The organism is Saccharopolyspora antibiotica, assembly GCF_047200635.1.
GTDB lineage: Bacteria > Actinomycetota > Actinomycetes > Mycobacteriales > Pseudonocardiaceae > Saccharopolyspora_C.
Genome location: NZ_JBJZOI010000033.1, coordinates 1 through 57671, shown reverse-complemented (window position 1 = coordinate 57671; position 57671 = coordinate 1). Strand labels below are relative to the sequence as shown.

Annotated in this window: 37 protein-coding genes, 4 tRNA genes and 1 pseudogene (1 of these 42 running past the window's edge); 28 read left to right on the top strand and 14 right to left on the bottom strand. The window is 73.7% G+C overall.

All coding sequences use genetic code 11. The features are described 5' to 3' along the window. From ACL03H_RS22515 to ACL03H_RS22495, 5 genes are all read left to right on the top strand, one after another. Positions 1-977, top strand: the 3' portion of a protein-coding gene (locus ACL03H_RS22515) for a sensor histidine kinase (RefSeq protein WP_412813293.1). Its footprint begins 241 nt before the window's first position; the window shows 977 of its 1218 coding nt (coding positions 242-1218); its start codon lies off the left edge, out of view; its stop codon occupies positions 975-977. A gap of 54 nt (positions 978-1031) precedes the next feature. Then, positions 1032-1727 (top strand): response regulator, encoded by a 696-nt coding sequence (locus ACL03H_RS22510; RefSeq protein WP_412813292.1) that lies wholly within the window; start codon positions 1032-1034, stop codon positions 1725-1727. A 97-nt stretch (positions 1728-1824) separates the two neighbouring features. Beyond that, positions 1825-2874 carry a Gfo/Idh/MocA family oxidoreductase gene (locus tag ACL03H_RS22505; RefSeq protein WP_412813291.1) on the top strand — a complete coding sequence of 350 codons (1050 nt, stop codon included), beginning with the start codon at positions 1825-1827 and terminating at the stop codon, positions 2872-2874. 78 nt (positions 2875-2952) lie between these two features. Then, entirely contained in the window at positions 2953-5331 is a 2379-nt protein-coding gene (locus ACL03H_RS22500; RefSeq protein WP_412813290.1) for a phosphoketolase family protein, read from the top strand. Continuing rightward, the gene (locus tag ACL03H_RS22495) at positions 5332-6411 is read left to right on the top strand and encodes an acetate/propionate family kinase (RefSeq protein ID WP_412813289.1); all 1080 of its coding nucleotides are present in this window, start codon (positions 5332-5334) and stop codon (positions 6409-6411) included. 22 nt (positions 6412-6433) lie between these two features. Here ACL03H_RS22495 and ACL03H_RS22490 read toward each other — a convergent pair whose 3' ends face one another. The 3 genes from ACL03H_RS22490 to ACL03H_RS22480 form a co-directional block, all read right to left on the bottom strand. Then, a complete protein-coding gene (locus ACL03H_RS22490) occupies positions 6434-8704 on the bottom strand; it encodes a glycoside hydrolase family 2 protein (RefSeq protein ID WP_412813288.1) in 2271 nt (756 codons plus the stop codon). Between the two features lie 94 nt (positions 8705-8798). Then, entirely contained in the window at positions 8799-9119 is a 321-nt protein-coding gene (locus tag ACL03H_RS22485) for a hypothetical protein (protein WP_412813287.1), read from the bottom strand. A gap of 680 nt (positions 9120-9799) precedes the next feature. Next, positions 9800-10582 carry a cupin domain-containing protein gene (locus tag ACL03H_RS22480; protein WP_412813286.1) on the bottom strand — a complete coding sequence of 261 codons (783 nt, stop codon included), beginning with the start codon at positions 10580-10582 and terminating at the stop codon, positions 9800-9802. Between the two features lie 100 nt (positions 10583-10682). On the opposite strand from ACL03H_RS22480, the gene ACL03H_RS22475 reads away from it, so the two are divergent. After that, complete coding sequence (locus ACL03H_RS22475; RefSeq protein ID WP_412813285.1) at positions 10683-11648, top strand: D-2-hydroxyacid dehydrogenase family protein; 966 nt, start codon at positions 10683-10685, stop codon at positions 11646-11648. 44 nt (positions 11649-11692) lie between these two features. Here ACL03H_RS22475 and ACL03H_RS22470 read toward each other — a convergent pair whose 3' ends face one another. Then, positions 11693-12739, bottom strand: a complete 1047-nt coding sequence (locus tag ACL03H_RS22470; RefSeq protein ID WP_412813284.1) for an LLM class F420-dependent oxidoreductase — start codon at positions 12737-12739, stop codon at positions 11693-11695. A gap of 306 nt (positions 12740-13045) precedes the next feature. Here ACL03H_RS22470 and ACL03H_RS22465 point away from each other — a divergent pair, with 306 nt between their 5' ends. After that, positions 13046-14026 carry a Ppx/GppA phosphatase family protein gene (locus ACL03H_RS22465; RefSeq protein ID WP_412813283.1) on the top strand — a complete coding sequence of 327 codons (981 nt, stop codon included), beginning with the start codon at positions 13046-13048 and terminating at the stop codon, positions 14024-14026. An 83-nt stretch (positions 14027-14109) separates the two neighbouring features. Then, positions 14110-14538, top strand: coding sequence for a phage holin family protein (locus ACL03H_RS22460; RefSeq protein ID WP_412813282.1), 429 nt, complete (start codon positions 14110-14112; stop codon positions 14536-14538). A gap of 16 nt (positions 14539-14554) precedes the next feature. Here the strand turns inward: ACL03H_RS22460 and lhgO are convergent, their stop codons facing one another. Then, positions 14555-15742: an L-2-hydroxyglutarate oxidase gene (gene lhgO, locus ACL03H_RS22455; protein WP_412813281.1), complete on the bottom strand. Its 1188-nt coding sequence runs from the start codon at positions 15740-15742 to the stop codon at positions 14555-14557. Positions 15743-15833: 91 nt separating this feature from the next. On the opposite strand from lhgO, the gene pepE reads away from it, so the two are divergent. Both pepE and ACL03H_RS22445 read left to right on the top strand, forming a co-directional pair. After that, positions 15834-16559 (top strand): dipeptidase PepE, encoded by a 726-nt coding sequence (gene pepE / locus ACL03H_RS22450; RefSeq protein WP_412813280.1) that lies wholly within the window; start codon positions 15834-15836, stop codon positions 16557-16559. Between the two features lie 8 nt (positions 16560-16567). Continuing rightward, entirely contained in the window at positions 16568-17539 is a 972-nt protein-coding gene (locus ACL03H_RS22445) for an arsenic resistance protein (RefSeq protein WP_412813279.1), read from the top strand. Positions 17540-18428: 889 nt separating this feature from the next. Here ACL03H_RS22445 and ACL03H_RS22440 read toward each other — a convergent pair. Together ACL03H_RS22440 and ACL03H_RS22435 are read right to left on the bottom strand one after the other, a co-directional pair. Further along, positions 18429-18500: transfer RNA gene (locus ACL03H_RS22440), tRNA-Val, on the bottom strand. 45 nt (positions 18501-18545) lie between these two features. Next, the gene (locus ACL03H_RS22435; RefSeq protein ID WP_412813278.1) at positions 18546-18995 is read right to left on the bottom strand and encodes a TIGR02611 family protein; all 450 of its coding nucleotides are present in this window, start codon (positions 18993-18995) and stop codon (positions 18546-18548) included. A gap of 731 nt (positions 18996-19726) precedes the next feature. Between ACL03H_RS22435 and ACL03H_RS22430 the strand changes: the two genes are divergently transcribed. The 4 genes from ACL03H_RS22430 to ACL03H_RS22415 all read left to right on the top strand — a co-directional run bounded on the left by ACL03H_RS22430 (position 19727) and on the right by ACL03H_RS22415 (position 20626). Further along, positions 19727-20152 carry an SsgA family sporulation/cell division regulator gene (locus ACL03H_RS22430; RefSeq protein ID WP_184478055.1) on the top strand — a complete coding sequence of 142 codons (426 nt, stop codon included), beginning with the start codon at positions 19727-19729 and terminating at the stop codon, positions 20150-20152. A 151-nt stretch (positions 20153-20303) separates the two neighbouring features. Next, positions 20304-20376 (top strand) — tRNA-Gly (locus ACL03H_RS22425). A gap of 102 nt (positions 20377-20478) precedes the next feature. After that, positions 20479-20550: transfer RNA gene (locus ACL03H_RS22420), tRNA-Cys, on the top strand. 1 nt (position 20551) lies between these two features. Continuing rightward, a tRNA-Val gene (locus ACL03H_RS22415) sits at positions 20552-20626 on the top strand. Between the two features lie 183 nt (positions 20627-20809). On the opposite strand, the gene ACL03H_RS22410 is transcribed toward ACL03H_RS22415, so the two are convergent. Together ACL03H_RS22410 and ACL03H_RS22405 are read right to left on the bottom strand one after the other, a co-directional pair. Continuing rightward, the gene (locus ACL03H_RS22410; protein ID WP_412813277.1) at positions 20810-22030 is read right to left on the bottom strand and encodes a cytochrome P450 family protein; all 1221 of its coding nucleotides are present in this window, start codon (positions 22028-22030) and stop codon (positions 20810-20812) included. 28 nt (positions 22031-22058) lie between these two features. Then, positions 22059-22895: a TauD/TfdA dioxygenase family protein gene (locus tag ACL03H_RS22405; RefSeq protein ID WP_412813276.1), complete on the bottom strand. Its 837-nt coding sequence runs from the start codon at positions 22893-22895 to the stop codon at positions 22059-22061. Positions 22896-23049: 154 nt separating this feature from the next. Between ACL03H_RS22405 and ACL03H_RS22400 the strand changes: the two genes are divergently transcribed. Next, the gene (locus ACL03H_RS22400; RefSeq protein WP_412813275.1) at positions 23050-24072 is read left to right on the top strand and encodes a methyltransferase; all 1023 of its coding nucleotides are present in this window, start codon (positions 23050-23052) and stop codon (positions 24070-24072) included. Between the two features lie 67 nt (positions 24073-24139). Here the strand turns inward: ACL03H_RS22400 and ACL03H_RS22395 are convergent, their stop codons facing one another. After that, positions 24140-25816, bottom strand: a complete 1677-nt coding sequence (locus tag ACL03H_RS22395) for a prenyltransferase/squalene oxidase repeat-containing protein (protein ID WP_412813274.1) — start codon at positions 25814-25816, stop codon at positions 24140-24142. Positions 25817-26626: 810 nt separating this feature from the next. On the opposite strand from ACL03H_RS22395, the gene ACL03H_RS22390 reads away from it, so the two are divergent. The 5 genes from ACL03H_RS22390 to ACL03H_RS22370 all read left to right on the top strand — a co-directional run bounded on the left by ACL03H_RS22390 (position 26627) and on the right by ACL03H_RS22370 (position 32532). Beyond that, the gene (locus ACL03H_RS22390; protein WP_412813273.1) at positions 26627-28213 is read left to right on the top strand and encodes an ABC transporter transmembrane domain-containing protein; all 1587 of its coding nucleotides are present in this window, start codon (positions 26627-26629) and stop codon (positions 28211-28213) included. Beyond that, positions 28210-29967, top strand: a complete 1758-nt coding sequence (locus ACL03H_RS22385) for an ABC transporter ATP-binding protein (RefSeq protein WP_412813272.1) — start codon at positions 28210-28212, stop codon at positions 29965-29967. Before ACL03H_RS22390 ends, ACL03H_RS22385 begins: the two co-directional genes overlap by 4 nt. A 187-nt stretch (positions 29968-30154) precedes the next feature. Further along, a complete protein-coding gene (locus ACL03H_RS22380; RefSeq protein ID WP_412813271.1) occupies positions 30155-31072 on the top strand; it encodes an SPFH domain-containing protein in 918 nt (305 codons plus the stop codon). A gap of 115 nt (positions 31073-31187) precedes the next feature. Next, entirely contained in the window at positions 31188-31394 is a 207-nt protein-coding gene (locus ACL03H_RS22375) for a type II toxin-antitoxin system antitoxin (protein WP_412813270.1), read from the top strand. Between the two features lie 124 nt (positions 31395-31518). Next, positions 31519-32532, top strand: coding sequence for a DUF418 domain-containing protein (locus tag ACL03H_RS22370; protein WP_412813269.1), 1014 nt, complete (start codon positions 31519-31521; stop codon positions 32530-32532). 133 nt (positions 32533-32665) lie between these two features. On the opposite strand, the gene ACL03H_RS22365 is transcribed toward ACL03H_RS22370, so the two are convergent. After that, on the bottom strand, positions 32666-33232 hold the full coding sequence (locus ACL03H_RS22365) for a TetR/AcrR family transcriptional regulator (protein ID WP_412813268.1): 567 nt from the start codon (positions 33230-33232) through the stop codon (positions 32666-32668). 95 nt (positions 33233-33327) lie between these two features. Between ACL03H_RS22365 and ACL03H_RS22360 the strand changes: the two genes are divergently transcribed. From ACL03H_RS22360 to ACL03H_RS22330, 7 genes and pseudogenes are all read left to right on the top strand, one after another. Next, positions 33328-34950 carry an FAD-dependent monooxygenase gene (locus ACL03H_RS22360; protein ID WP_412813267.1) on the top strand — a complete coding sequence of 541 codons (1623 nt, stop codon included), beginning with the start codon at positions 33328-33330 and terminating at the stop codon, positions 34948-34950. A 525-nt stretch (positions 34951-35475) separates the two neighbouring features. Continuing rightward, the gene (locus tag ACL03H_RS22355) at positions 35476-37818 is read left to right on the top strand and encodes a sensor histidine kinase (RefSeq protein WP_412813266.1); all 2343 of its coding nucleotides are present in this window, start codon (positions 35476-35478) and stop codon (positions 37816-37818) included. A 7-nt stretch (positions 37819-37825) separates the two neighbouring features. Beyond that, positions 37826-38251: a roadblock/LC7 domain-containing protein gene (locus ACL03H_RS22350; protein WP_412813265.1), complete on the top strand. Its 426-nt coding sequence runs from the start codon at positions 37826-37828 to the stop codon at positions 38249-38251. 2 nt (positions 38252-38253) lie between these two features. Continuing rightward, positions 38254-38616 (top strand): DUF742 domain-containing protein, encoded by a 363-nt coding sequence (locus tag ACL03H_RS22345; protein WP_412813264.1) that lies wholly within the window; start codon positions 38254-38256, stop codon positions 38614-38616. Between the two features lie 16 nt (positions 38617-38632). Further along, positions 38633-39196 (top strand): GTP-binding protein, encoded by a 564-nt coding sequence (locus tag ACL03H_RS22340; RefSeq protein WP_412813263.1) that lies wholly within the window; start codon positions 38633-38635, stop codon positions 39194-39196. A 1448-nt stretch (positions 39197-40644) separates the two neighbouring features. Continuing rightward, positions 40645-49692: an SDR family NAD(P)-dependent oxidoreductase gene (locus tag ACL03H_RS22335; RefSeq protein WP_412813262.1), complete on the top strand. Its 9048-nt coding sequence runs from the start codon at positions 40645-40647 to the stop codon at positions 49690-49692. An 11-nt stretch (positions 49693-49703) separates the two neighbouring features. Continuing rightward, a pseudogene (locus ACL03H_RS22330) lies at positions 49704-51779 on the top strand (type I polyketide synthase); the annotation flags it as partial. Between the two features lie 65 nt (positions 51780-51844). Here the strand turns inward: ACL03H_RS22330 and ACL03H_RS22325 are convergent. Both ACL03H_RS22325 and pruA read right to left on the bottom strand, forming a co-directional pair. Then, a complete protein-coding gene (locus ACL03H_RS22325) occupies positions 51845-52774 on the bottom strand; it encodes a proline dehydrogenase family protein (RefSeq protein ID WP_412813261.1) in 930 nt (309 codons plus the stop codon). Positions 52775-52803: 29 nt separating this feature from the next. After that, positions 52804-54432 carry an L-glutamate gamma-semialdehyde dehydrogenase gene (gene pruA / locus ACL03H_RS22320; RefSeq protein ID WP_412813260.1) on the bottom strand — a complete coding sequence of 543 codons (1629 nt, stop codon included), beginning with the start codon at positions 54430-54432 and terminating at the stop codon, positions 52804-52806. 116 nt (positions 54433-54548) lie between these two features. Here pruA and ACL03H_RS22315 point away from each other — a divergent pair, with 116 nt between their 5' ends. After that, positions 54549-56192 (top strand): helix-turn-helix domain-containing protein, encoded by a 1644-nt coding sequence (locus ACL03H_RS22315; RefSeq protein WP_412813259.1) that lies wholly within the window; start codon positions 54549-54551, stop codon positions 56190-56192. A gap of 24 nt (positions 56193-56216) precedes the next feature. Here the strand turns inward: ACL03H_RS22315 and ACL03H_RS22310 are convergent, their stop codons facing one another. After that, entirely contained in the window at positions 56217-57497 is a 1281-nt protein-coding gene (locus tag ACL03H_RS22310; protein ID WP_412813258.1) for an HNH endonuclease signature motif containing protein, read from the bottom strand. Positions 57498-57671 lie beyond the last annotated feature (174 nt).

The following is a 57671-nucleotide window of genomic DNA, read 5'->3' as shown; positions in this document are numbered from 1 at the left end:
CGGAGAATCCACTGAACTTCGCGATCCTCGTCGGCGTCTACACGGTCTGCCAGCACAGCGGCACCGCGGGAGCGGTGCTGGCCACCGCGCTCGCGGTGCTGTGGCCGGTGCTCTACTCCTGGGGTGATCCGCCGCTGTCGGCGCTCGTGAGCACCGTGATGGCGTCCATCGATCTGTTCATGGTCGTCGGCCTGGCCTACGCGGTGCGCTTCGGCAGGCGGCGGGCCGCGCAGCTGGAGCACACCGTCGAACTGCTCGACCACGCCCGGGATCAGCTCGCCGCCGAGGCGGTGGCGGGGGAGCGCGCCCGGATCGCCCGGGAGTTCCACGACATCGTCTCGCACAACCTGTCCGTGGTGGCCCTGCGCGCCGGGGTGGCCCGCGCGCTGGTCGACCGCGACCCGAACCACGCGGAGCAGACCCTGCGCGAGCTGGAGCTGACCTCGCGTGCCGCGCTGGGCGAGCTGCGCGGTCTGCTCGGGAGGCTGCGCGAGGATCCGGCGGAGCAGGTCGTCACCGACGGCGGTCCCGGCAGGCAGCCCGCTCCCGGCCTGCACCGGGTCGATCACCTGGTGGAGTCGGTGCGCGGCACCGGGGTGGTGTGGCGCCTGGACAGGCGCGGCGAGGTCCGCGAGCTCGGCGCCGGGGTGGAGATGGCGGCCTACCGCATAGTGCAGGAGGCGGTCACGAACGTCCTCAAGCACGCCGGGACCGGGTACGCCCGGGTGCTGCTCGACTACGGCAGCTCCGCGCTGCGCCTGGAGATCACCAACCACGCCACCGGGCCGGACAGCTTCGCGAGCGCGCTGGCGCAGCGGACCCCCGGCGCGTCCTCGGGGCGCGGCTCCGGGAGGGGCCTGATCGGGCTGCGGGAACGTGTTGCGCTGCTGGGTGGCACGTTCACGGCGCATCCGGTTTCCAACGGGTTCCACCTCGCGGCCGTGCTACCGTGCCCGGAACATTCGGACCTTGCCTGACCCGTATGTGACGCCGGTTCCGGCCGGCGACGGCGGCCCGAACGGAGGAGGTCCGTGGTGGAGTCCCCCGCGGAGACGACCGTGCTCGTCGCCGACGATCAGGCGATGATCCGCGCAGGCCTGGTGGCCCTGCTGTCCGCCGAGCCGGAGTTGCGGGTGCTCGCGGAGGCCGAGGACGGTTCGGCCGCGGTGTCCGCGGTGCGCAGGCGCCGTCCCGACGTGGTGCTCATGGACGTGCGGATGCCCGGCATGGACGGGATCTCCGCGGCCCGCGAGATCCTCGCGGCCACCGGGGGCGAGACCTCGGTCATCATGCTCACCGTGCACGACCTCGACGAGTACGTGTACGCCGCGCTGCGCGCCGGGGCGAGCGGCTTCCTGCTCAAGGACGCCCCGCCGGAGGAGCTGGTCCGCGCGGTGCGCACCGTCGCGGCCGGGGAGGCGCTGCTGGCGCCGCGGGTGACCCGGCGGCTGCTGACCCGGTTCGCCTCCCTCGGGGTTCGGGACGCCTCCACGGAGCTCAGCGGGCTGACCAACCGGGAGCTCGACGTGCTGCTGGAGGTGGCGCGCGGCGGGTCCAACGCGGACATCGCGCGGAACCTGGGGCTGGCCGAGCTCACGGTGAAATCCCACCTCTACCACGTGATGCAGAAGCTGCACCTGAGTTCGCGGACCCAGCTGGTGATCACCGCCTACGAGACCGGTCTCGTGTCCCCGGGTCAGGTCAACGGTCCCGAAGCTCCGGTCTGACCGTTGGTCCGCCCCGTTCGCCGCGCCGCCGCGCTGCGGCGGGGATCCCGGTCACGACCAGCGCGGATCGGGCGACCCGCTCTGGTGTAATGGGCCGATGAGCGATGCGCTGCGGGTCGGGTTGATCGGGTACGGGATCGCGGGAGCGGTCTTCCACGCGCCGCTGATCGCGGCTTGCCCCGGTCTTGAACTGTCCACTGTGGTCACCACCAGCCCGCGGCGCCGCGCGGAGATCGCCGAATCCCACCCGGGCACCGCCGTGGTGGACGACGTGCCCGCGATGCTCGCGCGCGACGACCTGGACCTCGTCGTGGTGGCCAGCCCGAACCGGCTGCACGTCGAGCACACCACCGAGGCGCTGCGCGCCGGGCTGCCGGTCGTGGTGGACAAGCCGTTCGCGCCCACGGCCGCCGCCGCCCGCGAGCTCATCGCCGAGGCCCACTCCCGCGGCCTGCTGCTCACCGTGTTCCAGAACCGCCGCTGGGACAACGACTTCCGCACCCTCACCCGGTTGATCGATTCCGGTGAGCTCGGTGCGGTGCACCGCTACGAGTCCCGGTTCGAGCGCTGGGTGCCGAGCCCCAAGGCGGGTTGGCGCGAGTCCGGTGGTCCGGAGGAGGCGGGCGGGGTGCTCTACGACCTCGGCAGCCACCTCATCGACCAGGCGCTGACGCTGTTCGGACCGGTCGCCACCGTCTACGCCGAAGTGGACGCCCGCCGGCCCGGCAGCGCCGTCGACGACGACACCTTCCTGGCGCTGACGCACCGCGGCGGGGTCCGCTCGCACCTGTGGGTCGGCAAGTTCGCCGCCCAGCACGGGCCGCGGCTGCGGGTCCTGGGCGACCGCGCCGCCTACACCAAGTTCGGGCTCGACCCGCAGGAGACCGCGTTGCGCGACGGGCACCGTCCCGGCCCGGACTGGGGTGCCGAGCCCGAGGCGCTGCACGGCGTGCTCGGCACCGTCGACGGCTCCCGGGCGGTCCCCACCGACGCCGGTGCCTACCCCGAGTTCTACGAGCGGCTGGTCACCGCGCTGCGCGACGGCACCGCGCCACCTGTGGACCCGACCGACGCCGTGGCCGGGCTGGAGATCATCGAGGCGGCCCACCGGTCCGCCGCCGAGAACCGGGTCGTGGCACCGGGCTGACCTCGGCCGGGTTGCGCCCGGGCCTGCCGGGGAACGCTGCGGGGTGGACGAGGACAGCGCACCCCCCGGAGGTCCCGGATGGGCATTCCGACCCTGGCGGCACCCGAGCACCTCGACGGCCGCACCCTGCACCGGATCGACCAGTGGTGGCGAGCCGCCAACTACCTGTCCGCGGGGCAGATCTACCTGATGGGCAACCCGCTGCTGCGGGAACCGCTGCGGCCCGAGCACATCAAGCCCCGGCTGCTCGGCCACTGGGGCACCACGCCGGGCCTGACCTTCGTGCACGCGCACCTGAACCGGGCGATCCGGGAACGCGACCTCGACATGATCAACATCACCGGCCCCGGCCACGGCGGGCCCGGGGTGGTCGCCGCCGCCTGGCTGGAGGGCACCTACAGCGAGATCTACCCGGACGTCGCGCAGGACGTGCCGGGGCTGCGCAGGCTGGTCACCCAGTTCTCCTTCCCCGGCGGCGTGCCGAGCCACGCCGCCCCGGAAACACCCGGGTCGATCAACGAGGGCGGTGAGCTGGGCTACTCGCTCGCACACGCCTTCGGCGCCGTCTTCGACAACCCCGGGCTCATCGCGGCCTGCGTGGTGGGCGACGGCGAAGCCGAGACCGGGCCGCTGGCGACCGCCTGGCACTCGAACAAGTTCCTCGACCCCGCGCGGGACGGGGCGGTGCTGCCGATCCTGCACCTCAACGGCTACAAGATCGCCAATCCGGCGGTGCTGGCCCGCGTTCCCGAAGCCGAGCTGGTCGAGCTGCTGCGCGGCTACGGCTACGAACCGCACCTGGTCGCCGGATCCGAACCGGCGAGCACGCACCAGCTGTTCGCGGCCGCCCTCGACGGATGCCTCGACGAGGTGGACCGGATCCAGCGCCGCGCCCGCCAGGACGGCCGCGCCGACCGCCCCCGCTGGCCGATGATCGTGCTGCGCACCCCGAAGGGCTGGACCGGGCCGGGCGTCGTCGACGGCCAGCAGGTCGAGGGCACCTGGCGCTCGCACCAGGTGCCGCTGCCCGATCCCCGCACCGACTCCGGCCACCTGCGCCAGCTGGAGGACTGGCTGCGCTCCTACCGGCCGGAGGAACTGTTCGACGAGGACGGAGCCCCGGTGCGGGAGATCCGGGAGCACAACCCCACCGGGAACCGCCGGATGAGCGCCAACCCGCACGCCAACGGCGGCCTGCTGCTGCGCGGCCTGCGGCTGCCGGATCCCGCCGAGCACGGCCTCCCCGCGGCGGAACCCGCGGCGGACCGCGGCGAGGCGACCCGGGCGCTGGGCACCTACCTGCGGGACGTGCTGCGGCTCAACCGCGACGCCGCGAACTTCCGGGTGTTCTCCCCGGACGAGAACAACTCCAATCGGCTGCAGGCGGTCCTGGAGGCCACGTCGCGGGCGTGGATGGGGGAGACCCGGCCCGGCGACGACGCGCTCGCCCCCGGCGGCCGGCTGATGGAGGTGCTGTCCGAGCACACCTGCCAGGGCTGGCTCGAGGGTTACCTGCTGACCGGCAGGCACGGCCTGTTCTCCTGCTACGAGGCCTTCGCGCACCTGGTCGACTCGATGCTCAACCAGCACGCGAAATGGCTCAAGGTGAGCACCGGGCTCGCGTGGCGGCAACCGATCGCCTCGCTGAACTACCTGCTCACCTCGCACGTGTGGCGCCAGGACCACAACGGCTTCTCGCACCAGGACCCGGGGTTCATCGACCACGTGATGAACAAGAAGGCCGAGCTGGTGCGGGTGTACCTGCCGCCGGACGCGAACACGCTGCTGTCGGTGACCGACCACTGCCTGCGCAGCCGCGACCACATCAACGTGATCGTCGCGGGCAAGCAGCCCGCACCGCAGTACCTCGACGTCGAGGAAGCCGCGGTGCACTGCGAACGCGGCATCGGGATGTGGGACTGGGCGGGCAACGACCACGAGGGCGAACCGGACGTGGTCCTCGGCTGCGCGGGCGACGTGCCGACGATGGAGACGCTCGCCGCCGCCGACTGGCTGCGCGAGCGGTTCCCCGAGCTGCGGGTGCGGGTCGTCAACGTGGTGGACCTGATGCGGCTGCAGGCCCCCAGCGAACACCCGCACGGACTGTCCGACGTGGAGTTCGACGCGCTGTTCACCACCGGCCGCCCGGTCATCTTCGACTACCACGGCTACCCCTGGCTGATCCACCGGCTGACCTACCGGCGGCACAACCACGACAACTTCCACGTGCACGGCTACCGCGAGGAGGGCACCACCACGACCCCGTTCGACATGTGCGTGCTCAACCAGATCGACCGCTTCCACCTCGCCATCGAGGTGATCGACCGCGTGCCCGGCCTCGGCGCGAACGCCGCGCACGAACGGGAGGAGCTCGCCCGCAAGCTCGTCGAGCACCGCCGCTACATCACCACCCGGGGCGAGGACCTGCCGGAGATCCGCGAGGGGAGGTGGTCCTGAATGCGGGTGCTGACCGTCAACGCCGGATCCAGCAGCCTCAAGCTGCGGCTGCTCGACGACGACGAACTCGTCGCCGCGCACGACGTCCCGCGCTGGCACGGCGAACCCGAACCCCTGCGCGAGTTCCAGGCCGAGCACGCCGCCGAGGCCATCGGGCACCGCGTCGTGCACGGCGGCCGCGCGGTCCGGGGGCCGACACCGCTCGACGACCGCGTCGTGGAGCAGCTGGCCGCGCTGACCGAGCTGGCGCCGCTGCACCAGTCCCGCGCGCTGCAGGGCATCCGGGCCGCCCGCGACTTCGCCCCGGACACCCCGTCGGTCGCGTGCGTGGACACCGCGTTCCACCGCACCCTGCCGGAGGCCGCCCGCACCTACGCGCTGCCGAAGGAGTGGAACGAGCGGTGGTCGCTGCGCCGCTACGGGTTCCACGGCCTGTCCCACGGCTACGCGGTGCGGCGCGGGGCCGAACTCGCGGGCAACGCCGGTGGCCGGGTCCTGAGCTGCCACCTGGGAGCGGGGTCCTCGCTGGCCGCGGTGCGCGGCGGGCGGTGCGTGGACACCACGATGGGCTTCACGCCCGAGGAGGGGCTGGTCATGGCGACGCGCAGCGGCTCGGTCGACCCCGGGCTGCTGTGCTGGCTGCTGACCAGCCGCGGGGTGTCCCCGGAGGAGCTGCGCACCACCCTGCAGGAGCGCTCCGGCCTGGCCGGGCTCGCGGGCGGCTCCGGGGACCTGCGGGACGTGCTCACCGCCCGCGAGGACTGCGACCTGGACGCCGAACTCGCCTACGACGTGCACGCCCACGCGCTGCTGCGCCACGCCGGGGCGATGATCGCGGCGATGGGCGGGCTGGACCTGCTGGTGTTCACCGGCGGCATCGGCGAGCACCAGCCGCGGCTGCGCGCCGACCTCGCCGACGGGCTCGGATTCCTCGGCGTCGAGGTCGACCCCGAGCGCAACGCGGCCACCACCTCCGACGCCGACATCAGCTCCCGCACCGCCCGGGTCCGCGCGGTCGTGGTGGAGTCCCGGGAGGACGTGGAGATCTCCCGGCAGACCAGGGAAGCGCTCTCCGCCTGATCAGGCCGTGCGGGGCCGGAGATCAGCGGGGGAGCGCGGTGACCTCGGCGCTCGCCTCACCAGCGGACGGGTGCCGGGCGCGCAGCCGGACGCGGCCGACGCCGGTGCGGAGACCGCGCAGCCACACCGCGCCCACCCCGCCGGTCTCGGCCAGCGGGAACGACGCGGGCCCGACGAGCTCGGCGGGACCGTCGAGCTCCAGCGCCACCTCGCCCGGCCGGGACGGCGCGTCGTTGCCGTAGCGGTCCACCAGCCGCAGCTCCACCCGCGTCGCGTCCGCCCCGCCCGCCTCGATCGCCCGGTCGTCGGGCCGCAGCACCAGCCGGTCGGCCGCGCGGTCGGCCGAGAAGCGGCGCGACAGCAGCGGCCGCCCGCCGAAGCAGCCCTCCACCCGCAGTTCCGGGGAGCCGCGCACCTCGCGGAACGAAGTGCGGAACGGCGGGTGCGGCAGGTGCGGGAAACCCTCCCGGTCCGGCAGCAGCGACGCGAACGGCTCCCCGCCGACGAACAGCTCCAGCCGGTCCGCGTTCGACCACAGCGCGGCCTCGGGCAGCTCCGTGACCGGGTTCGGGCCGGTGAGGTCCCAGCAGAACGACGCCGCGATCACCGGTCGCCGCCGCGGATCCACCTGCGCCCGGTACACCGCCGCGCCCGGCTTCGGCACCCGGAACACGTCCACCACCCCGGGCCACTTCACGCCGCGGTCCACGTTCCCGTTGCCCGAGGGGTAGTCGAAACCCGCCCAGGCCAGCACCCCGGCGTGGCCGGGATCGGCCCCCGCGAGGTCGTGCACCCGGGCGTGCGCGAAGGCCTGGCCCTGCTGCACCGCCTGCGAATCGGTGCGCCGGTAGAACCGCGCCGGACCGGACAGGGTGCCCACCGCCTCGCTGACCAGGTACGGGAAGTCCCGGCGCGGCGGCGCGAGCTCCGGGCGGGTCAGCCCGTCCGGGCCGGTGCTCGCCGAGTAGTCGTTGCAGGCGAACACGTCGTGCTGGAAGTCGGAGGTGTCGTGATCGGCGCTGAGCACCGCGCCGGTCGTGCCGCGCGAGTCGTCCAGCGACTTCGCCAACCGGTCGGTGCCGCCGTAGAACTCCGCGTCGCCGGGCGTCTCGTTGAGCCGCGCGGCCCACAGCACGACCGACGGGTGGTTGCGGTCGCGCACGATCATGTCGCGCAGGTCGCGGCGCGCGCGGTCCCGCCAGCGCCCGGTGCCCAGGTGCTGCCACCCCGGTGGCTCGTCCCACACCAGCAGGCCCAGCTCGTCGCAGGCGTCCAGGAACGCCTCGTGCGGCGGGTAGTGCGAGCAGCGCACCATCGTGCAGTTCAGCTCCCGGCGCAGGATCTCCGCGTCGCGCCGGTGCACCCGCGCGGGCATCGCGGCCCCCGCGAAGGGGAACAGGTGGTGCCGGTTGAGCCCGATCAGCCGCAGCCGCTCGCCGTTGAGCCGGAATCCGTCCCGGCCGAACACGGCTTCCCGGAATCCGGTGCGCACCCGGTGCTCGTGCAGGAGCCGGCCGTCGCGCCGCAACGACACCACCACCTCGTAGAGCCGCGGATCGTCCGGCGACCACAGCCGCACCGCGCCGAGCCCGGTGACGGAGAGCTCCACCACCTCCCGGCCCGGCGCCGCCCGCAGCGCCCGCTCCGCGTCGGCGACCGAACGCCCCCGGCGCCGCAGCTCCGCCCGCAGCACCAGGGCCCCGCCCTCGGCGAGGTCGAGCTCGCAGCGCACCCGCAGCTCGCGGCGGACGTCGTCGAGCACCCGCACCGGCTTGGCGAACACGTCCCGCACGTGGTCCGCGGGCAACGCCACCAGCGAGACCTCGCGGTGCGGACCCGCGGGCTGCCAGAAGTCCACGGCGTCGCTGGGACGCGCCGAGTTGGGCGGCACCCCCGGATCGAAGCGGCCGTCCACCACCAGGTCCAGCAGGTTGCGTTCCGCCAGCAGGCCCGTGACCTCCCGCTCGAACGGCAGGTACCCCCCGGCGTGCGGGGCGAGGGCCCGATCGTTGAGCACCGGCCGCACCCCGGTCAGCACACCCGCGCAGCGCAGGAACCAGCGCGTCCCCGGCTCGCCCTCCCAGCCGAAGCGCTTGCGGTAGAGCCAGCCCCGCTCCCAGCTCGCCGGGTCCCAGTCCCGCCAGGACAGCTCCGCCGCCGCGTGCGGCAGCACCACCGGGCGCAACCGCGAGTCGGGGACCTCGGCGGGATCGCCGTCGTGGTGGATCGGACCGAAGGACCAGGCGCCGTCCAGCGGGGTCGTCCGAGGTGCCGGTCCAGTGCGCCGGGGCATCGGCGGTCCTCCCCTCAACGGGATCGGAGCACCATGCCAGCACGGACGCGCCCGGCCCGGCTAGCCGCCGGGCGCGGGATTCCCGGTGCGGAGGTCAGCCGCGCCGGGTCGGCGGGTCCACCTCCGGCAACCCGCGCGCGGTGGAGGCCGCGAACTCGGGACGGGTCCCGCCCCGGTTCGGCGGCGGTGCCGGCTGGGAGCGCCCGGCGGTGAGCTGGTGCCACTGCAGCACCAGCACCGCGACGCCGAGCAGCAGGGCCGCGCCAGCGGCCCAGCCCGCGACCGGGATGCCACCGGACCACCACAGCGCCCCGCCGATCCCCACGGCCGCGCCGCAGATCAGGGCGAGCGCGTGGAAGAGCAGGTGCACGGAGTAGCCCTTCACCGGTACCTCCCGGCTCGGTGTGGAAGCCATGTGGCGATCACTGAGGGCACGCGCCGTCCCCCGATTTTCTTGCCCCGTCCCGTTGACGTGCAACAACATCGGGTAGGAGCCGTGGCTACGGATCGCCACGGCCCCGAGGTTCGTGCCCAGTCACCCGATAGTAGCGCCGGGAACGCCCGAAATACCTGATCAAGGGCGTTCGACACGCTCCCCGGCGTCGGCTGGCCCGGCGAATGCCGGGCTACACCTCGTCCGAGGCCGATTCCCCCGATGGGATTGCGCCTCCGGCCGGGCCCAGCACCGGCGCGGGCGCCGCCCTACGGTGAACTGCGGCGAGGTGCTCGCCGAGCCGGTGACCAGCACCGATCGGCGGAATCCGGCGACCTCGCACGGTTTCTCTCGGGGGTGAGGTCGGTGGTGAACACGGTCGCGGTCTTCGCGCTGGCGGCGTCGGTGGGCATCGGAACGATCATCGGATCGCTGGTGGCCCTGTGCTGGTTCGAACGCCGCTTGCTCGGCGAGCAGCCCCGACCGCGACCCGCGCGCCACCTCGGAGCCGCACCCGCCGCTGCTGAGCACCGGATCCCGCGGCAGGCGCTCCCGCGGCCGGGCGACCCGGCCCGGGCGCTGCCGGCGCGGGAAACCCCGGCACCGGACGGGTCACGATCGGATCCCGCCCCCCGCACCGCCCTCCGCGAGGAGCCCGCGGCTCAGCCCGGCGTGCTGAAGTCGGCGAAGTCGAACCCGGGCGAGACCACGCAGGTCACCAGCGACTCCACCGTCGCCGAGGCCGCGGCCCGCTGCCAGGTCCCGGCGGGCACCAGCACCTGAAGGTCCTGACCCGCGCCCGCTCCGAGCACGTGCTCGCGCGACCCGTCGGGCGCCGCGCCGCTGCCGCCCAGCGACAGCGTCAGCGGCCCGCCGCGGTGCCACAACCACAGCTCGGCCGAACCGACCGCGTGCCACCGCGAGGTGTGCCCGGCCGGCAGCAGGAAGTAGATCGCCGTCGCGGTGGGGCGCTCACCCCGCGAATCGGGCACCACCGGCACCTCGCTGGTCCACGTCCGCCGGAACCAGCCGCCCTCCGGGTGCGGCAGCAGGTCCAGCTCCTCCGCCGTCCGGGTGCGCGTCTCCAGCGCCGTGAACCGGCCAGCGGGGTCGCGGCGCGCGTAGTGCACGCCGATCACCGCGGCCCGGTCCAGCTCCCCGTGGACGTGCGGGAACAGGACGTCCGGGGCCACGCCCTCCGGCGGGCGCGGCGCGGCGGCCTCCCAGCGGATCGGGGCGGACAGCCGTCGCGGGTCGAGCTCCAGCGCGACCAGTTGCTCCGCCGCGCGGCCGTGCAGCGCGTTCGCCACCGCCAACGCCGTGGCCGCGTCCGGCGAGCAGTGCACGAATCCCTCCACCGCCAGGGACGGCGAACCGATGCGGTCGCCGGCGGCGTGGAACGAGCTCAGCGGCAGCAGGTGCAGCAGCGTTCCGGCACGAGTCACGCCCGGCAGTCTGCCCCGCCGCCCCGCGCGCTGTCAGGTCGCCCCGCCCCGGCCCGGCACTACGATCGGAACCCGATCACGGCGACGGGAGGAGGAGCGCGTGCGCATCGCGGTGCTGGACGACTACCAGGGAGTCGCGCGGGACTACGCTGACTGGGACTCGCTGGCGGCGGAGGTGGAGTTCTTCCACGACACCCCGGTGGACCGGGAGGCGCTGCTGCGGCGGCTGGAACCCTTCGACGCGATCGCGGCGATGCGGGAGCGCACCGCCTTCCCGCGCGAGGTGCTGGCCGCGCTGCCCCGGTTGAAGCTGCTGGTCACCACCGGGATGCGGAACGCGGCGATCGACCTCGACGCGGCCGCCGAACTCGGCATCACCGTGTGCGGGACCGGTAGCGGCAGCACCGCCCCGCACCTGGCCTGGGGGCCGACGGCCGAGCTCACCTGGGGCCTGATCCTCGCGGTCGCCCGGCGGATCCCGGAGCAGGACCGCTCGGTGCGGGAGGGCGGCTGGCAGCTCGGCGTCGGCGTGGAGCTGGCCGGGCGCACCCTCGGCGTCCTCGGACTGGGCAGGCTCGGCAGCCAGGTCGCCAAGGTCGGCGCGGCGTTCGGGATGGACGTCATCGCCTGGAGCCACAACCTCACCGAGGAAGCGGCGGCCGCGGCGGGGGCGCGCCGGGTGGCCAAGGACGACCTGTTCCGCGAGGCCGACGTGCTCACGATCCACACGGTGCTCAGCGAGCGCACCCGGGGCCTGGTCGGGGCGCCGGAGCTCGCGCTGCTGCGGCCCACCTCGTACCTGGTGAACACCTCGCGGGGCCCGATCGTGGACGAAGCCGCCCTGCGCGAGGCGCTGCGCGCGGGACGGCTCGCCGGGGCGGGGATCGACGTGTACTCGCGGGAACCGCTGCCCGCCGACGACCCCTGGCGCGGGACGCCACGCACCGTGCTCACCCCGCACGTCGGCTACGTCACGCGGGGGACCTACGAGGCCTTCTACGCCGAGACCGTCGAGGACCTGCGCGCCTACCTGGACGGGAACCCCGTCCGGGTGCTCACCCCCTGAGACCGGCCCGCGCGGCCGGACGCCAGGCGCCCGGCCGGGGCGGGTCAGAGGTCGTCGGCGATGCCGCGGACGCGCTCGATGAGCGCGGTGCGCTCCTCGAAGGAGCCCGCGAGCGGGGTGACGTTCATCGTGGTCACGCCCGACTCCTTGAACGCCGCGAGGCGCTCGCGCACGTGGCCCTCGGAGCCGATGAGGGTGCTCCGGGCGACGAGCTCGTCCGGCACCTTCGCGGCGGCCTCGTCCTTCTTGCCGTCCAGGTACAGGTCCTGGATCTCCTCGGCCTCCTTCTCGAACCCGTAGCGGCGGGCGAGGTCGTTGTAGAAGTTCTTGCCCTTCGCGCCCATGCCGCCGATGTAGAGCGCCAGCATCGGGCGCATCGAGTCCACGAGAGCGCCGACGTCGTCGCCGATGGCCAGCGGTGCCTGGCCCACCACGTCGAGCTCGCCCAGCTCGGGGTCGCGCTTCGCCTTGCCCGCGGCCAGCGACTCGCCCCAGACCTCCCCGGCCTTCTCCGGCACGTAGAAGATCGGCTCCCAGGCGTCGGCGATCTCGGCGACCATCCGCACGTTCTTCGGGCCGATGGCCGCGACCATGATCGGGATGTTCGGCCGCACCGGGTGGTTGATCAGCTTCAGCGGCTTGCCCAGGCCCGTGCCCCGCCCCTCGGGCAGCGGGATCTGGTAGTGCTTGCCCTCGTGCTGGACCCGCTCGCGCCGCCACACCTTGCGGCAGATCTCCACCAGCTCGCGGGTGCGGCCCAGCGGCGCGTCGTAGGGAACCCCGTGGAAGCCCTCGATGACCTGCGGACCGGAGGCGCCGATGCCCAGGGTGAACCGGCCGTCGGAGACGAAGTCCATCCCGGCCGCGGTCATCGCGGTGAGCGTGGGCGTGCGGGTGTAGATCTGGAGGATTCCCGAGGCGATCTGCAGTCGTTCCGTGCGGGCCGCGATGAAGCCCATCTGGCTGACCGCGTCGAAGGAGTACGCTTCGGCGACGTAGACGATGTCCAGCCCGGCCTTCTCGTAGGTGGCGAGCTCGTCCACGGTTTCCTTGAAGCCCCCGCTGTAGTTCAGCGGCATACCGATGCGCATGGTCGTCCTCTCCGTCGCTGGCGAGCGAGCGGCCGCACCATCGCGTTCCCGCCGCGTCGCCGGGTCGGCCCCGAGGTTACCGCCGGGTAGCACCGTCTGGGGTCCCCCGTTTCCAACACCGCCGTGTGACATCGGCAGTGCGCGGAAATGGGGTGACGTTGATTACGGATCAAGAAAGTCCGAACGGGCGATGAACAAAATGTCCGCGTACGGCATGATTCGGCCATGTCGCGGGTGCCGCGCTGCTGCGCTTGGCTGTTCTCCGCACGTCCGGTTGGATCGTCGTGGTTTTCACGTGAGGGTGGTATGAGGCTCGGACTGCTGGACATCGGCTCGAACGGGGCGCGACTGGAACTGGTCGATCTCGACCGCGGCCGGATGCCCCGCGCCTCCTGGAGCTACAAGGCTCGGACCAAGCTCGCCGAGAACACCCTGGCCGACGGCTCCGTCACCGAGGAAGGCGTCGAACGGGCCGCCCGCGCCGTCGAAGCCTGCATGAAAGCGGTCGGCGACGAGCTGCGCGGCCCGCTGGTGGCCTTCGGCACCGCCGCCGTGCGCGACGCCACCAATGGCGCGGAGCTGCGCGAGCGCCTCTCCGCAGCCGCGGGAACCCGCATCGGGTCGATGCCGCCCCAGGCGGAGGCCGCGCTCTGCTACCACGCCGCCCGCCGCTGGCACGGCCGCACCGGCACCCCGCTGACCACCTTCGACATCGGCGGCGGCACCGCGGAGGTCGCCACCGGCCTGGACGACTTCCCCTCCGAGGTCGTCTCGCTGCCGCTCGGAGCCGCCCGGCTCACCCGGGAGCACCTGCCCGACGACCCGCCGCTGCCCGACCAGGTCGCCGCGCTGCGCGACGAGATCGAGCGCGTCGTCCCACCCGCGCTCGCCGACTTCGCCGGGCGCGACCTCGGCCAGGCCGTCGGCCAGTCCAAGGTGCTGCGCCAGCTCGCCGTGCTCGCCGCCAGCTCCAAGAACCGCCTGGTGCGCCACCCCGACCACCTGACCCGGTCGAACCTGCGGCGGTGGATCCCCGAGCTCGCCGTCCGCGACCAGGCCCAGCGCGCCAAGCTGCCCGGGGTGTCGCGCAGCCGGGCGCGGCGCATCCTGGCCGGGGCGCTCGCGGCGGACGCGCTGCTGAGCGCGCTCGACGTGCCGGAGCTGGACCTGTGCCCGTGGGGCCTGCGCGAGGGGCTCGTGTTCCGGTTCGTCTCGGCCTACGAGCGCGCCGAGCGGTGCGCCCGCGCCGACGCCATCCGCGACCTCACCGACGAGATGTTCGCCTGATCACCGCCCGGCCACCGGGGCGGCGGCGCCTCGGGGGGTAGCGTCGCCGTCGAGATCAACGGCCCACCCGGGAGGGACACCTCGTGACGGTACTGCTGCACATCCTCATCACCGCGGTGGCGGTGTGGGCGACGACCCTGCTCCCGGGCATCCAGCTCGGCGACGCGAGCACCGACACCGGGACGAAGATCGTCACCCTGCTTGCCGTCGCGGTGCTGGTCGGCGTCGTCAACGCCGTGCTCAAACCGGTCGCCAAAACCCTCGGCTGCCTGCTGTACGTGCTCACCCTCGGGCTGTTCGGGCTCGTGGTGAACGCGCTGCTGTTCTGGCTGGCCGGTTACGCGGCGGGGGAGCTCGACCTGCCCTTCCACGTGGACGGGTTCTGGGCGGCCTTCTGGGGCGCGCTGATCGTCACCATCGTCAGCAGCGCGCTGCACGGCGTGCTCCGCCGGATCACCGCCGGCGCCGCGCACGACCAGGAGCGCGAGCACCGCCGGCGCGGGTACTACTGAGCCGGGACCCGGCGAGCTAGAACCTGGTGCCGACCCGGTCGGCGATGTCCGCGCCGATCCGCAGCGAGGCCGTCGCCGCCGGGGAGGGCGCGTTGAGCACGTGCACCCAGCACTCGTCCTCGTGCACCAGGAAGTCGTCCACGAGCGAACCGTCCGGGCGCACCGCCTGCGCCCGGACCCCCGCCGGAGCCGCCACCAGGTCGGAGCCGCGCAGCTCCGGCAGCAGCTCGCGCGCGGCCCGGACGAACAGCGGCTTCACCGCCGAGCGCGCGATCTCCGCCGCCCCGGTGCGCCAGTACCGCTTCGCCAGCGCCCGCAACCCCGGGTCCCGCACCAGCCTCCGCAGGTGCGGGCCCGACCAGGTGCGCCAGTCGTAGCCCTCCCTGGCCAGCGCCGGGACCGCGTTCGGCCCCACGTGCACCCCGCCATCGATCATCCGGGTGAAGTGCACCCCGAGGAACGGGAACGCCGGATCCGGCACCGGGTACACCAGCGCCCGCACCAGCTCGCGGCCCGCCGACTCGTAGTACTCGCCGCGGAACGGCAGGATCCGCGCGGCCGGGCGGGTGCCCGCCAGCTCGGCCACGGTGTCGCTGTGCAGGCCCGCGCAGTTCACCGCCACCCGGGTCCGCAGCTCCCCGGCCGAGGTGCCCAGCACCAGGCCCGCGCCGTCCCGTCGGGCGGACAACAGCTCGGTGCCCAGGCGCACCAGCACCCCGCGCTCCGCGAGCCGCTCGGCCAGCACCCCGCTCACCACGCCGAAGTCGGTGATCCCGGCGTCCGGAACCAGCAGCGCCCGCACCCCCCGAACCCGCGGTTCCCGCTCCCGGATCCCCGAACCGTCCACTTCGGTCAACCGAACGCCGTTGGCCGTGCCGCGCCGGGCCAGCTCCGCCAGCCGGGGGAGTTGTTCCGGGCGGGTGGCGACGACGAGCTTGCCCGTGCGCCGCACCGGGATCCCGTGCTCGGCGCAGAACCGGTACATCTCCTCCGCGCCCGCCCGGGCGAACCGCGCCTTCGCGCTGCCCGGCGGGTAGTAGAGTCCACTGTGGAGCACGCCGGAGTTGTGCCCGGTCTGGTGCGAGCCCACCTCCGGTTCCTTCTCCAGCACCGCGATCCGCCTGCCCGAACCCAGCAGCGCGTGCGCCGTCGCCAAGCCCACGATGCCGCCGCCGATGATCGTCACGTCCACGTCCTCGGCCATGCCGCCATCCTGCCCGTCCCGGCCCACCGGAGCCACGCCCGGCGGTAGGGTTCGCTGCGATCCACGGGTGCGGGGGAAGGGGAGGACCGCCGTGCAGCTGCTCCTGCTGTCCAGTTCCCGCGTGCACGGGGCACCCGGGTTCCTCGGCCACGCGCTGCCCGCGATCGCCGAGCTGATGGCGGGACGGGAGCGGATGCTGTTCGTCCCCTACGCCCGCCGCGACTTCGACGACTACGCCCGCGCCGCGCACTCGGTGCTCAGCTCCATCGGCATCAAGGTCGACGGGCTGCACCGCGCCGCCGACCCGGTCCGCGCCATCAGCACCGCCGAAGCGGTCTTCCTCGGCGGCGGCAACACCTTCCGGCTGCTGGCCACGCTGCAACGGCAGGGGCTCGTCCGCGCGCTGCGCCGCGCGGTGCTCGCCGGAGTTCCCTACCTGGGCTCCAGCGCGGGCACCAACCTCGCCTGCCCGAGCCTGCGCACCAGCAACGACATGCCCATCGTCCAGCCCGCCTCGTTCGCCGCGCTCGGCCTCCTGCCGTTCCAGATCAACCCGCACTACCTGCCCCCGGAACCCGGCAGCACCCACCGCGGCGAGACCCGCGACGAGCGGCTCGGCGAGTTCCTGGAGCACAACGACGTGCCGGTGATCGCGCTCCGGGAAGCGGCCTGGTTGCGCGTCCACGGCGACCGCGCCGCCCTCGGCGGCACCCAGTGCTCGCGGCTCTTCGCCCGCGGTTCCCGGCCGCAGGACCTGCCCCCGGGGACCGATCTCACCCACCTGCTGCGCGTCGTGCCCCGCTACGACCTCTGCTGAGGAGTCCCATGTCCGCCGCACCCGGCCTGGTCGCGAGCATGGAACGCCACCAAGTCGTCCTCTACCTCGGAGCGCTGGCCGCCGGAGCCGCCGCGGGCCTGCTCGCCCCCGGGGCGGGACCCGGCCTGGCACAGGCGATCAACCCGGTGCTCGCGGCCCTGCTGTACGTGACGTTCCTGCAGGTCCCCGTCGCCGAGCTGGGGCGCGCGCTGCGAGCCGGCCGGTTCCTGGCCGCGGTGCTCGTGATCAACTTCGCGGTCGCTCCGCTGGTGGTCGCGGCGCTGTTCGCCTTCCTGCCCGCGGACCAGGCGGTGCGCCTCGGCGTGCTGCTGGTCCTGCTGACCCCCTGCGTGGACTACGTGATCGTCTTCAGCGGCCTCGCCGGAGGCAGCGCCGAACGCCTGCTCGCCGCCACCCCGCTGCTGCTGATCGCCCAGCTGGTGCTCCTCCCGGGGTTCCTGCTGCTGTTCCTGGGGTCCGAACTGGCCGAGGTCATCGAACCGGGCCCGTTCGTCGAGGCGTTCGCCGTGCTCATCGCCATCCCGCTGGCGCTGGCCTGGCTCACCCAGGCATGGGCGGCCCGGCGGCCGGCGGGGCGGCGCGTCCAGGGTGCGGTGGGAACGCTGATGGTGCCGCTGATGGTCGCGACCCTGCTCGTCGTGGTCGCCTCCCAGGTGCCCAAGCTGGGCGGTGACCTGGCCGTGGTGGCCCGCGTCGTGCCGTTCTACGCGCTGTTCCTGGTCGTGATGGCCCCGGCCGGGATGCTCGTGGCCCGCCTGTTCCGCCTCGACGTCCCGGCGAGCCGCGCCGTCGTGTTCACCGGTGCCACCCGCAACTCGCTCGTCGTCCTCCCGCTGGCGCTGGCCCTGCCGGACGCCTTGGCCGTCGCCGCCGTCGTGGTCGTCACCCAGACCCTCGTCGAGGTCGTCGGCATGGTCGGCTACGTCCGGGCGGTCCCCAGGCTGCTGCCCACCCGCTGAGAACCCGCCGCGGTACCGGCCGCGCGAACTGCCTCCCGCGCAACGGTTCCGCCCTGGTCCGGCTCGTCCGCGATCCCCCGGCCAGCGGAAGTGGCGTAGAGGATCACGGGGTCCCGGCCAGGTAGGCGCGGAAGCGGCTCCCCGGGGTCGTTGAGCGGCCAGCTCGCCGATGCCCGATGCGTGCCGCCGACATCGACGGCTCCACGCGCGGAAAATGTCGGCGCGGCGATCAAGATCACGGGTCTTGTTCGGGGTGCTGGAGAGTTCCGATCTCGATTCCTGCTGGGAATTTTCGGTTGCGGTGAGGCGGCTTTCTGGGCTGTTTCGAATTTTCACCGGTGTCGACTTGGTCATGCCTGGAGTTGAGCCTGCGCCGCAGTGCGGGATGCGCGGCGCGTGTCGCGTCGCAAACCGCGCAGTTCGGTTCTCCTGAAAGATGGTTGGACCGGGGAGGTGCTATCGCGATCGTGAGCGCGGGCGGTGGTGCGGGCCGGGCGCGCGGGGACTTCACCACTGCGGCACCGGGCGCTTCGGCCTCCAGCCGCGACCGCGGGTCGCCCGGTGGTCGGCGTGATCCTCGCCCGAGATCGACCGCATGTCGGTGCGGTCGTGAGTCAAGGAGGTGCGAGACGTGCTCGCGTGCGGCGAGGAGCGAGCGCGTCCTGGTGCTCGCGAACCCGGCTGACAAGCCGCACCGCTGGACGTTCTGTTCCGGTCGCACCGGGGGCGGGAGGAGGGACGCGCCCGCCCCGCGCTCCTCCCCGCTGACGACTTCGGAAGAGGGGACCGCTGGCCGCGTGCTGACCTTTCGCTGACTCCTCGGCCCGGAAAAAGCGAAACGGCCAGGTCGGAGATTCCCTTTCGGGGCTCTGACCTGGCCGTTTTCTTGTGGGCGATACTGGGATCGAACCAGTGACCTCTTCGGTGTGAACGAAGCGCTCTCCCCCTGAGCTAATCGCCCGGTGCCGCCGTTCCCGGCGACGTGGAGAACTCTACAACACCCGTTTCAGGGGCCGAACAGGGGGGAGGTCAACCACGGCCAGTCCAGGCCGACCCAATGGCCCATCGTCGCGTACATGCCCAGCAGCCACAGCGTCACGACCACGATCAGGCCGGTCAGAGCGGCGATGCCGAGCTTGACCGTCCAGTGCTGTCTGCCGAGCCAGTCGACCCAGCGGTGGTAGTGCCGCTTGGTGAACATGTTGACGCGGTGGGCCCAGTGGAACTCGGTCGCGAGGATCCCCAGCGCCGCGAACACGATGAGCCAGCCGGGGCCGGGGTAGGGGATCGCGATGATCCCGACGATGAGCAGCAGCGTCCCCCCGGTGCCCAGGGCCACCCGGTAGGTCGTGTTCAGCGTGGGGTTGGATCGGATGCGCTCGCGGCGGGCGCGGATCGCGCGGCGCAGGCGGCGCAGCTTGCGGCGGGGTTCGGGCTTCTCGTCGGCCGAGGCCATGTCGATCTCATCCGGTCCCGGTTCGGCTGTTCTGCTCAGAGTGCACCTGCCACCTGATCGTCCTGGGCGATTCGGGGCTCGGCGAGGCCTTGATCAGCGGTGTCGCCGGGATGCGTCCGCCAGCTCGGCGCGGCGCCGTGCCACGGGGGCAAGGATACGGGCCGGGCTCCGGCGGGCTCGGTGGCGGACACCCACAGGAAGGGTTGTCGCACTCAGTGGAATGTGACGTGAGTCATGTTCCTGATTTTCCCAGTTGTGCCGCCGAGATCGGCCCCGAGGCTTCAAGCCTGGTCACACTGTGGCACCGGTCTCCTCGACCGGGTGGCCGCCAGGCGTGTTCGGCCGGGCGTCCGGATGTCCGGGTTGCTCCGTCTTGACGAATGCCCGTGGCAAGTGTCTCAGCTCGGCGCGCGGAGACCCTAGTGGGAGCACGTCCATCGCCTATCCTCGAGGGGTGCCCGGCGGTGGTGAAGGCGAGTTCGCAGGCGCCGCCGGAAGCGCCGCGGAGCCGGTCCTGCCGGATCCGGCGCCAGCGCCGAGGGGTCGGGCCGATGTTGGTCGGGGGGAGCGATGTGGCCACGCTGCGCAGTTTCCCGATCGCAATGCGAATTTCTATATGCCCTGACCGGGTGATGTAAGGCCTGGCGGCGAGCGTAGGACCCCTCTGAGGCGTCACAACTGTGTTGCTCGGTCGATAAGCGGACCGGGAGGGAGTTAGGAAGGCGAGGACGATGCGAAACGATCACGTGACACTCCGTTCGACGGCGGTGTTCGACCTGCTGGCCCCGCAGACGCCGGCCGTTCCGGTCCAGGTCGAGCTGCGCTACGACACCCGCGACCCCTACGCCGTGGTGGCCGCGTTCCGCACCGGCCGCGCCGGCTGGGTCGAGTGGGTCTTCGCCCGCGACCTGCTCGCCGACGGGCTCATCGCGCACGCCGGCGAGGGCGACGTGAGCATCCGGCCGGCGGTGGACGATCCCGAGGTCGTCGCCATCGAGCTCAGCTCGCCGTCCGGGCACGCGGTGTTCGAGGCCTCCGCGCAGGAGCTGGCGGACTTCCTGGACCGCACCTACGACGTCGTGGTGCCGGGCAACGAGAACCTGTGGGTCAACGTCGACGACGCCCTGACCCGGCTGCTGCCGCACGACCTGTCCTGAGGTGCCGCCCTGAGCAGGGCGGACCGGCTCGGCTGGGGGCGGTGCGGATCGCGGTCCGACCCCCCTGTGATCGTCGGCGACGGCGTGGTCTAAAGTTCTCCGTGCAACGCAGCGGTGGCTCCGGAGCCGAGCCGGAGAGTTCACCGCGCAGGCGGATGTAGCGCAGCTGGTAGCGCATCACCTTGCCAAGGTGAGGGTCGCGGGTTCGAGTCCCGTCATCCGCTCTGGGAAACCGATCGGGGCGATCCCGGGTTTCCGGGTATCGGCACCCGGTGGCTCGGAGTCCGCCTGTCGAAGGCCGCGAGGCGGCCTCGGTGTCCCGGTTCGGCGGAGTGGCCGAGTGGCTTAGGCAAGGGCCTGCAAAGCCCTGTACGCGGGTTCGATTCCCGCCTCCGCCTCGCGCGATTAGCTCAGCGGGAGAGCGCTACCTTGACACGGTAGAGGTCACTGGTTCGATCCCAGTATCGCGCACCAGCAGTTCAGGAAGCCCCTGTCGACGATCAACGTCGGCAGGGGCTTCTCGCTGCTCGGCGTGGCTCGCGCGGCCTAGCGCGGGCAGCGGTCCGCCCGACCGCCCGTGGAGCGGACGAGCACCCGGAGCCGCCCGGTCGCGACCGAGCCCGGGGCGGCGCCGATGCGGCCGCCCCGGGCGGGTGGTCAGCTTCCGGCCGCTGGGCCCAGCAGCACCGGGAACGTCCGGGGGGCGTGCACGTGGACGCTGCGGCGGAAGGTCAGCTCCTCGTCCGGGGCAGCGGACCGGATGTGCGGGAAGCGGTCGAACAGCGCCGTCAGAGCGACCTCCGCCTCCAGCCGCACCAGCGCCGCGCCGAGGCAGCGGTGGATGCCGTGGCCGAACGCGACGTGGCCCGCCGTGTCCCGGTCCGGGTCGATCACGTCGGGATCCGCGAACCGCTCCGGATCCCGGTTGGCCGCGCCGGTCGAGAGCGTGACCGAGGCGCCGCGCGGGATCGGCGTCCCCGCGATCTCCAGGTCCTCGGTGGCGAATCGCAACGAGGCGTTCAGCGCGGGCGAGGCCCACCGCAGCAGCTCCTCGACCATGTCCGGGGCCGTGGCGGGGGAGCGCAGCCGCTCCCGCGACTCCGGATCCGCCAGCAGGGCCCGCACGCTGTTGGTGACGAACACCGCGGTCGTCTCGTGCCCCGCCATCAACAGCAGCATCGCCATCGCCACGATCTCGATGTCGGAGAGCTGCTCGCCGTCCTCGGAAGCGGCGATGAGCCCGGACAGCAGCGCGTCGTCCGGATCCTCCCTGCGGAGGGTGACGAGACCGCCGAGGTAGTCGGCCATCTGGGCCGAGGCCCGGGCCAGCTCCGGTTCGGGGCACTCGTCGATGAGCACGGTGGACCAGCGGGCGAAGTCCTCCCGGTCCAGCTCCGGCACGCCGATCAGCTCGCAGATCACCTCCATCGGCAGCGGGATCGCGTAGCGGGCCACCAGGTCGACCGGCTCGTCCTCGGGCAACCCGGCCAGCAGGTTCGCGGCGAGCGCCTCGACCCGGGGCCGCAGCGCGGCGATCCGGCGCGCCGTGAACGCCTGGGTCACGAGGCGGCGCAACCGGGTGTGCTCGGGCGGGTCCAGCGAGGTGAGCATGTGCGACATGGGGGCGGGCAGGCCCGGCGGGGCCGAGGCGCGCTCCTCGGGCGGCAGCGACGCCCGCCAGTCCTTCGCCAGGCGCGGATCGGCCAACCCGGCGCGGACGTCGGAATAGCGGGTCACCAGCCAGGTCGGGCCCGTCTCGAAGGTCACCTCGCGCACGGGGCAGCGTTCGCGGGTCCCCGCGAGGGTGGCGTGCGGATCCCGCCAGTAGGACTCCAGGAAGTCCTCCTCGGTGGCGGCTCCGCCGGTGGTGTTGCTCATCGGATCTCCGTTCGTCTCCGGGGAGTCGTCAGTCCTTGACCGCGGTCGCGCTCATCCCGGCGGGCTGGTGGTTCGGCCAGCGCGCCCCGTCCCCCTTGGGTTCGTCGCCGAGCACCGTGACGCGGCGGCCCACGCGGCGGCCGACGTAGTCGTTGACGGCGTAGTGCTGGGTAGCGCGGTTGTCCCACACCGCCACCGCGCCCTCGGGCCACCGGTAGCGGCACACCCGCTGCGGGCTCTCCGAGGCGGTGAACAGGAGGTTCAGCAGCGCGGTGCTCTCCTCCGGGGCCAGCTGCGGGATGCGCCGGGTGAACATGCGGTTCACGTAGAGCGAGCGGCGACCCGTCTCCGGGTGCACGCGCACGACGGGGTGTTCGGCCTCGCTCCGGTAGGAGCCGTTGGGGTGCTCGAAGACGTGCAGCGCGGTGAGCCCGTCGATCAGTTCCCGCACCGGCGCGGACAACGCCTCGTAGGCGAGGTACTGGTTGCTCCACATCGTGTCCCCGCCCACGTCCGGGCACCGCACGATCTGCAGGATCGAGGCGACCGGCGGCGACTGGGCGTAGGTGACGTCGGTGTGCCAGACGTCGGCCTTCGCGCCCTGGTCGGAGTCGAGGACGACGATCTCCTCGTGCTCGGGCAGCTTCGGCAGGAACCGGTGGACCTCCAGCGGTCCGAAGCGGCGGCCGAACGCCTCGTGGTCCTCGGGGGACAACCCGGCCGCCTCGGGGAAGAACAGCACGAGGTGTTCGAGCAGCAGCCGGTGGATCTGCTCGAACAGCGCGTCATCGACGTCGGCGAGCGCGACGCCGCGGATTTCGGCCCCCAACGCCCCGGTGAGGGGGCGGACGTCGAGAGGATTCATGTTCTCTTCCTTCCACGCATTCTTGAGAACCGTTCCGCAATGCGCGAAACGGCAGCCGAGCCTGATGGCGAAGACCCTTGCACCGATTCGATCACCGGTGCAGTCTTCACGTGAATCCTGATTTTCCCCCCAGGTCATTCTCGAAAGGACCGCCGTGACCAGTGAGACCACCGATCCGCCCGCTGACACCGCCGCGCTCGCGGCGCTCGTCGATCTCGCCACGCCCTTCGCGGTGCGGACCGCGGTCGCCCTGCGGCTGCCCGAACTCGTCCGCGACGGACACACCACGACGGCCGCGCTCGCGCGAGCTTCGAACGCCGACCCGGACGCCCTGCACCGACTGCTGCGCCACCTGGTGTCGGTCGGCCTGTTCGCCGAGCCCACCCCCGGCGAGCACGCGCTCACCCCGGTGTCCCGGGCGCTGCTGGACGAGCGCAACGCGCTGCTGCGCTCGTGGCTCGACGCGGCCGGGCCCGGCCTGAAGATGGACCTCGCCTACGGCGGGATGCTGCACGCCGTGCGCACCGGCCGGTCCTCCTACGGGGCGGTGCACGGCACCGATTTCTGGTCCGACTACCGCGTCGACGAGCAGCTGCGGCTGTTCTTCGGCGCCACGATGGCCGGGTTCGCGTGGCAGACCGGGCCCGAGGTCGCCGCCGGGTACGACTGGAGCGGCGTGTCCAGCGTGCTGGACGTGGGCGGGGGGACCGGGGCGCTGCTGGAGGCGGTGCTGACCGCGCACCCGCACCTCACCGGGGCCGTGCTCGACCTGCCCGAGGTCCGGCCGGAAGCCGAGGAGTTCATCGCGGGGGCCGGGCTCGGCGAGCGGGCGGAGTTCCTGGGCGGCAGCTTCCTCGAACAGCTGCCGCGGGGCTACCAGGTGCTGCTGGTCTCCCGGGTGCTCACCGACTGGCCGGACGAGGACGCCACCCGGATCCTGCGCCGCTGCGCCGACGCCGTGACCGAAGACGGGCGCGTCGTGGTGGTCGAGGTCCTCGCGGGGGAGGAGCACGCGAAGAACAACTCCTCGTTCGACCTCCAGTCCCTGACGCTGCTCGGCGGCCGGGAACGCCGGCCGGAGGACTTCGACGCCCTCGCCGCCGCGGCAGGCCTGGTGCGCCGCGATCGGCGGGACGGGGCGAACGGGCTGGTCGTGCTGGAATACGCCCGCGGGTGAGCTCACCGGGACGCCTCCTCGGCCCGGGCCGAGGAGGCGTGCACCGGCGCCGGCCGCGACGGGAAGCTCATCGGGTCGCGTCCCGGTAGCGGCCCAGCGCGCGCAGCGCCATGCCGTGCGTGAAACCGGGGTTCGCGTACCGGCTGACCCGGCGGACGTACTCGTGCACCGGTCGCGGGGTCCAGCCGCCGTCGGGGAGCCGGGAGTCGAGCAGCCAGCGCACCCCGGGCTCCACCGCCGCCGGTTCGACCCCGGCGGCCAGCAACGAGGCCACCACCCAGCCGGTCTCCTCGACCGTCCCGGCCGCCCCGTGCCCGTCCCCCCAGGACCCGTCCTCGTTCCGGGCGCCCAGCAGCCACTCCCGGGCCCGCACCGCGGTCTCGTCCCCGGCCCGCCCGCAGCGGGCGAAGGTCTCCAGCACGGCGGCGGTGCCCATCGAGTGCTCGCGGTACCAGACCGACTCGAAACCGCCCTCGGGCCGCTGCACCCGGCTCAGCCAGCGCAGCGCACGCCGGATCCGCCGGTCGGCGGCCGGGACGCCGGAATCGAGCAGGGCGTCGACGGCCTGCGCGGTCGTCATCGGGCAGGGGCCGCTGTTGGCGACCCGGGTGTTGCGCACGCAGAGACCCCAGGAGCCGCGGTCGTCCTGGCGGTCGGTGAGCCAGGCGACGCCCGCGCGGATCGCGTCGGCCTGCCCGGTGCCGGGCAGCCGGGACAGCGCGGAGAGGATCTCGCCGGTTTCGAGCACGGCGGGCCAGCCGCGTTCCCGGGACCAGCCCCAGAACCCCGGCGGGCACCCGAACGCCAGGAACGGCCGGTGCTGCTGCAGCCGCACGAACAGGTCCCGCGAAGCCGCCAGCCGGGGGTCCTCGGCGTACCCGGCCTCGACGAGGCCGCGCACCGCGTACATCGTCCAGGCCGCGTCCAGCGGGGTGGTCGCCCACGACCCGTCGGCGTCCATGGTGCGCCGGAACCACCCGACGGCCGCCTCGACCATGTCGCGGCCGAGTCCCGCCCGCGCGAGCCCGATGCACACCAGCCCGGTCACCCAGGCGTCCTCGGACCAGGAGCCGGCCGAGTCCTCGTGCTCGAACGCCTGGCGGATGCCGCGCAGCGCACGGGGCTCGGCCCAGCGGGCCAGCAGCCGCTGCGCGGGGTTCAGCGGACGGTGCCGGGTCTGCGCGAGACCGAGCGCCGACGCCATCGGCAGGCGCAGGTCGAACACCCGCCGGTACAGCCCCGGCAGCAGCGCCAGCTCCAGCGGGAAGCGGCGCATGTCCCCCGGTTCGATCCAGCCGACCAGCCCGTAGAACTGGCGGCACCACAGCACGACCTCCGGGTGCGGGATCGCCTCCAGCCCGCCGTAGTCGGCCATCCAGCGCCGTCCCGCCGCGACCTGCTCCGCGCTGCCGACCGGATCCACCAGGTGCAGGGCCGCGGCCGACACCGCCGTCGGCCCCGGCTCGCTGGACAGGCCGGGCACCATCGCCCAGCCCCCGTCCGCGTCCTGGGTGCGGCGCAACCGCTCCGCGCCCGCGGCGATCAGGTCAGCGGCGCCCTCGGGGTCCGCGAAGTGCAAGGCCGCTACCGCGCCCGCCGTGGCCAGCGTGGACCGCAGGTTGCTCGCCCCGTAGTCGAACACCCCGTCCGGCCGCTGCGCCCGCAGGAGGGCCTCGGCGCCCTCGTCGATGGCGGTCGACAGCTCCTCCGAGCCGTGGCCGGTGCTGGCGTGCAGCGAGGTCATGGTGCGTCCTCTCCGTTCCCGACCCGCGCCGGGAGCTCGTGGCTGGCCCGCGGCCACGCCCGGGAAGTGATCGAGAAGGTGGTTCCGCGGTGCTCCGGGGACGGGCCGGGTGGCGGCCCCGCCCGGCTCGGCTCGACCGGGGCGGCGGAGGTCCCCACCGCGTCCCGGGAGCGGGACCGAAGCGGTCGGCGGTTCTCGTCCAGGGGTGGGCGGAGAACGATCCGGGTCAATTCACGAACCCTTCCCTGGAACGGATCGGCAGTTCCTGCAAACCCTCGCGCGACGCGCGTTCAGGGGAACTTACGATCATGCGGCCGCCGACGTCAAGGCTCGCATCCGGCCAGGTATCGCGGCATTTCACGGGTGTTGCGGCGGGGTTCGCGGAATTCTCGGAAATCGGTTCCCCGTCCCGCCGAAGCCTAATTCGTGGGGGAAATTCCTCGACGTGGCGCCGGGGAAAGGGTGGCGGTTGTCCGACGCCGGGGACGCTCCCGGCCGGTCGGTTCCCGAGGCGGTGGGCCCCGACGCCGGGAACGAGTCCGTGCCCGACGTGGTGCGGGAGCGGAGGGTGAACCGGCCGCCGCGCGCTGGCGTCCGGATGAACCGCCGGGCCGCCGCGCGGCGCCGCCCCGGCTCGACCTGGTCCTCGACGCGGTGCGCGCCGACGTGTGATCAGCGATACCTGGCGCGAACCCGGCGACTTAGGACACCCTTACCGGGTCGTGGAGAAGGGGGCCGGTCATTCGCACCACCAGCGCGGGCACGCAGCCGCGGAACAGGGACGAGAAGAGGTCGCGCACCCGCCGCCAGGTGCTGCGCCGCAAGCGCGCCGTGGTGCTGGGCGCCTCCGCGCTCCTCGTGGGCCACCAGGCCTGCGAGGCGCTGGTGCCGCTGGCCATCGGGATCGCCATCGACGAGGCGGTCGCCACCGGTGAGCTCTGGCAGCTGGCCGGCTGCGTGGTCGGCTTCGTGCTGCTGTTCTCGGTCCTGACCACCTGCTACCGCTGGTTCGCCCGGCTCGGCAGGGGAGCGGCGCTCGACGAGGCGCACGGGCTGCGGGCCGAGCTCGCCGAACGGGCGCTGCGCGGGCGCGGGATCCGGCGCAGCCACGGAGAACTGCTCTCCATCGCCTCCTCCGACGCCGACCAGGTCTCCCGCGCGGTGATTTGGGTCGCCGGGCTCGCCGGATCGGTGGCCGCGCTCGGCGTCAGCTGCGTGGTGCTGCTGGGCATCGACGTGCTCCTCGGCGCGCTGCTGATCGGTACGGCCGTGGTCACCGCGATCGGGCTCAACGCGGTGACCCCGCTGCTGTCCCGGAAGGTCGCCGGTCAGCAGGAGGGGCTCGCGGCCGCCTCCGCGCTCGCCACCGACCTCGTCACCGGGTTGCGGGTGGTGCGCGGGATCGGCGCGCAGGAGAACGCGACCGCCCGCTACGTGGAGGTCAGCCGCCGCGCCGAGGGGGCCGCGATCCGCGCGGGCGTGGCCCGCTCGGTGCAGCTCGGCGCCACCGTGCTCGCCGGGACGCTGGTGCTCGCGGTGTCCGTGGGCGCCGCCGGAGTCCTCGCCGTCGACGGCGTGATCACCGTGGGCGCCTTCGTCGCCGCGGTCGGCGCGGCGCAGTTCATCGCCGAACCCCTCTCGGCCGCCGGGATGTACCTGCAGATCGGTGCCGCCGCGCTCGCCAGCGGTCGGCGCGTGGACGCCGTGCTGGTGCGGAACCAGGACCAGGGCCAGGGCCCGTCCGCGCCGGACGTCCCGGACGAGCCCCGCGCTGAGCTGGTGCTGCGGCGCGGGACGTGCTCCGGCGTCGTCGCGGACGGGCCCGACGTGGAGCGGATCCTCGCGGCGCTGCGCGGGGAGCCCGGCCCCCGGCCGCTCGCCGTGCGCTGGGACGGCCCGACTCCCACCGCCGTGCACGTCGAACCGCGCCGCGCGCAGCTGTTCACCGGCAGCGTCGCGGACAACCTGGCCCTCGGCCGCCCGGAGCGCAGCGACCCGGGCGCCGCCCTGGCCGCCGCCGACGCCGCCGGGTTCGTCGCCGCGCAACCAGGGGGCGTCGAGGCGCCGGTGCGCGACCGAGGGCTCAGCCTCTCCGGTGGGCAGCGGCAGCGGCTCGCGCTCGCCCGCGCCCTGCACGCGGACCCCGACGTGCTGGTGCTCGTCGACCCGACCACCGCGCTGGACTCGGTGACCGAGGAGGCCGTGGCCGCCGGGCTCGACGCCCTGCGCCACGGCGACGGCCCGGAGCGGACCACCGTCCTCATCACCACCAGCCCGGTGCTGCTCGCGCGCGCCGAACAGGTGCACTACCTCAGCGGCTCGGGCGAGGTGGTCACCGGGGAGCACGGCGACCTGCTCGCCGAGCGCGCCGACTACCACCGGAAGGTCGTGGGATGAGCGGAACCACTCGCGCGCTGCCGCTGGCCACCGCGGGCGAGGTCCGGCGGGCCATCGGCGGCTACCTCCGTCCGCACCGCGGCCTGGCCGCCGCGACCGCGGCGACCGCGGTGCTCGCCGCGCTGGCCGGGCTGGCCGCGCCCTGGGCGATCGGGGCGCTGGTCGACGACGTGCTCGCGGGAGCCGAGACCGCCGAGGTCGTGGCGCTCACCGCCTTCGTCGGCGCGGCCGGACTGCTCAGCGCCGCCCTCACCGCGCTGAGCGCGGCGTTCGTCGCCCGGCTCGGGCAGCAGGTGCTGGCCCGGATGCGCGAGGACACCGTCTCGGCCGCGCTGCACCTGCCGTCGGCCGTCATCGAGCGGGCGGGCCGAGGTGACCTGCTCAGCCGCGTCGGCGACGACGTCGCGGTGATCAGCCAGGTCGTCGCCGCGCTGCTGGCGCCGTGGGTGTCGGCGCTGCTCACCGTGGCCCTGACCATGGGCGGGTTGTTCGCGCTGGACCCGTGGCTGATGGCGGCCGGGATGCTGGCGCTGCCCGTCTACGGCTTCGCGCTGCGCTGGTACCTGCCGCGCGCCGCGCGCCGCTACGCCGAGGAGCGCGCCGCGTTCGCCGACCGGGCCGAGGCGCTGGTGTCCTCCCTGGAAGGTCTGCCGACGCTGCGCGCCTACGGGGCCGAGGACGAGCACGTCGCCAAGGTCGCGGATTCCTCGGACCGCGCCCGCGCCCTGTCCCGGGGCGTGCTGTGGTTCTCGACCGGCTGGGGCATGTGGATGAACATCGCCGAGCTGGTCGGGCTCACCTCGATCGTCGTCGTCGGCTTCGCGCTCGTGGACGCGCGGGCCGCGACGGTCGGTGCGGTCACGGCGGCCGCGCTGTACTTCCACCGCCTGTTCAACCCGCTGGGCCTGCTGGTGATGAGCTTCGACCAGGTCCAGTCGGCGTTCGCGAGCCTGCAGCGCATCGTCGGGGTGCTGGGCATCCCGCACGTGCGGCTGCCGACCGAGCGCGGGGAGCGGGAGGCGGAGCTGGTGGCGGACGCGGTGACCTACCGCTACCCGGATTCGGCCGCGCCCGCGCTGCACGAGGTCTCCCTGCGGCTCGCACCGGGGGAGACGGTCGCGCTGGTGGGGGCCAGCGGGGCGGGCAAGTCGACGCTGGCCGCGCTGCTGGCCGGGCTCGCCGCCCCCGACGAGGGTCGGGTGACCTTCGGCGGGCGGCCGGTGACCGAGGCGGGGGCGGGGGCGGTGCTGCTGGTCACGCAGGAGGCGCACGTGTTCAGCGGCCCGCTGCTCGAAGACCTGCGGCTGGCCCGGCAGAGCGCCACCGAGGACGAGGCGCGCCGCGCGCTGGCCGAGGTCGGCGCGGAGTGGGTCGCCGACCTGCCGGACGGGGTGCGCACGGTGGTCGGTGAGCTCGGGCATCCGCTCGGCCCGGAGCAGGCGGCCCAGGTCGCGCTGGCCCGGGCGCTGCTCGCCGATCCCGCCGTGGTGCTGCTCGACGAGGCCACGGCCGAGGCGGGCAGCCGGGAGGCGGGACGGTTGGAGGAGGCCGCGGCGGCGGTGCTGCGCGGGCGCACCGGGCTGGTCGTGGCGCACCGCCTGCGGCAGGCGATGCTCGCCGACCGGGTGCTGGTGATGGACGGCGGCCGCGTCGTCGAGGCCGGTCCGCCGGCGGAGCTGCTGCTCGCGGGCGGGCACTACGCCCGCCTCTGGCAGGCCTGGCAGGTGCGCCGGGCGACCCCCCGGCCCGCGTAGGGCCCGGCTCCAGCTCGCGCAGGGGCGCCCGGTGGCGGTGCCGGTCGCGCCGGCTGGTCGCTGCTCAGCGGCGTCGCTGCGGGCAGGGCCGCACGACGGATCCTGCTCTCGGACCCCTTCCGGGTAAAAGTGATATCACTCTGCTAGTCTCGTGCGAGTAGGACGACTCGGAGTGACAGGGGGAAGCATGGTTGACCAGGTGACCGCGCCGGAGGGCGAGAAGATCAGGATGCCGGAACCCCCGGTCGTCGAGCGCGAGGCGTTCCGGCTGCCCGGGCTGCTCATGGCGGCGCTGGCGGCGCTGCTGGTGCTCGTGGGCGGGTTCACCGTGCTGGGCGCGGTCGGACTGGACCAGGGCGGCCTCGTCGTCGGCGGCCTCGTCCTCGTGGTCGTCGGCGTGCTGCTGTTCGGCGGCCTCGTCCCCGTCGCGCCCGGCGAGGCGCGCGTGCTGCAGTTCCTCGGCCGCTACACCGGCACCGTGCGGCCCTCGGGCCTGCACTGGGTGAACCCGTTCAGCAGCAAGACGAAGGTCTCCACCCGGATCCGCAACCACGAGACCGCCGTGCTGAAGGTCAACGACGCCGACGGCAACCCGATCGAGATCGCCTCCGTCGTCGTGTGGCAGGTCGCCGACACCGCGCAGGCCACCTTCGCCGTCGACAGCTTCGTGGAGTTCGTCGAGACCCAGACCGAAACGGCCGTGCGCCACATCGCCACCAGCTACCCCTACGACGGCGACGCCGAGCAGCAGTTCTCGCTGCGGCAGAACGCCGACGAGATCACCGGCAAGCTGTCCGCGGAGATCGCGGCGCGGGTGCGGGCCGCCGGCGTGGAGGTGGTCGAATCCCGGCTCACCCAGCTCGCCTACGCGCCCGAGATCGCCCAGGCCATGCTGCAGCGCCAGCAGGCGGGCGCCATGGTCGCGGCCCGCCAGCGCATCGTCGAGGGCGCGGTGGGCATGGTCGACCTCGCCCTGCAGCGGCTGTCCGAGAAGGAGGTCGTCGAGCTCGACGAGGAGCGCAAGGCCGCGATGGTGAGCAACCTGCTCGTGGTGCTCTGCGGCGACACCCAGCCCGTCGTCAACACCGGTTCGCTGTACCACTGACGGATCGTTCCGGCGCCGCGCTCCCCAGCGTTGCCCGCCTCGCGGCGGCAGCGCTGGCAGGATGCGGCGAGCGGATGATCACCGGGCGAGACGACAGGATCGGGAGGGGCGGGACATGGCCGCACGGAAGGGTTTCCTCCTCCGGCTGGACCCGGCGATCCACGACGCGCTGGCCCGCTGGGCGCAGGACGAGTTGCGCAGCACCAACGCGCAGATCGAATTCCTGCTCCGGCGGGCCCTCGCCGACGCCGGACGCCTCCCGGCCGACGCGGGCGGCCCGGCTCGCCGGGGGCGGCCCCCGACGAAGGCCGACGAGGACTGAGCGGACTCGGCCGAAGGGCCGGGTGGAACGACCGCTCGGCCGATCTGCCGGGGCGCCGATCCGGTGAGGATGGGAGCTGGCCGGGACGGACCCGGTCACCCCCCGTCCCCAGGAGGCCGCACCCATGACCAGCACCGAGATCGCTCGCCCGCCGAGTCCCGCCCAGGGCGGTGGCGGTCTGCGTCCCCGGATCGCTGAGCTCGACGCCGTCCGCGGGATGGCGCTGTGCGGGATCCTGTTCGTCAACATCCCGCCGCTCCTGTCGATGCGCGGGATCGTCGACCGCGAGGTCCTGCCTGCCCGGCAGATCCTGGACCTGTTCGTCCAGCAGCGGTTCTTCCCGATCTTCTCGCTGCTGTTCGGCCTCGGCTTCGGGCTGTTCCTGGCGAGCGCGGCGGACCGGGCAGCGCGTCCCCGGGTGCTGCTGGCCCGCCGGTTGCTGGCGCTGCTCGTGATCGGCCTCCCGCACGCCTTCCTGCACCCGGGCGAGGCGCTGGTGCCCTACGCCGTGTTCGGGCTGATCTTCCTGCTGCCGCTGAGCCTGCTGCCGGGCTGGGTGAACCTGCTGGTGGGCGGCGGGGGCGTGGTGGTGGCGCTGGCGTGGCTCGGCGGCGGACTGCCGCTGATCCCCGGGCTGCTCGTGCTCGGGCTCGCGCTGGCCCAGTTCGACCTGCCGGCGCGGTTGCCGCGACTCGGGTGGTGGATCGCCGCGTTGTTCGCGGTGTCGGTCGCCGGGGCGGCGGTCGCCCTGATCGCGCAGAACCGCGATCCGCTGCAGGCCGGGTTCAGCGTCAGCTCCGGGGTCGCCGGGGCCTGCCTGGCCACCGCCTACGTCTGCGGGCTGCTCCTGCTGCTGCGCACCCCGCTGCGCACCCCGCTCGGCGCGGTGCTGGAACCCCTCGGGCGGATGGCGCTGACGAACTACGTCACCGCGACGCTGCTGCTCATCCCGCTGGGGCGGCTGATCGGGCTGGAGGGCTCCAGCTCCTACGGGACGATGGCGCTGCTGGCGGTCGGCATCCTGCTGCTGCAGGTGCTCTGGAGCACGGCCTGGCTCGCGTTCTTCCGGCAGGGCCCGTTGGAGTACGTCTGGCGCATCGCCACCTGGTGGCGTCCGCTGCCCCTCCGGCGCTCCTGAGCCGCACCCGGCGTGCTCGGGCCCGCCGCTTCGCGCGGCGAGCTCCGGGGCCGCGCCGCCGAGAACGCCCGGCGGCGCTGGCCGCACGAGTGATCGCCGCTCGGGCGGGCCGTGCCGTCGGCGGGGACGCGGATCAGGGGGTTTCCGGGTAGGGGCCGGTGAGGATCTGCCGGACCACCGGGGTGATCCAGGTGGTGAGCTCGGCGTGGTCCATCTCCGCGACGGCCGGGTTGCCCAGGGCGTAGCGGGCCGTCGCGAGGCCGACGATGAACGCGCCGAGCAGGCCCGCGCGCTGCCGGGGTCGGTCCGGGGTGGCCGTGGCGAGCTTCGGCCCCACCTGGTCGGCGAACACCTCGCGCATCTTGTCCGCCGCGGCCGGGCTGGTCATCGCGGCCCGAAGCAGCGCGAGGAACTGGCCGTCGTCCTCCCACACCGCGAAGAAGCGGGGCAGCAGGGCCTCGGCCAGCCGGTCCGGCTCCACGTCGCCGAGGTCGGGCAGGTCCAGCGTGAACTCGGCGGCCGCGGCGAACAGCTCCTGCTTGTTGCCGAAGTACCGGATCACCAGGGCCGGGTCGATGCCGACGTCGGCGGCGACGGCGCGCAGCGTGGTGCGCTCGAAGCCGTCGGCGGCGAAGCGGGCCCGGGCGGCGGCGAGCAGCTCTGCCCGGGTCTCCTGGGCGTTGCGGGAACGTGCGGTCATCGCGCCAGGTTAAGTCACCATACGTTGACTTGCTGGTTCGGGGATCGCTACCGTTGAAGTCAACAAGTGTTGACCCCGCGGTCGAGGAGCCGATCATGACGCAGGCCGAACCAGCTCCACCGGTGCTCGTCGTCGGAGCCGGACCGACCGGGCTGACCGCGGCGATCGAGCTCGCCCGCCTCGACGTGCCCGTTCGCATCATCGACCGCGCCGCCGAACCCGCCACCACCTCGCGCGCCCTGGCCGTGCAGGCGCGCACCCTCGAACTGCTGCACCCGCGCGGCGTGGCCGCCGAGATGCTGCGGCTCGGCAACCGTGCCACCGCCACCACCCTCTACGGGCGCGGCAAGCGGCTCGCCTCCGTCGAACTGCACCGCATCCCCAGCCGCTACAACCACGTCCTGCTGCTGGAGCAGTCCGAGACCGAACGGCTGCTGCGCGAACGGCTGCTGCGCCACGGCGTGCGGGTCGAGCGCGGGGTCGAGCTCGTCAGCTGCGACGAGGACACCGCCGAGGACGTGCGGGTGGTGCTCGCCGGACCCGGCGGTGAGGTGGAACCGGTGCGCGCCGCCCAGCTCATCGCCGCCGACGGCGCGCACAGCTCCGTGCGGCGCGCGCTCGGGCTGTCCTTCGACGGCGCCTCGCTGCCGCAGCGCTACCTGCTCGCCGATCTGGAGATCGACGGCGAGGTGCCGCGGGACCAGCTCTCGGTGTTCCTCGCCGCCGACGGCTTCGTCGCCGCCTTCCCGCTCCCCGGCGGACGGTTCCGCTGCATGGCCGTCGACCCGCGTCCCGAGGGCGAGGGCCGCCCCGCGCCGGAGCTCGGCGACCTGCAGGCCATCTGCGACCACGTGCTGCCGATGCCCGTGCGGCTGCGCGGGATGCGCTGGAGCTCCCGGTTCCGCATCAACAGCAGGCACCTCGACGAGCTGCGGCACGGGCAGGTCTTCTTCGGCGGGGACGCGGCGCACGTGCACAGCCCGGCGGGCGGGCAGGGCATGAACACCGGCATCCAGGACATGATCAACCTGTGCTGGAAGCTGGCGCTGGTGCGCGGCGGGCAGGCCGGGCCCGAACTGCTCGACACCTACCAGACCGACCGGTTCCCGCTGATCGACGCACTGGTGCGCTCCACCGACACCGCCACCCGGGTGTTCAACTCCACCAACCCCGTGCTGCACCAGGTCTTCACCCGCATCGCGCCGATCGTGCTCGGTGTCGGAACCGCGCAGCGCACGGCCGCCGCCACCGTCGGCCAGGTCGCCTCCAGCTACCGGGGCAGCCCGCTCGCCGCGCGCGGCGGCGGAATCGGCAGGCTGCGGGCGGGGGACCGGGTGCCCGACCTCGACGTGCTCCCGCTCGGCGCGGACCCGCTGGGCGGGGGAGGGGAGCCGACGCGGTTGTCCGAGCTGCTCGACCTGGGCCGCTGCACCCTGGTCCTCACCGACCCCGCCGCCGAGCTCGCCGACCTCGCCGAGCAGGTGCGGCCGTGGCGGGACGTCTTGGTGCTCCGCCACCTCGCGATCCCGGCGGACCAGCCCGCGCTGCGCGGCACCGACGCGGCGATCGCCCGCGACCTCACCTCCCGCCCGGGCGCGCTGCTGATCCGCCCCGACGGATACCTCGCCGCCGCCGCGCGCACCGCCGACCCGGCCCCGCTCACCGGCTGGCTGTGGACCTGGTTGCGCGCCTCGACCGGCAGCCGCGCAGCGCGCTGAGCACCCTCCCGGAACCGGTGGTCGCGCGCCGCGCCCGCCGAACCCGGGCCGAACGCGGCGGGCGCCGTACCGGATCTCCGGGGTCCCGCCGACGCCGTCGCGCGATATCGCCCGGCGCACCGGTCCCGCCGAGTGCGCCCGGTCCCGGGCCCGGCCGCGTGCGCGACCGGTGGCGCGCTGCTCCGATCACGTGGTTTTCGCAGTGCTGCCAATCGAAAACGCGCCATGACGTGCATCATCGCCGGGGCGGCCGCCGAGTGCGGGGCCGAACGCCGGGGCACTGATCATCCTCCGATAAAGTGCCTCGTGCAGGGGGGATAACGCACTTCCGCTCATGCTCGGCAGGGGCGGAGGACGACGGTGTGCGGAAGGAGCCGTGTCCCCGGGAGAACGCCTGTTCAGGCCATCCATCGGCGAGACCTCCTGCCCATTTCCAGCCGGCCGGACGACTCGGCCCGGGCTGTGCCCGCGCGGACACGCACCTCTCCGCATCACCACGTCACATGACCGACAACGTGGAGCGCTGTGAGCACAACAGAACCCGACACCATCACCAAGCCACCTGGTGAACCCGAGAACACCTCGGAAAGATCCATCCGGTCCAGCCTCACGCTGGCCGTCACGATCCCCTGGATCGTCGTGCTGGTGCTGTGGCTCGTCTGGTGCGCGACGTTCGTTACCGACGGTGTCTACACCCGGGTGATCGGTTCCGGCGTCCGGCAGGTCTCCCTGCCCGCCGTGACCGCGCTCGACGCGCTGCAGACCGAGCGCCGCATCAGCCAGGAAGTCGCCTCCGGCGGCAACGGCGACCAGACCGAGCTGCGCGAGCAGCAGGCCCGGACCGACGTCGTGCTGGACCAGATGACCGAGGCGATCCAGGCCGCGATGAGCTCGGCCCCGGCGGAGATCGCCGTGCCGGTCGACCGGCTGACCGCCGAGCTGGGCAAGCTCGACCAGGTCCGGGGGCGGCTGGCGAACGGCCAGATCTCGGCCGCCGAGGTCACCGACTACTACGACGGCGTCTTCGACATCGCCACCGAGCTGTTCGACACCCAGTCCCGGCTGGTGCCGGACTCCGGCACGGCGCAGGGGGGCATCGCGGGTACCGCGCTGTTCCGCTCCACCGACCAGATGTCCCGGGAGGCCGCGCTGGTCTCCGCGGGGTTGACGACCGGTCAGCTCACCCCGGAGCAGCACCTCGAAATGCTGCGCCTCAACGGCTCGTACCACACCGAGCTGGAGAAGAACGCCGCGTACCTGAAGCCCTCGGTGCGGGAGCGCTACGAGCAGCTGATCACCGAGAACCCCGACTGGGCCCGGCTCACCGCGGTCGAGAACGCGCTGATGCAGCGCGGCGCCTGGACCGACGCGGCCGACGCCGGCGTGTCGCTGGAGGAGTGGCAGCGACTCACCGAGTCCGTCAACCGCGAGCTGTTCTCGCTCACCCGCGAGCAGGTCGACCTGCTGTCCGCGCAGACGGTCGAGGACGGCGACAGCGCGATCACCATCGCCGTCGCCGGCGCGATCGCCGCCGGTCTGTTCTCCCTCGGCTTCTTCTTCTGGACCCGCCGCCGGTACCGCTCGGTCATCGACGGCTCGCTGCTGCCACGTCTGCAGCGGCTCAGCACCGAGGCCCGCGACCTCGCGGAGAAGACGCTGCCCTCGATGATGTCCCGGGTCCGCTCCGGCGAGCGGGTCGAGGTCGAGACCACCTCGCTGCAGGGCTACGGCAACGACGAGATCGGCCAGGTGGCCGACGCCTTCCGCGCGTTCCAGCAGGAAGCGCTGCAGGCGGCGGTCAACGAGGCTGACACCCAGCAGGGCGCCCTCACGTTCTACATCGGGCAGACGCGGCGCGTGCAGTCCGCGCTCGGCCCGCTGCCGCAGCGCCTCGACGCGCTGCTGCAGAACGAGGAAGATCCCGACCGGCTCGGTGCCCTGTTCGCCCTCGACGAATCGGTCACCCAGGCCCGGCACGTCGTGGAGAACCAGCTCGTGCTCTGCGGCGCCGCCCCCGGCCGCCGCTGGAGCCGGCCGCGGGACCTCACCGAGATCCTGCGCGCCTCCGCCGCCGAGACCAAGCACCACGACCGGCTGCGGCTGGGCCACGTGCCCAACGTCAGCGTCACCCCCGGCGTCATCGGCGACATGCTGCGCATGTTCGCGGAGCTGTTCGCCAACGCGGCCTCCTTCTCGCCGCCCGGCACCGACGTGCACGTCGAGGCGGTCTCCGTCGGCAGCGGTCTCGTCGTGCAGATCTCCGACCGCGGCGTCGGCATGACCCCGGAGGCGCGCAGCAACGCCAACGACACCATGAAGAACCCGCCCGGGTTCGCTTCGCTGGTGCGGCTCGGTGACCGCGGTGAGCAGCTCGGCCTGTTCACGGTCGCCCAGCTCGCCGAGCGCAACGAGTGGGTCGTCGAGTTCGGCACCTCGATCTACCAGGGCGTGCGGGCCGAGATCTTCATCCCGCAGGCCCACATCGTCACCGAGGACGACGAGGAGCGCCGCGACTCGTGGAGCGGCGACGTGCCGGTGGCCAAGGCGGGTGCCGCCTCGGCGCAGCCGTTGCCCACCCGGGTGCCGTCGGCCGCGTCGACCACCGCCGTAGCCGAGCCGGTCGTGCACGAGGAACCGAAGCCCGACACGACGCCGAGCGCGAGCACGGAAGGCAGGGACATGGACCGACCGCCGCTGCCGCAGCGGGTTCCCTACGCCGACCTGCCCGCAGGTTTCGGCGAGGACGAGCCGACCGATCGGCAGAGCGCCCCGCAGTTCGCCCCGGGATTGATGACTTTCTTCAACGCCGACCGGCGCTCGCGCGGTGCCTCCGGCGACAAGCCCGATTCCGACGACGACATGCAGTGAGGAAAGCGTGAACGACGTGATGAACTCCCGGAAGCCGGACCTGGACCTGGCCTGGCTTCTCGACCAGATGCTGGACAACGTGCCCGACACGTTGCACGCTCTGGTGCTCACCCATGACGGCCTGCCCGCTGCGTTCTCCAAGAACCTCGACCAGGACAAGGCGGACAAGATCTCGGCCGCCTGCGGCACCCTGCGCGCCACCAGCAAGGCGCTCAGCTACGAGCTGGAGGGCGGGGACATCGACATGAACCTGCTCGCCACCGAGACGACCTCCATGTACGTGCTGGCCGTGGACCCGCGCAACTCCGTGCTGGTCGTCGCGGGCCGCAGCGTGGACGCCGAGCAGCTGCAATACGAGATGCGGCGGCTGATCAAGAACGTGGGTGAGCGCATCGGCAAGGGCGCTCGTCCGGTCGGCGCGGAGAAGCATTGACCGTGCCCGATCCCGACGCGTGGTACGACGACGACGCTGGCCGGATGGTGCGCTCGTACGCACTGACCGGCGGCCGAACGCCTGACGCGGCCCTCGACCTGGACCGGGCGACGCAGGTCGTCGCGACGCTGGCCGACTCGGGCCGCAGTGCTGCGGAGACCCCCGAGCACGAGGAGATCCTGCAGCGTTGCGGCGCACCCCAGTCCATCGCGGAACTGTCCGCCTCGTTGCGCCTTCCCCTGGGCGTGATCCGGGTGCTCTGTTCCGACCTGCTCGAACACGGATCACTTGCGCGTTCCCGCATGGTGCAGCCGCGCGATCGAGATATCTTGGAGGCAGTGCTTGCCGGACTCAACAGGCTCTGACGGCGCCCCGCCCGTGATGCCCGATTCGGTGAAGCTGGTCGTCGCGGGCGGTTTCGCCGTCGGCAAGACGACCTTCATCGGGTCGGTCAGCGAGATCACGCCGCTGAGCACAGAAGAGGAAATGACCGAGGCGAGCGTCGGCGTTGACGACCTCACCGGTACCGAGACGAAGCGCACCACCACCGTGGCGCTGGACTTCGGGCGCATCACGATCTCGCAGGAGATCGTGCTGTACCTGTTCGGCACCCCGGGGCAGGCGCGGTTCGGTTCGCTGTGGACGGAGCTGTCCACCGGCGCCATCGGCGCGGTGGTGCTGCTGGACACCCGTCGGCTGGCGATGGGCTTCCCGTCGATCGACTTCTTCGAGCGGCGCGGCATCCCCTTCGTGGTCGCGGTGAACTGCTTCGACAACGCGCAGTTCACCTACACCGAGGAGGAGGTCCGCACCGCCGCCGCGATGGGAGCGGACACCCCGATCATGTTCTGCGACGCGCGGGACCGGGACTCCAGCAAGAAGGTGCTCGTCACCCTCGTCAAGCACGCCCTGCGGCAGCGTGACCTGGCCGCCGCGGCTGGTTGATGCGGTGAGCGGGAGGGAGGGGGCCCGGCGCGGGCCCCCTCCCTCCCGCGCTCTTTCCGGGGCCCTCCCGCCCGCGGGGCGGCGATCCGCCGCGGCGCCGGGCCGTCGGCCCGGCTCGAACGGCGGTGCGGCGCGCGGGGCGCGCCCCGCCGAGACCCGGCCGCTCCGGTCGCCACATGATCAACGGGGTTGCTCCGTTCGGATCAGGCCTGGGGCGGGATCGGATCAAGCAATCCTGTTCCGCGTTACTGCGAGTTCTCTCACTCTTGCTCCGAATGGTGCATGAATGCCTGTCCGTGGTCTCGGAACCCGAACCCGGAAAAGGTGCTTCGTATCACAGGCGGAATCGTTGCCTGCTACCCGTATGGAGGTTGCCTCCGCGGGGAGGTGACGGCCGGTGCGCAAGAACTGGGCAGATAATTTCATGCTTGACAAATGGGGTAGTCCGATCGAATGATTAGTTGGTGTTCGCGGTTCGTCAGGCCCCTGAACGGGGGGCGCCTGGTCGGACCTGCGGACGGGTGCGTCCGCGCGGTTGCGGGTCAATTCGGGTGCGTGCGCTCGCGGTGCGCTCGCCGTTCTCGGCGGCGGAAGGTTGTGACATGTGTGAGAGGGGCTCGCCGAGCCCGGGCGGCGGTGGTTCGGGCACCGTCGGCGGGTGGCGCGGCTCGGCCGGACGTCGCCGCACCGGGACGGGTGCGCGGTGGCGCCCGTCGGGTGAGCCCCCCTGGGCTCGCCGTGCCGGAACCGCCGTGCTGGTCGTGGCGCCTGACCGGACCGCCTCGGCCGGGTGGGGACCGACCGGGCGCGTGGGGCGGCCGATCCCGGCACCCGCACGACCCGACCACCCGGGCGCGGAGGTGCTCCGGGCGGGCGGGGACCGTCGCCGCGCCGCCGCGGGCGGGACAGCTCCGCGCGGGCGTCCGGGCCGCCGAGGCCGGGAATCGCGCTCGTCGTCCCCCGAATTATCCGCCATTCCCGATTCTCCGGTCGCGGCCGTGTTCCGCAGGTGGTGGAGCCGCTCCGCGACCGGCCGGGGAACAGCAGGATCGGTGAATTCGCCGATCCATTCTCGCGGTTTGAGCGGAAATGAATTCGATACCGGCGCATCGCGCTTCGCGTGGTTCCGGAAAAGTCCAGGCGCGGTCCCGACCAGCGATCTTGCCCTCGGGAAGGTGATCGGTGCGGCGCCTTTCCCGGTGCACCGGTGCTCCGGTGTCGGCCACGCGCGCGGCCGCGCCCCCTCCGCGCGATTCGACGCGGTGCTCCGCCATCCGACCCGCTACCACCACGTGAATTCGCGCCCGCGGTCGTCGCCCGCCGCGGGATGAGCGCGCCGTGGCGTGGCGCCACGCCCGGCTCGACCGGGCCGCGGCACGCCGTCGTCCGCCGCGTTGCGACCGAGCCCCAGACCTCCCTCCTCCTACTCGACAGGGGAACGACCGACGTTGGACCAGACAATCGCGACTCCGCTGCTCTTTGCCGGTGCTGACCTGGATGCCCTCCGCGACCAAGCCGACCGCGTCAGCGCCTGCCTGCGGGATCCAGCGCTGGAGCCGGGCCACGTCGCGGCGGCCCTGACCCCCGTCGCGGCAGGCCTGCCCGCGCGCGCCGCGCTCGTGGCGGCCACCCGCACCGAGGCGGAGCGCGGGCTGGCCGCGCTCCGCGACGGCCGCCCCTTCCCCGGCCTGTTCACCGGCACCGTGCCGCCGTCCCCGGTCGCCTTCCTGTTCACCGGGATCGGCGCCGAGTGGGCGGGCATGGCCGGTCCGCTGCTCGCCCACCCCGAGTTCGCCGCGGTCGTGGACCGGGTGGACGAGTTCGCGGCCCCCCTGCTCGGGCGATCCCTGCGCGCGGTCCTGGAACCCGGAGCGGGCGAAGCGGAGGCCGAGCTGCTGCGGCGGATCGACTGGGCGCAGGTCGCGCTGTTCACCGTCCAGGTCGGACTGTGCGCGGTGTTGCGCGCGCGCGGGCTCCGGCCAGCGCACGTCCTCGGGCACTCCGCGGGCGAACTCGCCGCCGCGCACGTCGCGGGCGTGCTCGACCTCGACGACGCCGCCCGGCTGCTGGTCACCCGCGCTCGGCTGATGCACACCCTGCGGGGCAGCGGGGCGATGGTGTCCCTGCAGGCCGGGGCGGAGGAAGTCGCCGACGCCCTCGCCGACCACCCCGAGGCGTCCATCGCCGTCGTCAACGGCCCCCGGTCCACCGTGATCTCCGGCGCGGAAGAAGCGGTGCTGGCCGTGGCAGCGCGGTTCGAGGCGCTGGGACGCGGGGTCAAACGGCTCAACGTGGACATCGCCGTGCACTCGCCGCAGGTCGAACCGATCCTGGCCGAGCTCCACGACGGCATCCGCGACCTGACCTACACCACTCCCGGCGTCCCCGTCGTCTCCGCCGTGGCCGGAGCCGCCGACGCCACCGTCGCGAGCCCCGACTACTGGGTGCGCAGCCTCCGCGAACCCGTCCGCTTCGCGGAAGGGATCGGATGGCTGCACGAGCAGGGCGTGCGCACCTTCGTGGAGGTGGGCCCGGACGCGGTGCTCGGCTCCATGCTCGCCGACTGCGTGCCCGGCCACGACGATCCCGCACGCGACGCGGAGTCCGTCCCGCTGCTGCGCAAGCGGCGACCGGTCGCGGACTCGCTGGCCACCGCCATCGCCCAGCTGCACGTGCGCGGCATCGACCTCGGCCCGCTCGACACTCCTCCCGAACCCGCCGAACACGCGGTGCGGTGCGCCCGGTTCTGGCGCGAGGGCGGCCCGTGGCCCGCGGGCCACGCCGAGACCACCACGACCGGGAACGGCCCCGCCGGTACCGCCGACCTCGCCGAGCTCGTGCACGCGCACGCCGCCGGAGTCCTCGGCAAGGCCACCCCGGAGGAGGTCGACGCCACCCTCAGCTTCAGCGAGCAGGGCTTCGACTCCGCCGCCGCCGTCGAGTTCTGCGCCCTGGTGCACCGCGACGCCGGTCTCGACCTGCCGGTGGCGGCGCTGTTCGACCACAGCACCCCGGCCGCACTCGTCGACCACCTGGCCCGGCTGCGCGACGGCTCCCCGGCCGCGCTGGCCCAGCACGCCACCGACCGGGCGCGCGCCGACGACGAGCCGATCGCCATCGTCGGGATGGGCTGCCGGCTCCCCGGCGGCATCTCCTCGCCCGAACAGTTCTGGGACGCGCTGCTGGCGGAGCGGGACGCCGTGTCGTCCTTCCCCACCGACCGGGGCTGGGCCCAGGACCTCTACGACCCGGACCCCGACCGAGGCGGCAGGACCTACGCGACCGGCGGCGGTTTCCTGCACGACGCGGCCCTGTTCGACGCCGAGTTCTTCGGCATCTCCGAATACGAGGCGCAGGCCATGGACCCGCAGCAGCGGCTGCTGCTGGAGGTCTGCTGGGAAGCGGTGGAACGCGCCGGGATCGCCCCGGACTCCCTGCGGGGCAGCCGGACCGGCGTCTACCTCGGTGCCACCGCCCAGCCCTACGGGCCCGCGCTGGACGAGTCCGCCGGAGCCCTCGACGGGTTCGTGCTCACCGGCACCACGCCGAGCGTGATCTCCGGTCGGGTCGCCTACCAGTTCGGCCTCAACGGCCCGGCGCTGACCGTGGACACCGCCTGCTCGGCCTCGCTGGTCGCGCTGCACCTCGCGGTGCAGGCGCTGCGGCAGGGCGAGTGCTCGCTCGCGATGGCGGGCGGCGCCGCCGTCCTCGCCACCCCCGGGATGCTGGTGACCTTCGCCCGGCAGCGCGGCCTCGCCCCCGACGGCCGGTGCAAGTCGTTCGCCGCGGACGCGGACGGGACCGGCTGGGGCGAAGGCGCCGGGGTCCTGCTGCTGGAGCGGCTCTCGGACGCGCGCCGCAACGGGCACCCGGTGCTCGCGCTGGTGCGCGGCAGCGCCGTCAACTCCGACGGCACCTCCAACGGCCTGACCGCGCCGAACGGGCTCGCCCAGCAGGACGTGATCCGCTCCGCCCTGGCGGGCGCCGGGCTCTCGGCGTCCGACGTGGACGCCGTCGAAGCGCACGGCACCGGAACCCGGCTCGGCGACCCGGTGGAGGCGCGGGCGCTGCTGGCCACCTACGGCGCCGAGCGCGCCCCGGACAGCCCGCTGCGGATCGGTTCGGTCAAGTCCAACCTCGGCCACACCCAGACCGCGGCCGGGGTCACCGGGTTGATCAAGATGGTGCTGGCGCTGCGGCACGAGACGCTGCCCCGGACGCTGCACGCCGACGACCCGTCGCCGCACGTCGACTGGGACGCCGACCGCATCGCGCTGCTCACCGAGCGCACCCCGTGGCCGCGCGGCTCGTCGCCGCGCCGCGCGGGCCTGTCCGCGTTCGGCATCAGCGGCACCAACGCGCACGTGATCATCGAGGAGGCGCCGCCGGCCGAGGCCGCGCCCGCCGACGACGCCGACGGGGTGGTGGCCCTGCCGCTGTCGGCCAAGACCGCCCCCGCCCTGGCCGAGCAGGCGCGCCGGTTCGCCGCGCACCTCGCCGCCACCGACCGCCCCCCGCTGCGGCAGTGGACCCGGGCGCTGGCCCGCCGGTCCTCCTTCCCGTGGCGCGCGGTCGCGGTCGGTGGCTCTCCCGAGGAGCTCGCGGCCGGGCTCACCGCGCTCGCCGAGCAGCGGCCCGCGCCCGGCACCTGGTCCGGGCGAGCCGTCGACGGCCGCACCGCCGTGCTGTTCTCCGGGCAGGGCAGCCAGCGCGTCGGCATGGGGCGACGACTGCACGCCGAGTTCCCCGCGTTCGCGGACGCCTTCGACGAGGTGTGCGGGCTGTTCGACGCCGAGACCGGTGCCGACCTGCGCGCCGTCATCGCCGAGGACGAGCGCGGCCTCACCCGCACCGCCTGGGCCCAGCCCGCCCTGTTCGCCGTCGAGGTGGCGCTGTTCCGGCTGCTGAGCTCATGGGGCCTGCGGCCCGACGTGGTGCTCGGGCACTCGCTGGGTGAACTCGTCGCCGCGCACGTCGCCGGGATCCTCGACCTGCCCGACGCGGTCCGCGTCGTCGCCGCGCGCGCCCGACTGATGGAGGCCGTCGACACCGACGGGACGATGACCGCGCTGGAGGCCACCGAGGACGAGGTCCGCGCGGCGCTCGACGAGCACGGGGGCCGGGTCGGCATCGCCGCCGTCAACTCCCCGAACAGCACCGTCGTCTCCGGCCACCGCGACGCCGTCGACGCCGTGGCGTCGCGGTTCTCCACCCAGGGCCGCCAGGTGTGGCCGCTGCGGGTCAGCCACGCCTTCCACACGCCGCTGATGGCGGGGATGCTCGACGAGTTCGCCGCCGTGCTGCGGACGGTGACCTTCCGGCAGCCGGAGCTGCCGGTGATCTCCAACGTCACCGGTGAGCTCGCGGACGAGCGGATGCGCTCGGTCGACTACTGGCTGGAACACGTGCTCGGGACCGTGCGCTTCGCCGACGGGGTCCGCGCCGCGCACGAGCTCGGGGCCCGCACCTTCGTCGAGGTCGGCCCCGGAGCGGCGCTCACCGTGCAGGCCCGCGCCTGCCTCACCGAGCTCGACCCGGGCGCGGTCGTCGCCGCGACCCTGCGGCAAGGGCGGGACGAGACCACGGCCCTGCTGCACGGCGTGGCCCAGCTGCACGTCGCGGGGCACCCCGTCGACTGGGACGCGGTGGCCCGCACCGCCGCCGACGTCCCCGGTGCCGCACTGCCCTCGCTGCCCACCTACGCCTTCCAGCGCAAGCACTTCTGGCTCACCTCCTCGGGGGAGCGCGCGGCGGTCCGCGGCGCCGCGGTCCCCGCGGCGCCGCCACACCCGGCGCTCGACGGGCTCAGCGGCGAGCAGCGCCGCGAGCGGCTGCTGGACCTGGTGCGCGAGCACACCGCCGCGAGCCTCGGCACCAGCGAACGGGACCAGGTGGACCCGGGGCTCACGTTCTTCGAGACCGGGCTCGGCTCGGTCGGGCTCCTGGAGCTGCGCAACCGGCTCGTGGAGGCCACCGGGCTCGCGCTGCCCGCCGCCGCCGCCTACGACCACCCCACTCCCCGGGCGCTGGCCGACCACCTGCACCGGCAGGCGGAAGCGGGCCAGCCGGAACCGGCACCCGTCGCCCGGACCGAGGTCGTCGAGGCCCGGGCCGCCGACGCCGCGCCGCGGTCCGCCGGGCAGGACCCGGAACCCATCGCGATCGTCGGCATGGGCTGCCGCTTCCCCGGCGGGGTCACCACCCCCGGCGAGCTGTGGGACCTGGTCGCCGAGGGCCGCGACGTCATCTCGGAGTTCCCCACCGACCGGGGCTGGCCCACCGGCCTGCACTCGCCCGACCCCGAACAGCCCGGGAAGACCTACTGCACGCACGGCGGCTTCCTGCGCGACCCGGCCATGTTCGACTCCGACTTCTTCGGCATCGCGCCGAAGGAAGCCCTGGTGACCGACGCGCAGCAGCGGCTGCTGCTGGAGACCTCCTGGGAAGCGATCGAACGAGCCGGGATCGACCCGATCTCGCTGCGCGGCAGCGACACCGGCGTCTTCGTCGGGATCACCTACCAGGACTACACCCCGCGCTGGGTCGACCGGCCCCGCGCCGTCCGCAACCACGAGGGCTACCTGCAGAGCGGGACGGCCAGCAGCATCGCCACCGGGCGGCTGTCCTACTTCTTCGGCTTCGAAGGGCCGTCGATCGGCATCGACACCGCCTGCTCGTCGTCCCTGGTGTCGCTGCACCTCGGAGTCGAAGCGCTGCGCGGCGGGCAGTGCGCGTTCGCCCTCGCCGGGGGCGCCACGGTGATGCCGACCCCGCAGCCGTTCGTCGAGTTCTCCCGGCTGCGCGCGCTGTCCCCCGACGGCCGGTGCAAGTCCTTCTCCGCCGACGCCGACGGCACCGGATGGGGCGAGGGCGCGGGCGTGCTGCTGCTGGAGCGGCTCTCCGACGCGCAGCGCAACGGCCACCCGATTCACGCCGTGGTGCTCGGCACGGCCGTCAACGCCGACGGCGCCTCCAACGGGCTCACCGCCCCCAACGGGCTCGCCCAGCAGCGGACCATCCGCAACGCGCTGCGCACCGCGGGGATCTCCGCCCAGGACGTCGACGTCGTCGAAGCGCACGGCACCGGCACCAAGCTCGGCGACCCGATCGAGGCGCAGGCGCTGGTCGAGACCTACGGCCGCGACCGGGCACCGGAACGGCCGCTGTGGATCGGCTCGGTGAAGTCGAACATCGGGCACCCGCAAACCGCCGCCGGGGTCGCCGGGGTGATCAAGATGGTGGAGTCGTTCCGCCACGGCGTGCTCCCGAAGACCCTGCACGCCGAGGAACCCACGCCGCTGATCGACTGGCCCTCCAGCGGGCTGGCGCTGCTCGCCGAGCAGCGCGCCTGGCCCGCTACCGACGGACCCCGCCGGGGCGCCATCTCCGGATTCGGCATCGGCGGCACCCTCGGCCACGCGATCCTGCAGGAACCACCCACCCCCGACCGGCCCCGCGCGGAGCAACCGATCCGCGCCGGACGGCCCGTGGCGTGGGTGCTGTCCGGGCAGACCGCCGCCGCCCTGCAGGACCAGGCGCGACACCTGCTCGCCCACCCCGAGCTGGACGCGCACCGGATCGTCGACGTCGCCCACACCCTCGCCCGGCGGACCGCGTTCCGCTGGCGCGGAGTCGTCGTCGGCTCCTCAGTCGAGCAGTTGCGGGACGGGCTGGAACTGCTCGCCCGCGGCCGCACCGGCCCGGGCGCGTGGTCCGGGCAAGGCCGCGACGCGCCCGCCGTCGCCGCATCCGGTCCGCTCGACGACCTCGCCCGGCAGCACGTCGACGGCGCACCGGTGGACTGGACGGCGGTGTTCCCGGCGGGCGCGCTGCTCGACACCCTGCCCACCTACGCCTTCCAGCGGCAGCGGTACTGGCTGGAGCTCGACTCCGGCGGGGAACCGAGCACCGAGCACCCGTTCCTGGAGGAACCGGTCGACCTGGCGGACGGGTCCGGGGCCATCGTCAACGGCCGCGTCTCGGTCGCCGCGGAACCCTGGCTGGGCGATCACGTGCTGCGCGGGGACACCATCTTCCCCGGCACCGGGCACGTGGAACTCGCCCTGCGCGCCGGACGCCAGCTCGGCTGCCCCCGCCTCGTCGAGCTCACCCACCACACGCCGCTGCTGCTGCCCGACGAGCAGCACCGCCGGATCCAGATCTCGGTGGGCGCACCCGGGGCGGGGCAGCGGCGCAGGCTGCAGATCCACTCCGCGCCCGCTGCCGGCTCGGAGTGGACGCTGCACGCCTCCGGCGAGCTCGGCCCGGACGCCGAACCCGCCCCCGTCCCGGCCGTGCAGTGGCCCCCGCCCGGCGGGGAAGCCGTGGACGTCGCCGCGATGTACGAGGGCTTCATCGAGCGCGAGTACGAGTACGGGCCGGCCTTCCGGGGCGTGCGCGCCGCGTGGCGGACCGGTGAGGAGGTCTGCGCCGAAGTGGCGCTGCCCGCCGACGTGGCCCGGGACGCGGGTGAACTCGTCCTGCACCCGGCGCTGCTGGACGCCTGCCTGCACGCCATGGGCGTGCTCGACGGCGGCGACGACGTGCGGGTCCCGTTCTCCTGGAGCGGCGTCACCGCCACCGAAGGCGTCACCGCCTCGGAGGTCCGGGTGCGGCTCAGCCGGGTGCGACCCGACACCGCCTCGCTGGTAGTCGAAGACCTCACCGGCCGGCGCCTGCTGGTGGTGGAGGCGCTGATGTTCCGCTCGCTGCAAGCAGGGGCGGGGGTGAACCTGCGCGACGTGCTCTTCGCCCACGAGTGGGCGCAGGTCGACCCGACCGCGTGGCCGAACCCCTCCGGGAGCCCCGCGGCGGTCGTCGACCCGGGCGACGACCCGGAAGCGGCGTTCGCCGCGCTCGGCTCCGACGGCGTGCTGCCCGAACTGGTGGTGGCGCCGCTGCCCCGCTTCGGCGCCGCCCGCCTCGGCGACCGCGGGCTCGCCGCCGCGACCCGCACCGCGATCGGCTTCGCGCTCGACCTGGTGCGGGGCTGGCTGGCCACCCCGGGCGCGGCCGCCTCGCGGCTGGTCGTGGTGACGCGGGGCGCGGTTGCCGCTGGCGACGGCGAAACGGTCGTCGACGCCGCGCAGGCCGCCGCCACCGGCATGATCCGCAGCGCCCAGTCCGAGAACCCCGACCGGTTCGTGCTGGTCGACGTCGACCAGCACGCGGACGGGGCGGAGCTGGCGGACGCCCTCGCCGGGCTCCCCGACGACGAGCCGCAGCTCGCCATCCGGGAGGGCCGCTTCCTCGCCGCACGGCTCGGCCGCACCAGCGGCGGCACCGGCGACGTCCGGCTCGACGACGGCACGGTGCTGCTCACCGGCGGTACCGGCGGACTCGCCGCCGAGATCGCCGCGCACCTGGTCACCGCCTGCGGGGCGAAGCGGCTGCTCCTGGCGAGCCGGAGCGGCCCGCGCGCGGCCGGGGCCGAAGCGGTGCGCGCGCGGCTGCTGGAACTCGGCGCCGAACGGGTGGAGCTCGTCTCCTGCGACGTCACCCAACGCGCGGCGGTCGCCGAACTGCTCCGATCGATCGAACCGGAACACCCGCTGATCGGCGTCGTGCACCTGGCCGGGGTGCTGGCCGACGCCACCATCGGCGGGATGACCGCCGAACAGATCGACCGGGTCGCCGCGCCGAAGGTGGACGCGCTGGTGCACCTGCACGAGCTCACCGAAGACGCCGCGCTGCGGCTGTTCGCGACCTTCTCGTCCGCGGCCGCCGCGGTCGGCTCCGCGGGACAGGGGAACTACGCCGCGGCCAACGCCTTCCTGGAGGCGGTCACCGCCCAGCGCCGCGCGGCGGGGCTCGCGGGCACCGCGCTCGCGTGGGGCATGTGGGCGACCGAGGACGGGATGCGCGGGAAGGTCGGCGACTCCGACATCGCCCGGCTGCACCGCTCCGGGTTCCGGCCGATCACGACCACCGAGGCCGTGACCGCGTTCAGCGCCGGGATCTCCTCGGACCTGCCCGTCGTGCTGCCGGTGCCGGTCGAACGGGCGCAGCTGCGCCGGCTGGCGGGCACCGGTGGGCTGCCCGCGCTGATGCGGGGCCTCGTCCCCGCCGGGGCCGGGACCGGTGGCGGAGCCGGAGCGCTCGCGGACCGGGTGCGCGGGCTGTCCGGGCAGGCGCGGCTGGCCGCGGTCGTGGAACTCGTCCGCAAGCACGTCGCGAGCATCCTCGGCTACGGCTCGGGTGACGCCGTGGACGTGGACACCGCGTTCTTCGACATGGGCTTCGACTCGTTGTCCGCCGTCGAACTGCGCAACGAGCTCGCCACCGCCACCGGCACGTCGCTGCCGCCGACGCTGCTGTTCGACCACCCCGACATCACCTCGCTGGCCGAGCACGTGCTCGACCAGCTCGACCCGGCACCGGCCGCACCCATCGGGCCCCCCGACACCGGTCCCGAGGACCCGGAACCGGCGTCGGCCATCGCGGACATGACCGTTGACCAACTCGTCGCCATGGCGCTGAAACAAGGTGATCGCTGATGACCGAGCAGCTCGTCGAAGCCCTCCGGGCCGCGTTGCTGGAGAACGAACGGCTGCGCGCGGAGCACGCGGCCCCGGCCGAGGACCCGATCGCCGTGATCGGCGTCGCCTGCCGCTACCCCGGCGAGGTGGGCACCCCCGAGCAGTTGTGGGACCTCGTGTCCGGGGAGCGGTGCGCCACCGGTGACTTCCCCGAGGACCGGGGCTGGCCCGACGACCTCTACGACCCCACCCCCGGTCGCCCCGGCAAGTCCAACAGCAAGCGCGGCGGCTTCATCGACATCAAGGGGTTCGACCCGGAGTTCTTCGGCATCGAACCCGACGAGGCCCGCATGATGGACCCGCAGCAGCGGCTCATGCTGGAGACGTCCTGGCACGCCTTCGAGCACGCCGGGGTGGATCCGACGTCGCTGCGCCGCAGCTCGACGGGCGCCTACGTCGGAGTGATGTACAACGACTACACCTCCCGCATCGACGCGGCCGGGCTCAACCACGACGAGAACTACCTGACCAGCGTCACCAGCAGCGTCACCTCGGGGCGGGTCGCCTACGCGTTCGGGCTGGAGGGCCCCGCCGTCACGGTGGACACCGCGTGCTCCTCATCGCTGGTGACCGTGCACCTGGCGAGCAACGCGCTGCGCACCGGCGAATGCTCCCTCGCGCTGGCCGCCGGGGTCACCTCCATGGCCACCCCGTCCATGTTCATCGAGTTCAGCAAGCACGGCATCGCCGTCGACGGGACGTGCAAGGCGTTCTCCGCCGACGCGGACGGCATCGGCTGGGGCGAGGGAGTCGGGGTGCTGATCCTGGAGCGGCTCTCCGACGCCCGCCGCCACGGCCGCCGCGTGCTCGCCGTCCTGCGGGGCAGCGCGGTCAGCCAGGACGGCGCGTCCAACGGGCTCACCGCCCCGAACGGGCGGGCCCAGCAGCGGGTCATCCGGGACGCGCTGGACCGCGCCGGGCTCACCGCCGCCGACGTGGACGCCGTGGACGCCCACGGCACCGGCACCCCCCTCGGCGACACCATCGAAGCGCACGCGCTGCAGGCCGTCTACGGACGGGAGCGCTCGGCGGAGAACCCGCTGTGGCTCGGTTCCGTGAAGTCCAACATCGGCCACACCCAGGCCGCCGGCGGGGTGGCCAGCCTGATCAAGATGATCTGGGCGATGCGGGAGGGCGTGCTCCCGAAGACCCTGCACGCCGAGCGCCCCTCACCCGACGTGGACTGGGCGAACGGGGGAGTGGCGCTGCTCGCCGAATCCCGGGCCTGGCCGGAGCTCGACAGGCCGCGCCGCGCGGCCGTCTCCGCGTTCGGCATCAGCGGCACCCTCGCGCACGTCGTCGTGGAACAGGCCGAGGAGCAGGACGTCCCGGCCCCGACCGGCCCGACGGGCAGCACGCCGTGGCTGCTGCACGCGCGCACCGAGCGGGCGCTTCGCGAGCAGGCCGCCTCGCTGGCCGAGGCCATCGACGCGGCGAACCGGCCGGGGACCGGGGACGTCGCCGCCTCGCTGCCGCCCCGCCGCGGCTTCCCGTGGCGGGCGGTGGTCCTGCCCCGCGACACACCGGACGGGGTGAGCGCCCTGCGGGCGCTGGCAGCGGGCGAGCGTCCCGCGGGCGTCCCGCTGGGCGACCGGACCGCGCGGGACGTCGCGCTGGTGCTGCCGAGTGCCCTGCCCGGGAAGGCGCAAGCCGAACTGGCCGGGGAACTGGCCGATTGGGGCGTCCGCCCGGGCCGCGTGATCGCGCGCAGCGGGGCGGCGGAAGCGGTGGCGGCCGACGTCGCGGCGACCGCCGGGATCGGGCCGGAAGCCGTCACCGCCACCGGCGACTGCGCCGAGGCCGTCCGGGAACTGACCCGCTCCGGCACCTGCTCGGCGATCGTCCTCGGCAGCGACGAGGAACTCGCCGGGCTCGCCGACGTGGTCGAACTCCCGCACCGGGAGGGCGGTGAGGCCGAAGCCGTGGAACGGGTGCTGGCTTGGCTGCACGTGCGGGGCGTGGCCGTCACCTGGCGGCGCACCGGTGCGGGCCGGCCGATCGCGGCGCCCGGCCACGCCTTCGAGCACCAGGAGTACTGGGTCTGACGAAGCGACGGGGCTCGTGGCGGATCATCCGCCACGAGCCCCGCGCACGCCGGTCAACCCCGGGATCAACCCCTGCCGAGCAGCGACCGGGCGAAGAACGCCAGGTTCGCGGGCCGCTCGGCGAGACGGCGCATGAAGTAGCCGTACCACTCGTCGCCGTAGGCCACGTACACCCGAAGCCGGTGGCCCTCCGCGGCCAGCCGCTCCTGCTCCAGCGGGCGAATCCCGTAGAGCATCTGGTACTCCCAGGCGGCCGGATCCCGCCGGGCCCGGGACGCCAGGTCCGCGGCGATCCGCACCATTCGCGGGTCGTGCGTGGCCACCATCGGATAGCCCTCGCCCTGCAGCAGGATCCGCAGGCAGCGCACGTAGGAGCGATCCACCTCCCCGCGGCCCTGGAACGCCACCGACTCCGGTTCCGCGTACGCGCCCTTGCACAACCGCACCCGCGAGCCGGCCGAGGCCAGATCACGGCAGTCCTGCTCGGTGCGGCGCAGGTACGCCTGCAGCACCGCACCCGTCGACGGGAAGTCCACCCGCAGATCCCGCAGGATCCCCAGGGTGGAGTCCGTGGTGGTGTGGTCCTCCATGTCCAGGGTCACCGTGGTGCCGGCCGCCGCGGCCGCCTCGCAGATCAGCTGCGCGTTCTCCAGCGCGATCTTCTCGCCGTCCTTCGGCAGGAACTGGCCCACCGCCGACAGCTTCACCGAGACTTCCGCGCGGTCCGCCAGTCCGGCGTCCGCGAGCGAACCGAGCACCGCCCGGTACGCCGTCACGGTGGCCGCTGCCTGCTCCGGCTCCCGCGTGTCCTCGCCCAGGTGGTCCAGGGTCGTGCGCATCCCGCGCGCCGCGAGGACGCGCGTCGCCTCGACCGCGTCCCGGGTGGTCGTGCCCGGGACGTAGCGGGCCACCACCGAGCCCGTCAGCGGATTGGCTTCCACGACCCGGCGGACGGTCGCCGAACGCGCCGCCGCCAGCAATGCCGAGCGCAGCATCGGATCTCCTCGGATGCGTTGGGAAAGGATCAGTCCATGTGCGGGTAGCCGAGGCGCGTCGGAGCCACGAACGTCTCCTTGATCGCGCGAGGACTGGTCCACCGCTGGATGTTGAACATGGAACCCGCCTTGTCGTTCGTGCCGGAGGCGCGGCCGCCGCCGAAGGGCTGCCGGGACACGATCGACCCGGTGGGCTTGTCGTTGACGTAGAAGTTCCCAGCCGCCTGCCGGAGCTTGCGGTGCGCCAGCTCGATCGCGTCGCGATCGGTCGAGAACACCGCGCCGGTCAGCGCGTACGGGCTGGAGGCGTCGACGAGGTCCAGGATCTCGCTGTAGCGCGAGTCCTCGTAGACGTGCACGGCGATGATCGGCCCGAAGTACTCGGTGGTGAACACCTCGTCCGACGGGTCGTCGCAGACCAGCACCGTCGGCTCCACGAAGTAGCCGACCGAGTCGTCGCAGCCGCCACCGGCCAGCACCTCGATCGATGCCGAGCTGCGCGCGCGGCTCAGCGCCGCCTCGTGCTTGGCGAACGCGCGGGCGTCGATCACCGCGCCACCGAAGTGCGAGAAGTCGGTGACGTCGCCGAAGCTGATCGACCGGGTGAGCTCTGCCAGCTCCTCGCGGAGGCCGCCCTCCCACAGCGAGCGCGGGACGTAGGCGCGGGAGGCAGCCGAGCACTTCTGGCCCTGGTACTCGAACGCGCCCCGGGCGAACGCGGTCGCCAGCGGCGCCGGGTCCGCGGACGGGTGCACGACGATGAAGTCCTTGCCGCCGGTCTCCCCGACGATCCGCGGGTAGCTCCGGTAGGTGTCCAGGTTCTCGCCCACCGTGCGCCACAGCTTCTTGAACGTCCCGGTGGAGCCCGTGAAGTGCAGGCCCGCGAAGTCCGGGTCGGTCAGCGCGACCTCGCTCACCGCCTGCCCGTCACCGGTGACCAGGTTGATCACCCCGGGCGGCAGGCCCGCCGCCTCCAGCATCCGCATCGTGAAGTGCGCTGCGAACTGCTGCGACGGCGTCGGCTTCCACACCACGGTGTTGCCCATCAGCGCGGGCGCGGTCGGCAGGTTGCCCGCGATCGCCGTGAAGTTGAACGGCGTGATCGCGGTGACGAAGCCGTCCAGCGGCCGGTACTCCATGCGGTTCCACTCACCCGCGACCGAGGTGGGCTGCTCCGCCAGGATGCGCCGCGCGTAGTGCACGTTGAAGCGCAGGAAGTCGATGAACTCGCAGGCCGCGTCGATCTCGGCCTGCTGCACCGACTTGGACTGCCCGAGGACCGTCGCGCCGTTGATCGTGTCGCGCCAGGGGCCGGAGAGCAGGTCAGCGGCCCGCAGCAGCACCGCGGCGCGCTCGTCGAACGAGGTCGCCGCCCACCCCGGGGCGGCGTCCTTCGCGGCGCGCACCGCGTCCGCCACGTCCTGCGTGGTCGCCTGCGCGGAGGTGCCCAGCACGTGCGCGTGCTCGTGCGGCTGGACCACGTCGAAGCGGTCGCCCCCGGCCATCCGCTCGACCCCGCCGATGGTCGAGGTGAGGTCGATGCTCTCGGACTCCAGCTCGGCGATGCGCTTGTGCAGCGACTCCCGCTCCGGCGAGCCCGGGGCGTAGGACTTGACCGGTTCGTTGCCCGGGACCGGGACGGTGGTGATGGCATCCATTGCCTCGTCGCCTCCTTGCGCTTCGATGACGGCTTCTGGTTACCCAGAACACTAAGAGCGGCCGGGATCCCTGCGGATGTACGATCAGCCACCGTTGAGGGGAGCGTGTTGTTCGGATGGACAAGGATCCTCGCGGGCAGCCGGCGCCGGGCGCCCCGCTGCGGCAGCTGCTCGTCGCCGTCGGCGAACCGCTGATCGACCTGCTCGCAGCGCCCGCCGGGCTCGACGCCGACGTGCGCGACGTCGTCATCGTCGAGCCCGAGGAGGATGCCGCCGGAAGGCCCGGTGACCTGGTGCTCGTCATCGGGGCGCGTGGCCGCTCCGCGCTGCGGCAGGTGCGGTCGGCGGGTCGCGCCGGAGCATCGGCGGTCGCCGTCAAGATCCACGACGACCAGGACGCCCGCGCGTTGCGCGACGCCGCGCTCGACGCCGGGATCGCGCTGTTCGGCGTCGGCCGGGACGTGCGCTGGGAGCAGCTGGAATCCCTGGTGCGCTCCGTCGTGGACAACGCGCGGCTCACCGACGACGCCGACGCTGGGGAGGCGGTCGGCGACCTGTTCAGCCTGGCGCAGACCGTGGCCGCGATGACGGGCGGTGCGGTGAGCATCGAGGACGTCGCCAGCCGGGTGCTCGCCTACTCGCGCTCCGACGACGACGTCGACGAGCTGCGCAGGCTGTCGATCCTCGGCCGCCGCGGACCGGAGCCCTACCTGGTGATGCTGCGTGAGTGGGGCGTCTACGAGCGGCTGCGCTCCGGTGAAGACGTGGTGCGGGTCGAGGAGCGCCCCGACCTCGGCATCCGGCGGCGGATGGCGGTCGGCATCCACGCGGGTTCGCAACCGCTCGGCACCATCTGGGTCCAGGAGGGGGCGACGCCGCTGCAGGAGCGGTCGCCGCGGGCGCTGCTCGGCGCCGCGCGCGTCGCCGCGGTGCAGCTGGTCCGCCAACGCGCCGAGGCCAGCGCGGCGCCCCGCCTGCGGGAGAACCTGCTGCTCGGCCTGCTCGACGGCAAGGTCGATGCCGAGGGCGTGGCGGGCACCATCGGCGCCGCCGCGAACCGGCCCGCGGTCGTCCTCGTGTTCACCGTGCGCGGCGTGGCGGGGGTGGCGGACCGCCCGGAGCTGGAGCTGGAGCGTTCGGAGATGACCGGGCTGATCTCGGTGCACGCGGCCGCCTACCGGCGCAGCGCCCTGGTGACGACCGCGGGGACGCGGGTGTACGTGCTGCTGCCGGATCTGCCGTCGCACGCGCTGCCCGGGGTGCTCGGGATGACGAGGGAGATCGTCGCCGCGGCGGGCCGGCAGCTGCGGGCCGCGGTGCAGGCCGGGGTGGGGTCGGTGGTCCCGGGCCTGGACGCGGTGCCGCAGTCGCGGGCCGAGGCCGACCGGGTGCTGGACGCGATGGGACGCGACCTCGACGCCCAGATCGCCACCATCGCCGACGTGAGGTCCCGCGTGCTGGTCAGCGAACTGCTCACCGTGCTCGGTGGCGCCGAGCGGTACCGGGACCCGCGGCTGGAGGCGCTGTTCGCGCACGACGCCGAGCACGCCGGTTCGCTGGCGCGCTCGGTGCTGGCGTACCTGGAGCGGTTCGGCGACGTCCGGTCGGCGAGCGCGGCGCTGCACGTGCACCCGAACACGCTGCGCCACCGCCTGCGGCGGGCGGCGGAGATCGCGGGTATCGACCTGTCCGACCCGGACGAGCGCCTCGCCGTCCACCTGCACCTGCTGTTGCGCAGGCGCCACGAGCGGAATCGCTGACGCGCGGGAGCTGCCCCGGTCCCTTCAGGAGACCGGGTCAGGTGAGGTGTGGGGCGCCCGGTTGCCGGGCCGGGGTGTTCGCCGCGGGTCCAGCCACGCGGGCGGGATGAACTCGGGCCGTCCCTCGACGAACTTGATCTCCCACGATTGGGCGTGGGTGGTGGTGTGGTGGTGCGCGCAGAGCATCACCAGGTTGTCCAGCGCGGTGGGGCCGCCGTCGGCCCAGCTCAGCACGTGGTGCGCCTCCGAGGTTCCCGGCGGGTGGTCGCAGCCGGGGAAGGCGCAGCGTCCGTCCCGGGCGAGCAGCGCGGCCCGCAGGTGCGGGGGCGCGGTGCGCCGGGAGCGGCCCACGTCGAGCGGTCTGCTCTCGCCGTCCAGCAGCACCGGGAGCACCTCCGCGTCGCAGGCGAGCTGGCGTGCGTTTCCGGCGGTGATCGGCTGGCCGGTGGTGGTGATGGTGCCGCCGAAGCGCACCGCGTCCTGCTGGAGCCGTTCCCGGAGCTGGTCGATCCCGATGGTCACCGCGAGATGCGGCCGCTGGCCGCCGCTGCCGGGCAGTTCGCCGGAGCTGAGCGCGATGTCGAGCAGGTCGGCGAAGGCATCCGCGTTGCGCCTGGCCCACGGCCGGGGGTCGCGCCCTCCCGCGTCGGCCGCGCGAGGTCGGGTGAGCGGTTCCAGCGCGGCGCGCAGCTTGGCTCCGGTCTCCCGGTCGAGGCGCCCGTTGAGGACGGTCATCCCGTCCCTGCCGTCGCTCAGGTGCAGGGTTCGGCGCTCGATCTGCTGCTGTTCGTCCCGGAGCGCTCCGTCCTGGTCGAGCGCGTAGCGGAGGCTCTGCGCGAGCAGATCGAGTTCGCGAGGCGAGAGCACCTCGGCCTGTCGGGCGAGGAGTTGTTCGAGCCCGGCGCGCTTCTCGGCACCGGCCCAGGGTGGGAGCGCGGCGAGCCCGTCGGTGATCGCGCGAGCGTGGGCGAAGGTCATCCTGCCTTCGCGGAGCCCGTCCGCGGTGGTCGGCTGCGCGGGCGGCTGCACGGTGCCGTCCGGTTCGGTCCGCTCGGACACGGCCTGGGCGACGACGACGCGCGTCTTCGCGTCGCCGTGCGCGAGGTTGAGCGATTCCCGCAGCCAGGTCTGGGTGGTGCGGGCGCCGTCACGTCCGGGCAGGCCGCGCCGCTCCGCCTCGGTGATGAGCTCGGCCTGCCAGGCGAGCGCGGCGCGCAGCACCGCTTCGGTGTCCTTGATCCCGGCGGTGAGCTCGGTGTCGGAGCGTTCCGCGGGAGGCCGGGCGCGCCCGAGCAGTTCCTCCACGGCGGACCGGAGTGCGGTCGTTCCCCCGCGCGGCGCGGGGATCTCGGCGGTGCCCGCGGGGCGAGCGCGCGTTCCGGCGCACCGCTCGCGGGCCGCGGAGGGCGGCGCTGTCGGCGGGGAACGGTCCATGCGATCGAGTATTCGCGCTGGAACGCCCGAGAACATCGCTTGAAG

Bases quoted from the DNA above. Each gene is read 5' to 3' on its own strand.
- ACL03H_RS22315 (WP_412813259.1), top strand. From the start codon at position 54,549: ATGGACAAGGATCCTCGCGGGCAGCCGGCGCCGGGCGCCCCGCTGCGG.
- ACL03H_RS22325 (WP_412813261.1), bottom strand. From the start codon at position 52,774: ATGCTGCGCTCGGCATTGCTGGCGGCGGCGCGTTCGGCGACCGTCCGC.
- ACL03H_RS22505 (WP_412813291.1), top strand. From the start codon at position 1,825: ATGAGCGATGCGCTGCGGGTCGGGTTGATCGGGTACGGGATCGCGGGA.
- ACL03H_RS22435 (WP_412813278.1), bottom strand. From the start codon at position 18,995: ATGGCCTCGGCCGACGAGAAGCCCGAACCCCGCCGCAAGCTGCGCCGC.
- ACL03H_RS22470 (WP_412813284.1), bottom strand. From the start codon at position 12,739: ATGCGCATCGGTATGCCGCTGAACTACAGCGGGGGCTTCAAGGAAACC.
- ACL03H_RS22405 (WP_412813276.1), bottom strand. From the start codon at position 22,895: ATGAATCCTCTCGACGTCCGCCCCCTCACCGGGGCGTTGGGGGCCGAA.
- ACL03H_RS22465 (WP_412813283.1), top strand. From the start codon at position 13,046: ATGAGGCTCGGACTGCTGGACATCGGCTCGAACGGGGCGCGACTGGAA.
- ACL03H_RS22370 (WP_412813269.1), top strand. From the start codon at position 31,519: ATGACCAGCACCGAGATCGCTCGCCCGCCGAGTCCCGCCCAGGGCGGT.
- ACL03H_RS22375 (WP_412813270.1), top strand. From the start codon at position 31,188: ATGGCCGCACGGAAGGGTTTCCTCCTCCGGCTGGACCCGGCGATCCAC.
- ACL03H_RS22500 (WP_412813290.1), top strand. From the start codon at position 2,953: ATGGGCATTCCGACCCTGGCGGCACCCGAGCACCTCGACGGCCGCACC.
- ACL03H_RS22365 (WP_412813268.1), bottom strand. From the start codon at position 33,232: ATGACCGCACGTTCCCGCAACGCCCAGGAGACCCGGGCAGAGCTGCTC.
- ACL03H_RS22495 (WP_412813289.1), top strand. From the start codon at position 5,332: ATGCGGGTGCTGACCGTCAACGCCGGATCCAGCAGCCTCAAGCTGCGG.
- ACL03H_RS22410 (WP_412813277.1), bottom strand. From the start codon at position 22,030: ATGAGCAACACCACCGGCGGAGCCGCCACCGAGGAGGACTTCCTGGAG.
- lhgO (WP_412813281.1), bottom strand. From the start codon at position 15,742: ATGGCCGAGGACGTGGACGTGACGATCATCGGCGGCGGCATCGTGGGC.
- pruA (WP_412813260.1), bottom strand. From the start codon at position 54,432: ATGGATGCCATCACCACCGTCCCGGTCCCGGGCAACGAACCGGTCAAG.
- ACL03H_RS22340 (WP_412813263.1), top strand. From the start codon at position 38,633: ATGCCCGATTCGGTGAAGCTGGTCGTCGCGGGCGGTTTCGCCGTCGGC.
- ACL03H_RS22395 (WP_412813274.1), bottom strand. From the start codon at position 25,816: ATGACCTCGCTGCACGCCAGCACCGGCCACGGCTCGGAGGAGCTGTCG.
- ACL03H_RS22485 (WP_412813287.1), bottom strand. From the start codon at position 9,119: ATGGCTTCCACACCGAGCCGGGAGGTACCGGTGAAGGGCTACTCCGTG.
- ACL03H_RS22385 (WP_412813272.1), top strand. From the start codon at position 28,210: ATGAGCGGAACCACTCGCGCGCTGCCGCTGGCCACCGCGGGCGAGGTC.
- ACL03H_RS22380 (WP_412813271.1), top strand. From the start codon at position 30,155: ATGGTTGACCAGGTGACCGCGCCGGAGGGCGAGAAGATCAGGATGCCG.
- ACL03H_RS22490 (WP_412813288.1), bottom strand. From the start codon at position 8,704: ATGCCCCGGCGCACTGGACCGGCACCTCGGACGACCCCGCTGGACGGC.
- ACL03H_RS22360 (WP_412813267.1), top strand. From the start codon at position 33,328: ATGACGCAGGCCGAACCAGCTCCACCGGTGCTCGTCGTCGGAGCCGGA.
- ACL03H_RS22445 (WP_412813279.1), top strand. From the start codon at position 16,568: ATGTCCGCCGCACCCGGCCTGGTCGCGAGCATGGAACGCCACCAAGTC.
- ACL03H_RS22430 (WP_184478055.1), top strand. From the start codon at position 19,727: ATGCGAAACGATCACGTGACACTCCGTTCGACGGCGGTGTTCGACCTG.